The 56,536-nt window shown below is 69.8% G+C and carries 51 protein-coding genes and 1 pseudogene; 23 read left to right on the top strand and 29 right to left on the bottom strand.

The features are described 5' to 3' along the window. Positions 1-163 precede the first annotated feature (163 nt). Both ACIG5F_RS22280 and ACIG5F_RS22275 read right to left on the bottom strand, forming a co-directional pair. The gene (locus ACIG5F_RS22280; RefSeq protein WP_396520281.1) at positions 164-994 is read right to left on the bottom strand and encodes a hypothetical protein; all 831 of its coding nucleotides are present in this window, start codon (positions 992-994) and stop codon (positions 164-166) included. Between the two features lie 182 nt (positions 995-1,176). Continuing rightward, on the bottom strand, positions 1,177-1,923 hold the full coding sequence (locus ACIG5F_RS22275; RefSeq protein ID WP_396520279.1) for a DUF2382 domain-containing protein: 747 nt from the start codon (positions 1,921-1,923) through the stop codon (positions 1,177-1,179). A gap of 295 nt (positions 1,924-2,218) precedes the next feature. Between ACIG5F_RS22275 and ACIG5F_RS22270 the strand changes: the two genes are divergently transcribed. After that, entirely contained in the window at positions 2,219-3,499 is a 1,281-nt protein-coding gene (locus ACIG5F_RS22270) for a VanZ family protein (protein WP_396520277.1), read from the top strand. Here ACIG5F_RS22270 and ACIG5F_RS22265 read toward each other — a convergent pair. From ACIG5F_RS22265 to ACIG5F_RS22245, 5 genes are all read right to left on the bottom strand, one after another. Further along, a complete protein-coding gene (locus ACIG5F_RS22265; protein WP_396520275.1) occupies positions 3,489-4,298 on the bottom strand; it encodes an alpha/beta fold hydrolase in 810 nt (269 codons plus the stop codon). The genes ACIG5F_RS22270 and ACIG5F_RS22265 overlap by 11 nt on opposite strands. A gap of 19 nt (positions 4,299-4,317) precedes the next feature. Further along, a complete protein-coding gene (locus ACIG5F_RS22260) occupies positions 4,318-4,809 on the bottom strand; it encodes a DUF4232 domain-containing protein (RefSeq protein WP_396520273.1) in 492 nt (163 codons plus the stop codon). A 70-nt stretch (positions 4,810-4,879) separates the two neighbouring features. Further along, positions 4,880-5,938 (bottom strand): gamma-glutamylcyclotransferase, encoded by a 1,059-nt coding sequence (locus ACIG5F_RS22255; RefSeq protein ID WP_396520271.1) that lies wholly within the window; start codon positions 5,936-5,938, stop codon positions 4,880-4,882. 10 nt (positions 5,939-5,948) lie between these two features. Beyond that, entirely contained in the window at positions 5,949-7,037 is a 1,089-nt protein-coding gene (locus tag ACIG5F_RS22250; protein WP_396520269.1) for an S-(hydroxymethyl)mycothiol dehydrogenase, read from the bottom strand. A 476-nt stretch (positions 7,038-7,513) separates the two neighbouring features. Further along, positions 7,514-8,128: a LuxR C-terminal-related transcriptional regulator gene (locus ACIG5F_RS22245; protein WP_396520267.1), complete on the bottom strand. Its 615-nt coding sequence runs from the start codon at positions 8,126-8,128 to the stop codon at positions 7,514-7,516. A 107-nt stretch (positions 8,129-8,235) separates the two neighbouring features. On the opposite strand from ACIG5F_RS22245, the gene ACIG5F_RS22240 reads away from it, so the two are divergent. The 3 genes from ACIG5F_RS22240 (at position 8,236) to ACIG5F_RS22230 (ending at position 13,213) form a co-directional block, all read left to right on the top strand. After that, on the top strand, positions 8,236-11,388 hold the full coding sequence (locus ACIG5F_RS22240) for a bifunctional cytochrome P450/NADPH--P450 reductase (protein ID WP_396520266.1): 3,153 nt from the start codon (positions 8,236-8,238) through the stop codon (positions 11,386-11,388). A gap of 165 nt (positions 11,389-11,553) precedes the next feature. Further along, on the top strand, positions 11,554-12,420 hold the full coding sequence (locus ACIG5F_RS22235; RefSeq protein WP_396520264.1) for a 4Fe-4S domain-containing protein: 867 nt from the start codon (positions 11,554-11,556) through the stop codon (positions 12,418-12,420). A gap of 16 nt (positions 12,421-12,436) precedes the next feature. Continuing rightward, the gene (locus ACIG5F_RS22230) at positions 12,437-13,213 is read left to right on the top strand and encodes a class I SAM-dependent methyltransferase (RefSeq protein WP_396520262.1); all 777 of its coding nucleotides are present in this window, start codon (positions 12,437-12,439) and stop codon (positions 13,211-13,213) included. Here ACIG5F_RS22230 and ACIG5F_RS22225 read toward each other — a convergent pair. The 3 genes from ACIG5F_RS22225 to ACIG5F_RS22215 all read right to left on the bottom strand — a co-directional run bounded on the left by ACIG5F_RS22225 (position 13,185) and on the right by ACIG5F_RS22215 (position 16,661). Continuing rightward, positions 13,185-14,459, bottom strand: coding sequence for a C39 family peptidase (locus ACIG5F_RS22225; protein ID WP_396520261.1), 1,275 nt, complete (start codon positions 14,457-14,459; stop codon positions 13,185-13,187). The genes ACIG5F_RS22230 and ACIG5F_RS22225 overlap by 29 nt on opposite strands. Then, complete coding sequence (locus tag ACIG5F_RS22220) at positions 14,456-15,904, bottom strand: glycoside hydrolase family 10 protein (protein ID WP_396520259.1); 1,449 nt, start codon at positions 15,902-15,904, stop codon at positions 14,456-14,458. Before ACIG5F_RS22220 ends, ACIG5F_RS22225 begins: the two co-directional genes overlap by 4 nt. Before the next feature lie 115 nt (positions 15,905-16,019). Then, entirely contained in the window at positions 16,020-16,661 is a 642-nt protein-coding gene (locus tag ACIG5F_RS22215; protein ID WP_396520257.1) for a phosphatase PAP2 family protein, read from the bottom strand. Positions 16,662-16,696: 35 nt separating this feature from the next. Here ACIG5F_RS22215 and ACIG5F_RS22210 point away from each other — a divergent pair, with 35 nt between their 5' ends. Next, positions 16,697-17,455 (top strand): thioesterase II family protein, encoded by a 759-nt coding sequence (locus tag ACIG5F_RS22210; RefSeq protein WP_396520255.1) that lies wholly within the window; start codon positions 16,697-16,699, stop codon positions 17,453-17,455. A 140-nt stretch (positions 17,456-17,595) separates the two neighbouring features. On the opposite strand, the gene ACIG5F_RS22205 is transcribed toward ACIG5F_RS22210, so the two are convergent. Both ACIG5F_RS22205 and ACIG5F_RS22200 read right to left on the bottom strand, forming a co-directional pair. Beyond that, positions 17,596-17,955, bottom strand: coding sequence for a helix-turn-helix transcriptional regulator (locus tag ACIG5F_RS22205; RefSeq protein ID WP_211763955.1), 360 nt, complete (start codon positions 17,953-17,955; stop codon positions 17,596-17,598). Positions 17,956-18,010: 55 nt separating this feature from the next. After that, positions 18,011-18,646 carry a TetR/AcrR family transcriptional regulator gene (locus ACIG5F_RS22200; protein WP_396520252.1) on the bottom strand — a complete coding sequence of 212 codons (636 nt, stop codon included), beginning with the start codon at positions 18,644-18,646 and terminating at the stop codon, positions 18,011-18,013. A gap of 829 nt (positions 18,647-19,475) precedes the next feature. Between ACIG5F_RS22200 and ACIG5F_RS22195 the strand changes: the two genes are divergently transcribed. The 6 genes from ACIG5F_RS22195 (at position 19,476) to ACIG5F_RS22170 (ending at position 29,666) form a co-directional block, all read left to right on the top strand. After that, positions 19,476-20,891 carry a family 2B encapsulin nanocompartment shell protein gene (locus tag ACIG5F_RS22195; protein WP_396520250.1) on the top strand — a complete coding sequence of 472 codons (1,416 nt, stop codon included), beginning with the start codon at positions 19,476-19,478 and terminating at the stop codon, positions 20,889-20,891. Between the two features lie 172 nt (positions 20,892-21,063). After that, positions 21,064-22,452 (top strand): family 2B encapsulin nanocompartment shell protein, encoded by a 1,389-nt coding sequence (locus ACIG5F_RS22190; RefSeq protein ID WP_396520248.1) that lies wholly within the window; start codon positions 21,064-21,066, stop codon positions 22,450-22,452. Between the two features lie 12 nt (positions 22,453-22,464). Continuing rightward, positions 22,465-24,636, top strand: coding sequence for a germacradienol/geosmin synthase (locus ACIG5F_RS22185; RefSeq protein ID WP_396520246.1), 2,172 nt, complete (start codon positions 22,465-22,467; stop codon positions 24,634-24,636). An 8-nt stretch (positions 24,637-24,644) separates the two neighbouring features. Next, positions 24,645-25,685 (top strand): family 2 encapsulin nanocompartment cargo protein polyprenyl transferase, encoded by a 1,041-nt coding sequence (locus ACIG5F_RS22180; RefSeq protein WP_396520662.1) that lies wholly within the window; start codon positions 24,645-24,647, stop codon positions 25,683-25,685. After that, positions 25,675-26,607 carry a 4-hydroxy-3-methylbut-2-enyl diphosphate reductase gene (locus ACIG5F_RS22175; RefSeq protein WP_396520244.1) on the top strand — a complete coding sequence of 311 codons (933 nt, stop codon included), beginning with the start codon at positions 25,675-25,677 and terminating at the stop codon, positions 26,605-26,607. The genes ACIG5F_RS22180 and ACIG5F_RS22175 overlap by 11 nt, the downstream gene beginning before the upstream one ends. 110 nt (positions 26,608-26,717) lie before the next feature. Then, a complete protein-coding gene (locus ACIG5F_RS22170) occupies positions 26,718-29,666 on the top strand; it encodes a S8 family serine peptidase (RefSeq protein WP_396520242.1) in 2,949 nt (982 codons plus the stop codon). A 10-nt stretch (positions 29,667-29,676) separates the two neighbouring features. Here ACIG5F_RS22170 and ACIG5F_RS22165 read toward each other — a convergent pair whose 3' ends face one another. Beyond that, positions 29,677-29,880 (bottom strand): hypothetical protein, encoded by a 204-nt coding sequence (locus ACIG5F_RS22165; protein WP_396520240.1) that lies wholly within the window; start codon positions 29,878-29,880, stop codon positions 29,677-29,679. A gap of 74 nt (positions 29,881-29,954) precedes the next feature. Then, on the bottom strand, positions 29,955-30,311 hold the full coding sequence (locus ACIG5F_RS22160) for an EthD domain-containing protein (RefSeq protein ID WP_396520238.1): 357 nt from the start codon (positions 30,309-30,311) through the stop codon (positions 29,955-29,957). 265 nt (positions 30,312-30,576) lie between these two features. On the opposite strand from ACIG5F_RS22160, the gene ACIG5F_RS22155 reads away from it, so the two are divergent. The 3 genes from ACIG5F_RS22155 to ACIG5F_RS22145 are packed head-to-tail and all read left to right on the top strand — an operon-like array spanning position 30,577 to position 35,169. Next, positions 30,577-33,354: a BTAD domain-containing putative transcriptional regulator gene (locus ACIG5F_RS22155; RefSeq protein WP_396520236.1), complete on the top strand. Its 2,778-nt coding sequence runs from the start codon at positions 30,577-30,579 to the stop codon at positions 33,352-33,354. Positions 33,355-33,378: 24 nt separating this feature from the next. After that, entirely contained in the window at positions 33,379-34,614 is a 1,236-nt protein-coding gene (locus ACIG5F_RS22150; protein WP_396520234.1) for an FAD-dependent monooxygenase, read from the top strand. Between the two features lie 42 nt (positions 34,615-34,656). Then, complete coding sequence (locus ACIG5F_RS22145; protein ID WP_396520232.1) at positions 34,657-35,169, top strand: DinB family protein; 513 nt, start codon at positions 34,657-34,659, stop codon at positions 35,167-35,169. Positions 35,170-35,458: 289 nt separating this feature from the next. Here ACIG5F_RS22145 and ACIG5F_RS22140 read toward each other — a convergent pair whose 3' ends face one another. The 4 genes from ACIG5F_RS22140 to ACIG5F_RS22125 all read right to left on the bottom strand — a co-directional run bounded on the left by ACIG5F_RS22140 (position 35,459) and on the right by ACIG5F_RS22125 (position 38,376). Beyond that, positions 35,459-36,235, bottom strand: a complete 777-nt coding sequence (locus ACIG5F_RS22140; RefSeq protein WP_396520660.1) for a pyridoxamine 5'-phosphate oxidase family protein — start codon at positions 36,233-36,235, stop codon at positions 35,459-35,461. 66 nt (positions 36,236-36,301) lie between these two features. Next, positions 36,302-37,564 (bottom strand): FAD-dependent monooxygenase, encoded by a 1,263-nt coding sequence (locus tag ACIG5F_RS22135; RefSeq protein ID WP_396520230.1) that lies wholly within the window; start codon positions 37,562-37,564, stop codon positions 36,302-36,304. Further along, positions 37,561-38,145, bottom strand: a complete 585-nt coding sequence (locus ACIG5F_RS22130; RefSeq protein WP_396520228.1) for a TetR/AcrR family transcriptional regulator — start codon at positions 38,143-38,145, stop codon at positions 37,561-37,563. The genes ACIG5F_RS22135 and ACIG5F_RS22130 overlap by 4 nt, the downstream gene beginning before the upstream one ends. Before the next feature lie 57 nt (positions 38,146-38,202). Beyond that, a complete protein-coding gene (locus ACIG5F_RS22125) occupies positions 38,203-38,376 on the bottom strand; it encodes a hypothetical protein (protein WP_396520226.1) in 174 nt (57 codons plus the stop codon). A 51-nt stretch (positions 38,377-38,427) separates the two neighbouring features. Here ACIG5F_RS22125 and ACIG5F_RS22120 point away from each other — a divergent pair, with 51 nt between their 5' ends. The 4 genes from ACIG5F_RS22120 (at position 38,428) to ACIG5F_RS22105 (ending at position 41,778) form a co-directional block, all read left to right on the top strand. After that, positions 38,428-40,197: a VanW family protein gene (locus ACIG5F_RS22120; protein ID WP_396520224.1), complete on the top strand. Its 1,770-nt coding sequence runs from the start codon at positions 38,428-38,430 to the stop codon at positions 40,195-40,197. Between the two features lie 128 nt (positions 40,198-40,325). Further along, positions 40,326-40,955 carry a hypothetical protein gene (locus ACIG5F_RS22115; RefSeq protein WP_396520222.1) on the top strand — a complete coding sequence of 210 codons (630 nt, stop codon included), beginning with the start codon at positions 40,326-40,328 and terminating at the stop codon, positions 40,953-40,955. Between the two features lie 2 nt (positions 40,956-40,957). Further along, on the top strand, positions 40,958-41,380 hold the full coding sequence (locus tag ACIG5F_RS22110; protein WP_396520221.1) for a roadblock/LC7 domain-containing protein: 423 nt from the start codon (positions 40,958-40,960) through the stop codon (positions 41,378-41,380). Positions 41,381-41,406: 26 nt separating this feature from the next. Then, positions 41,407-41,778 (top strand): hypothetical protein, encoded by a 372-nt coding sequence (locus tag ACIG5F_RS22105; protein WP_396520219.1) that lies wholly within the window; start codon positions 41,407-41,409, stop codon positions 41,776-41,778. Between the two features lie 72 nt (positions 41,779-41,850). On the opposite strand, the gene ACIG5F_RS22100 is transcribed toward ACIG5F_RS22105, so the two are convergent. Continuing rightward, positions 41,851-42,402: a TetR/AcrR family transcriptional regulator gene (locus ACIG5F_RS22100; protein ID WP_396520217.1), complete on the bottom strand. Its 552-nt coding sequence runs from the start codon at positions 42,400-42,402 to the stop codon at positions 41,851-41,853. An 84-nt stretch (positions 42,403-42,486) separates the two neighbouring features. Between ACIG5F_RS22100 and ACIG5F_RS22095 the strand changes: the two genes are divergently transcribed. Continuing rightward, positions 42,487-43,203 carry an SDR family NAD(P)-dependent oxidoreductase gene (locus tag ACIG5F_RS22095; protein WP_396520215.1) on the top strand — a complete coding sequence of 239 codons (717 nt, stop codon included), beginning with the start codon at positions 42,487-42,489 and terminating at the stop codon, positions 43,201-43,203. 102 nt (positions 43,204-43,305) lie between these two features. Here the strand turns inward: ACIG5F_RS22095 and ACIG5F_RS22090 are convergent, their stop codons facing one another. The 7 genes from ACIG5F_RS22090 to ACIG5F_RS22060 all read right to left on the bottom strand — a co-directional run bounded on the left by ACIG5F_RS22090 (position 43,306) and on the right by ACIG5F_RS22060 (position 48,805). After that, complete coding sequence (locus tag ACIG5F_RS22090; RefSeq protein ID WP_396520213.1) at positions 43,306-44,058, bottom strand: DUF3137 domain-containing protein; 753 nt, start codon at positions 44,056-44,058, stop codon at positions 43,306-43,308. Next, positions 44,058-44,537: a YbaB/EbfC family nucleoid-associated protein gene (locus ACIG5F_RS22085; RefSeq protein WP_396520211.1), complete on the bottom strand. Its 480-nt coding sequence runs from the start codon at positions 44,535-44,537 to the stop codon at positions 44,058-44,060. Before ACIG5F_RS22085 ends, ACIG5F_RS22090 begins: the two co-directional genes overlap by 1 nt. After that, entirely contained in the window at positions 44,534-45,031 is a 498-nt protein-coding gene (locus ACIG5F_RS22080) for a hypothetical protein (protein WP_396520209.1), read from the bottom strand. Before ACIG5F_RS22080 ends, ACIG5F_RS22085 begins: the two co-directional genes overlap by 4 nt. A gap of 33 nt (positions 45,032-45,064) precedes the next feature. Then, entirely contained in the window at positions 45,065-46,462 is a 1,398-nt protein-coding gene (locus ACIG5F_RS22075; protein WP_396520207.1) for a putative T7SS-secreted protein, read from the bottom strand. Continuing rightward, positions 46,462-47,076, bottom strand: a complete 615-nt coding sequence (locus ACIG5F_RS22070) for a hypothetical protein (protein WP_396520205.1) — start codon at positions 47,074-47,076, stop codon at positions 46,462-46,464. Before ACIG5F_RS22070 ends, ACIG5F_RS22075 begins: the two co-directional genes overlap by 1 nt. A gap of 272 nt (positions 47,077-47,348) precedes the next feature. After that, positions 47,349-48,548, bottom strand: a complete 1,200-nt coding sequence (locus tag ACIG5F_RS22065) for an amidohydrolase family protein (RefSeq protein ID WP_396520203.1) — start codon at positions 48,546-48,548, stop codon at positions 47,349-47,351. Then, positions 48,545-48,805, bottom strand: coding sequence for a GAF domain-containing protein (locus tag ACIG5F_RS22060; RefSeq protein WP_396520658.1), 261 nt, complete (start codon positions 48,803-48,805; stop codon positions 48,545-48,547). The genes ACIG5F_RS22065 and ACIG5F_RS22060 overlap by 4 nt, the downstream gene beginning before the upstream one ends. On the opposite strand from ACIG5F_RS22060, the pseudogene ACIG5F_RS22055 reads away from it, so the two are divergent. Beyond that, a pseudogene (locus tag ACIG5F_RS22055) lies at positions 48,806-49,015 on the top strand (RpiR family transcriptional regulator); the annotation flags it as partial. 653 nt (positions 49,016-49,668) lie between these two features. Here the strand turns inward: ACIG5F_RS22055 and ACIG5F_RS22050 are convergent. Beyond that, positions 49,669-50,835 (bottom strand): hypothetical protein, encoded by a 1,167-nt coding sequence (locus tag ACIG5F_RS22050; RefSeq protein WP_396520201.1) that lies wholly within the window; start codon positions 50,833-50,835, stop codon positions 49,669-49,671. A 143-nt stretch (positions 50,836-50,978) separates the two neighbouring features. Between ACIG5F_RS22050 and ACIG5F_RS22045 the strand changes: the two genes are divergently transcribed. From ACIG5F_RS22045 to ACIG5F_RS22035, 3 genes are read left to right on the top strand one after another with little or no spacing between them, the layout of a single operon-like run. Further along, positions 50,979-51,365 carry a zinc finger protein gene (locus ACIG5F_RS22045; protein ID WP_396520199.1) on the top strand — a complete coding sequence of 129 codons (387 nt, stop codon included), beginning with the start codon at positions 50,979-50,981 and terminating at the stop codon, positions 51,363-51,365. Further along, positions 51,362-52,255 (top strand): SAM-dependent methyltransferase, encoded by an 894-nt coding sequence (locus ACIG5F_RS22040; protein WP_396520197.1) that lies wholly within the window; start codon positions 51,362-51,364, stop codon positions 52,253-52,255. Before ACIG5F_RS22045 ends, ACIG5F_RS22040 begins: the two co-directional genes overlap by 4 nt. 26 nt (positions 52,256-52,281) lie before the next feature. Further along, positions 52,282-53,343 carry a hypothetical protein gene (locus ACIG5F_RS22035; protein WP_396520195.1) on the top strand — a complete coding sequence of 354 codons (1,062 nt, stop codon included), beginning with the start codon at positions 52,282-52,284 and terminating at the stop codon, positions 53,341-53,343. 135 nt (positions 53,344-53,478) lie between these two features. Here the strand turns inward: ACIG5F_RS22035 and ACIG5F_RS22030 are convergent, their stop codons facing one another. Then, positions 53,479-55,614, bottom strand: coding sequence for a cell division protein FtsK (locus ACIG5F_RS22030; protein WP_396520193.1), 2,136 nt, complete (start codon positions 55,612-55,614; stop codon positions 53,479-53,481). Further along, positions 55,611-56,492: a hypothetical protein gene (locus ACIG5F_RS22025; protein WP_396520656.1), complete on the bottom strand. Its 882-nt coding sequence runs from the start codon at positions 56,490-56,492 to the stop codon at positions 55,611-55,613. The genes ACIG5F_RS22030 and ACIG5F_RS22025 overlap by 4 nt, the downstream gene beginning before the upstream one ends. Positions 56,493-56,536 lie beyond the last annotated feature (44 nt).

Here is a 56,536-nt window from a genome sequence, read left to right as displayed (position 1 = left end):
ATCCGGTCCCTCCCAGTAACGTGACTGCCCGACCGTGCAGTCCCACGCTCCCGAACTTAGTACTGTCACACGACCATCACACAACCAGGATGGGCTGATCGAGCGAAGTTGGGGCGCATTAGTGTGCACGGTCGGACCTGCTGTGTCGCTCCACTGTAGACGATCAACTTCCCGGCTCACGCCACACCGGCGGCTCGTCCTCGGTCGGCCAGGCCACCTCGGTCTCCACCCGGTCCGCGACCAGCTCCAACGACGTGATGCCGGAGGTCGGCCGGAGCAGGTCCAGCCAACGCTGGGTGACCGTGCCGTCGGCGGCCAGCTCCATCGGCGACCACTCGGGCCGGCCCAGCGCCTCGGCCGCGTCGGTCACCGCCTGTTGCGGCGGCTGCGGCCATCTCCCCAGATCGAGATGCACCGAGACGCCGTCGCCACCCTGCGTGACCTCGGTGATGGCCGCCGCCTCGGTGACGCGGCTGGCCAGCGCCCGGGCCTGCCACTGCGCGCCGGCCGGATGCTGCACCGCCACGTCCACCCGCAGGCGTAGCCGGGTCGTGTGCTCGGCCGGGGCCGGCGCCGGGGCCGTCGGCTCCTGGTAGCTCATCGGCTGGAACGGCGCCTGCTCGGACCAGGCCTCCACCAGCAGCCGCTCCGCGCCCGCCACCAGCTTCCCGATCAGCTCCGGGTCGTCCAGCACCGTCCAGGCCGTCGGCGGCTCGCAGCAGACCCGCGGCAGCGGCGAGTCCGGGGCCAGCTCCCGCACGAAGGTCCGCACCGACCGGGCCAGCGCCGCCGCGTCGTTGTGCACCTGCACCGCCGGCAGGTCCTTGCCGATCGTCACCGACCAGCAGCCGGGTTCCTCGTCCGAGCAGTCCGCGGCCTCAACGACCCGGCCGCCGATCCGGTCCACGAGGTCGCGGCAGGCGTCATGGGCCTGTCGCTCGTCTTCGGCGCTGACCACCACGGAGATCAGCAGCCTGAGGTCCTGCTCCACCATCGCCGCCGATTGTCCCCCAGGGCAGGCGGCGTGTCGCAGGGCGGGTGGGGTGTGCGGAGGGTGGCGGCGGCCGGCGGTGCAGTCGCGGCACGTGAGTGGCTTGGATGGCCGTGAAGCGCAAATGAGCCACTCACGTGGGGTGGCGCCGGCCCGGCTGAGGGGCGGACCGGCGCCGGACCTGGTTACTTCCTGTGCTCGGCGGAGTCGTCGACGTCGATGCGCTCCTTGCGCACCTTGCCGCTGACGGTGCGCTGCTCGGTGACGGTCTCGGTGCGCAGCCGCACCTTCTCCACCGGCACGGCCTCGGTCTCCACGACCGGGCGCTCGGCGTGCAGCACGACCTCCTGGTCGTCCTCGCCGATCCGGGCCTGCTCGCCGCCGGTGACGGGCTCGCGTTCGACCCGGACCTCCTCGTGCCGCACGGGCACGGTGACCTGCTGCTCCTCGGTGACGACGTACTTGTGCAGCCGCACCCGGCCGGACTCGGTCTGCTCGGTGCCCACGCGCAGCTGCTCCTCGGAGCGGACCATGGTGTGGTCGGCGCTGTCCCGGTCGCGGTCGGGCGCGCCACGGCCGACCGAGCCGGGCTGGGTGCGGCCGCGCTGGCCGGGCATGGCGGTGGTCATGCCGTAGTGCTCGTAGAGCCGCCGGCCTTCGTCGTCGGACAGGTGCCCGCCGGCGTCCATCCGCGGCGCGTCCTTGACGGCTTCCTTGGTGGCGGTCACGCGCACGCCGTCGGAGCCCAGCCGTGCGCCCTGCAAGGGCACGAAGCTCTCCTTCTGGCCGAACAGTCCGGTCCGCACGGTCACCCACTGCGGCTGCCGGTTGTCGTCGCCGACGTAGACGTTGCCGACCTTGCCCACCCGCTCGCCGTCGCGGTCGAGCACCTCGGCGCCGATGAGGTCGCGGGGGTTGGCGATGCTGGTCATGAGGGGATCCCCTTTCTCCGATTGTCCGCTCGGGGCAAGGGATTTCCGCGACGGGACGGCGGAAACACGAGGGTCACCCACATGTGTGGCGCGGGTCGTCGCGCGATCAAGGAAACGGTGTCGCTGTGTGCCCGGCGGGTCGTGCGGGCCGGTGGTTTCGCGGGCAGTTGTTCGGGTACCGACGGTCCCTCGGGCGGTGTTGATCGGGCTCCGGGCGCTACCGTCACTCGGACGGGTCAATTTGAGGACCGCACGGCTTCCGCGGCCAGTATTCACCCTGTGTATAGTGTGACTGGTGGTGAACGCGTACCTGCTGCCGATCCGCACCGCGGCACTGCTGTTTCCGCTGCTGGCGATGCTGCTGTTCGTGCCGACGGCGATCGTGCTGTATCGGCGGCACGGGGTGCTGACCGGCTGGCGGGGCCTGTCGTTCGCGACCTTCCTGTACTACTGCCTGGCGGCGTTCTGCCTGGTGATCGTGCCGCTGCCGAGCCGGCAGGTCGACGTCTGCGTGCGGTACGCCGCCTTCGGCCACCCGCAGCTGGCGCCGGGCAACACGTTCTCGGACATCTGGCAGGAAGCCAAGGGCAGCGTCAGCCTGAACGCGTTGGTGCTGCACAACTCCGCGGTCCTGGAGACTGGCTTCAACCTGCTTCTGCTGCTGCCGCTGGGCATGTACCTGCGCTACCACTTCCGCCGCGGCTTCTGGACGACGGCGGCTATCGGGCTGGGCGTGGCCTGCTTCTTCGAGTTCACGCAGCTGACCGGCCTGTGGGGCATCTACCCGTGCCCGTACCGGCTGTTCGACGTGGACGACATCATCGTCAACTCCCTGGGCTGCGCCGCCGGCTGGGCGGTGGCCGGGCCGATCACCCGCTGGCTGCCCACTCTGGACAGCATCGACGTGCGAGCGCTGGCCCGGGTGCCGGTGCCGTTCGGCCGCCGGCTGCTGGCGTTGCTGCTGGACGCGATGGGCTTCTCGTTCTGCCTGCCGTTCGCGGCCGGCCTCTGGCACCTGCTCGGCGGCACCACGCTGAGCAGCGCGTTTCTGGTGGGGCTGCTGGTTTTTCTGGTCTGGTTCGTGCTCGCGCCGTGGGCCACCGGGGCGACGGTCGGCAAGCACATCCTGCGGCTTCGGTTGGTGGACAAGGACGACAGGCGGCCGGCGCCGTGGCGGCTGTTGCTACGCGAAGCGCTGCTGGCGATCGCCTTCGTGCCGGTGACCTTCGTGGCCATGCTGGCGGTGATCGTGGTGGCGGTGTCGGCCGAACGGCTCGTGGCGGCCATGCAGGACCTGCGGCTGGAGACGCTGGTCGGCATCGTCGAGGACCGGCCGGGCGAGGTGGCGTTCGCGGCGTTCGCGGTGCTGATCAGCGTGGCGATCCCGCTCGGTTTCCTGCTGTTCGCCCGGCTGCACAACCGGCACCTCGGCCTGCACGAGCTGGCCTCGGGCGTGCGCAACGTGGCGCTGCCCCCGACCAGGGCGGCGACGCCGTCGGCCCCGGCCGAACCCGACCGCGCCGAGCTTGCCGGCGCGGTCGCGGTGTCGTCGAATCCGAGCGACGCTAGCCCTTGACCACCCTGGCCGTGAAGGCGGCCACGTCGGCCAGCACCTCGTCCTTGTTGATCTCGTTGAACAGCTCGTGCCGGGCGCCGAGGTAGGTGCGCTCCTCGAAGCCGAGCCCGCGCACCCGGTCGGTGCCGGCCCGGGTGTCGGCCTGGTCCACCAGTTCGTCGGCGTCGCCGTGCAGCCACAGCACCGGCAGCTCGTCGCCGAGCGGGTGGTCGAAACTGATGGTCTGCAACAGCTCGTCCAGCGCCACCAGCGTCGGCCGCTTGAACGGGCCGTGCCAGACCAGCGGGTCGGCCGCGTAGGCCGCGCCGACCGAGACGTCCCGCGACAGCGCCGCCGGGTCGATCGGGGTGTCCGGAATGTCCTCGTACTCCAACAGATCCAGCGGCGGCCAGGTGCCGAGGACGGGGGCCGACAGCACCATGGCGGTCAGGTTGTCGAGGTGGCGCTGGGCGTAGCGGACGGCGATCGCGCCGCCGACCGCGTGCCCGATGAGCACCACCGGCAGGTCGGGATGCCCGTCCAGGGCCGCGCCCAGCACGGTGTCCACATCGGACACCACGTCCTCGAAGTCGCCGACCAGGGCCCGCTCGCCGGCCGAGCGGCCGTGCCCCACCAGGTCGGCGCCGACCACCATGGCCCCCATGGCGACCAGCGCGTCGGCCACGTGCTGGTAGCGGCCCAGGTGCTCGCCGTGCCCGTGCACGAGGACGGCGAGCCAGCGGGCGTCCGGATTGGGCCAGGTGCGGGCGGCCAGCTCGCCCCCGTGACCGGACAGGGTCCATTCGATCGGTGGGATCACCGGTCCACTTCAGCACATCTCACAGCTTGTAGTAAGCGCTGGCGTCCATCCGGCCGTGCTGGCAGACGGGCCCGTCGGTCCAGGCCACGGTCAGCGGCTGGGTCTCGTCCGGCGGGATGGAGATCGCGGTGGCGGCGATCGGCTCGCACTGCGCGCCGGGCTCGTCGTCGGCCGGGATGGCCGTCCAGTGCAGGGTCATGGCGGCCCGCTGGTTGGGGGCCAGGGTGACCAGGCTCGAGCCGGGGTTGGCCGTCCACGAGAGTTGGGTCGGCGCGCCGACCAGGGCGAATCCGCCGTGGCCGTAGAGCGTGCACGTGGTGTGGCTGATGTTGGTGACGACGAACTGGATGTAGCGCTGGCCCGCGCCGGCATCGGGATTGGCCAGTGTGGCGGCTAACGTGGTGTTGTCGCAGCGGCCGCCGGTGGCCGGCTGCGCGGACGCGATCGGCGCGAGCGCCGTCGCCGCCGCGGCGAGGACCCCTGTGGCGACCAGAGCGCGGTTGATGAACATGGTTGGACCACCTCCACCACCCAGACGCCCGCCGAACAACCCCGGTTGCCTTGGTTGATCTTGCAAATGGTCAGGCCGAGGCCCGCCACCCGGCCGGCAGCACCGGCATGCCCTTGGTCGGCTCGGTCCACACGTAGGTCCAGCACACCTGGCCGTCGGCCAGCACGATGCGAATCCGCCGGTAGTCCGGCCCCTCATACTTGTCCAAAGTGGACAGAGTGCGGCCGGGGGAGCGGATCGGCAGCACCCAGCCGGGAATCGTGCCCTCGCCGTCCAGTCGCAGGGCCGGATAGCCCATTCCGGTGTCGTAGAGCGTGCCCCGGATCGCCGTGCGCCGCGGCCGGCCGGTCACCATCGGCTCCAGCAGATGCCAGGCCTCGTGGCCGGGTTGCAGCGTGCCGTAGACGAAAACCCGCTTGGGCCACGAATCGGGATTCGGCTCACCGTCCACAGTGGACGCCTTGAGGCCGTCGCTGCCGGCCCGCTTGCCGACCAGCCCCTGGGCGGCCGCCTGGTCCATGTCGGCGCAGCGCACCGGCTTGCCGCGGACCAGGATGGGCTGGCGCACCCGGTCCTCGGCCACGTAGGCCAGCACCCGGTCCACCACCGCGCCGTCGTCCAGCACCACCTTGCCGCTGCGCACCTTGGCCAGCCGGTAGCGCCGGCCGCGCCCCTCGCAGGCGTCCAGCACCCGCACCTGCTCGCGGTCGGCCATCCAGACCGCGTGCCGCTCGACCACGTCCTTGGCCGCCATCAGCGTGGCCGGCCGCTGGTCGTCCACCATGCGCAGGCCGGCCGCCCAGACCGCGGCCAGGCCCTCGCAGCGGGCCCGCAACACCACGACCGGGCCGGCCAGGCCGAGCGACTCCCGCAGCCAGGTGATCTTGGACGGGCAGGCGTTGGAGCCGTAGGCCAGCACCGGCACCCGCTTGCTCATCGGCGCCGCGTCGTGCTCGGCCAGCCACTCGTCCAGGTCCTGCCCGGTGTGGTCGACGCGCCAGCCGGCCGGGCTGTGCCGGTCCGGTCTCAGCGGCGCGCCGACCCCGTCCAGGTGCGCGAAGGACACGTCCGGCCGGGCGCCCGGGTAGGGCGCTGCGGGAAACTCCTCGTCGCCGAACGGTGCTCGCACGTTTCCAGTATTAGTCGAACACGACCACGCTGCGCAGCACCTCGCCTCGCCCCATGCGCTCGAACGACCGCTCTACGTCGCCGAGGCCGATCCGCTCTGTGACGAACTTCTCCAACGGCAGCCGGCCCTGCAAGTGGAGGTCGACCAGTGTGGGGAAGTCACGGGAGGGCAGGCAGTCGCCGTACCAGGAGGACTTCAGCGCGCCGCCGCGGGAGAAGAAGTCGACCAGCGGCATGTCCAGCGCCATGTCCGGGGTGGGCACGCCGACCAGCACCACGGTGCCGGCCAGGTCGCGGCCGTAGAAGGCCTGCTTCCAGGTCTCCGGCCGGCCGACCGCGTCGATCACCACGTCCGCGCCGAAGCCGCCGGTCAGGCCCTGGATGGCCGCGACCACGTCGCCCTCGCGGGCGTTGACCGTGTCGGTGGCCCCGAAGTCCTTGGCCCAGTCTAGTTTCCGCTGGTCCACGTCCACCGCGATGATCTTCGACGCCCCGGCCAGCCGGGCCCCGGCCACCGCCGCGTTGCCCACGCCGCCGCAGCCGATCACCGCCACCGTGTCACCGCGGCCCACGCCGCCGGTGTTGATCGCCGCGCCCAGGCCGGCCATCACGCCGCAGCCCAGCAGGCCGGCCACGTCCGGGCTGACCCGTGGGTCGACCTTCGTGCACTGGCCGGCGTGCACCAGCGTCTTCTCCACGAACGCCCCGATGCCCAGCGCGTTGCTCAGCGGCGTGCCGTCGGCCAGCGTCATCGGCTGGCTCGCGTTGAAGGTGTTGAAGCAGTACCAGGGCCGGCCCCGGCGGCAGGCCCGGCAGTCGCCGCACACCGCGCGCCAGTTCAGGATCACGAAGTCGCCCGGCTCGACGCTGGTCACGCCCTCGCCGACCACCTCGACCACGCCCGAGGCCTCATGGCCCAGCAGGAACGGGAAGTCGTCGTTGATGCCGCCCTCGCGGTAGTGCAGGTCGGTGTGGCAGACCCCGCACGCCTGCACCTTCACCACGACCTCGCCCGGCCCCGGATCCGGCACGGTGATCCGCTGGACGCTGACCGGCGCGCCCTTCCCGGACGCCACCACCCCGTCGACCTCGTACGGCATACGGCTACCCCTTCCGGCTTCGTCGCCTTGATCGGCAGCCTGGCACTTCCATGCACGTGTCGCGACCCCCGCACGGGTTTTTGCCACATGCGCTTCCTACTTGGCGCCTGGACCCACATGGGAAGCGCATGTGGCGGAAACCGCAGCGGGTTCCCCACATGCGCTTCCCATGTGGCATCTGGGCGCAAATGGGAAGCGCATGTGGGGAAAACGGCGGGTGGGGTGTCACCGGAACGGGTGACGGTGCTGCGGCGGGCCGGGGTTACGTGAGTGGCTCAGGTGGCGCTGGAAGGCACATGAGCCACTCACGTGGCGGCGAACCGGCGGCGGCGCGGGCAGGGAGTGGCTGTTCAGGGGGCATGGGAAAGCCGGCCAGGGTCGCGCACGATGCGCGTCGGCACGCTCCTGACCGGCTAGTCCGAAAAGCGTAGTGGGCTGGGTTGTCCGCCGGTACCGGCGTTCCGGTGACATCGAGGTCAGCGCGGCGGCCACGAGGCCGGATCGAGCAGGCCGAGCGAGTAGGCGCGGGCCACCAGAGCGGTCCGGTTGGGCACGCCGAAGCGGTCCGAGAGCCGGGTGAGGTGGTAGTTCACGCCGTCGCCGGTGATGCCCAGTTCGGCCGCGACGGCCGAGGAGGTGGCGCCGCCGGCGATCAGGCGCAGGATCTCCGACTCCCGGTCGGACAGCTGCACGTCGGCCGGCACCGGCGTGATCCGCAACGTGATCAGCAACCCGGAGCCGCCGTCGTCGGACACGGCCTGCACGGTGAGCTCGCCGGCCCCGCCCCGGAACTGCACGGCGATCACCAGCCGGGCCCGCCCGCCGTGCTCCAGCCCGGCGACCAGCCGCTCGAAGTCCCGGCGGACCTTGGGCTGGAAGTACTCCAGCACGTGCCGCTCGCGCAGCTGGGACGGCCGGGCGTCCAGGACCTCGGCCAGCGCCGGATTGGCCACGATGATCGTGCCGTCCAGCTGGCAGATCGCGGTCGGCACCGGGGTGCGGTCCAGCAGCGCCAGGAAGCGGTTGCGCCACATGCCGGCCCGCCGCTGCTCCGCCCGCAGCTCGCCCAGACCGTGGCCCGCTTCACTCACCGGGCAAAACTACAGGTTCTTGTAGTCCTTCTCGTAGCGCGCACCCGCCGTCGCTGCCACGCTGATATGGAGCGATCAAGACTTCACCGACCTGGGGAACCACCACCATGACTACCTCGATGGACACCACGGGCCTCCCGCACCCGGCCAACCGGATCCCAGTGGTCGGCGATGTGATCGGGACCTCGCCCAACACCCCGATCCAGGACGCCATGCGGCAGTGCCGGGAACTGGGGCCGATCTTCACCCGCAGCTTCTTCGGCAACGACGTCGTGTTCGTGGCCGGCGCCGACATGGTCGCCGAGGTGGCCGACGAGGACCGCTTCGCCAAGCACGTCGCGCCCTCGCTGGCCCGCATCCGCGCCATCGCCGGCGACGGCCTGTTCACCGCGTTCAACGACGAGCCGAACTGGCAGAAGGCCCACGACATCCTGCTGCCGGCGTTCTCGTTGCAGTCGATGCGCGGCTACCACCCGGCGATGCTGGAGGTGGCCAACCGGCTGATCGCCTCCTGGGACGAGCACCTGGCCGGCGGCAAGCCGGTCGAGGTCGTGGACGACATGACCCGGCTGACCCTGGACACCATCGGCCTGACCGGCTTCGCCTTCGACTTCGAGTCCTTCCGGCGCCCCGACCCGCACCCGTTCGTGCAGGCCCTGGTCCGCGGCCTGGCCCATGCCCAGGCCAAGGCCCGCGAACTGCCGTGGATCGGCCCGATCCTGAACAAGGGGGCCGACGAGCAGTTCGCCAAGGACGCCGAGTTCCTGGCCGGCGTGGTCGACTACGTGATCAAGGAGCGCAAGCAGTCCGGCGACACCTCGACCGACGACCTGCTGGGCCTGATGCTCAACGCGCCGCACCCGACGCAGGGCACGGTGCTGGACGACACCAACATCCGCAACCAGGTGATCACCTTCCTGATCGCCGGCCACGAGACCACCTCCGGCGCGCTCTCCTTCGCGCTGCACTACCTGGTCAAGAACCCGGCCGTGCTGGCCAAGGCCCAGGCCGAGGTGGACGCGCTGTGGGGCGACCAGGACAGCCCGCAGCCCAGCTACGAGGAGGTCGGCAAGCTGCGCTACGTCCGCCAGGTGCTCAACGAGGCGCTGCGGATGTGGCCGACGGCGGCCGCGTTCTCCCGTGAGGCGATCGTCGACACCACCATCGGCGGGCACCCGATCAAGAAGGGCCAGTGGGTCGTCGTGCTGGCCCCGATGCTGCACCGCGACAAGGTGTGGGGCGACAATGTGGAGGCGTTCGACCCGGGCCGCTTCGACCCGGAGCGGGAGAAGGCCCGCCCGGTGCACGCGTTCAAGCCGTTCGGCACGGGCGAGCGGGCCTGCATCGGCCGGCAGTTCGCGCTGCACGAGGCCACGCTGCTGCTGGGCATGATCATCCACCGGTACCGCCTGCTGGACAGCTTCGACTACCAGTTGAAGATCAAGGAGACGCTGACCCTCAAGCCGACCGGCTTCCGGCTCGAACTGGCCCGCCGCACCGAGCGGATCCAGCCGGCGCGGGGCGCCGCGGTCAAGCAGACCGGCCACGCCGCCGGCCGGGCCAAGCAGGGCACCACACTGACCGTGCTGCACGGCTCCAACCTCGGCACCTGCCGGGCGATGGCCCGCCAGCTGGCCGACGAGGGCGAGGACCGCGGCTTCACCGCCGTCGCCGCGCCGCTGGACGAGTTCACCGGCAAGCTGCCCACCGACGGCCCGGTCGTGGTGGTCGCCGCCTCCTACAACGGCAAGCCGACCGACGACGCCGCGCAGTTCGTGGCCTGGCTCAACGACACCTCGGACGACCTGTCGGCCGTCTCGTACGCCGTGCTCGGCGTCGGCGACCGCAACTGGGCCGCCACCTACCAGCACATCCCGACCCGCCTGGACGCCCGCTTCGCCGAGCTGGGCGCGACCCGGCTGGTGGAGCGCTGCGAGGCCGACGCCTCCGGCGACCTGACCGGCGACATCGAGGCGTGGAGCGACCGGCTGTGGGGCGAGCTCCTGACCAAGTACGGGGACCCGGACGCCGCGCCGGCCGCCGAGACCGCCGGCGACGACCGTCTCTACGACGTGCGCGTGATCACCGGCCCGGTGACCGCCGCGCTGGACGCCCGCTACGAGGTCGGCCCGATGACGGTGCTGGCCAACGAGGAGCTGGTGGACGTCGAGAGCCCGATGGGCCGGTCCAAGCGGCACCTGCGGATCCAGCTGCCCGAGGGCGTGACCTATCGGACCGGCGACCACCTCACCGTGGTGCCGGACAACCCCGAGGACCTGGTGGCCCGCGTCGCCGCCCGGTTCGGCCTGGACCTGGACCTGGTCGTGGCCGTCAACCCGCGGCAGAAGACCCGGCGGGCCATCCCCGTCGACCGGCCGGTCACGATCCGCCAGCTGCTCACCCACTTCGTGGAGTTGCAGAACCCGGCCACCCCGGCCCAGATCAAGGTGCTGGCCGAGTGCAACCCGTGCCCGCCGGAGAAGGCGGCGCTGGAGGGCCTGACCGAGACCGACCTGAGCCTGCTGGAGCTGCTGGAGCAGAACCCGGCCTGCCAGCTGGCGCCGGAGATGTTCCTGGAGATGCTCTCGCCGATCCAGGCCCGGCACTACTCGATCTCGTCCTCCGCGCTGGCCAAGCCGGGCGAGGTGGAGCTGATCGTCGGCGTGGTCTCCGGCCCGTCGCGGACCGGGGACGGGGAGTTCCACGGGGTTTCCTCGTACTACCTGTCCCGGCTGGCCGCCGGGGACGAGCTGCGGGCGCGGGTCGACCCGGCCCGCGCGGCCTTCCAGGCCCCGGCCGACACCACCGTGCCGGTGATCTACGTCAGCGCCGGCACCGGCCTGGCCCCGTTCCGCGGGTTCATCGGCGACCGGGCCGCGCAGGCCGCCGCCGGCCAGGAACTCGGCGCCGGGCTGTGCTTCTTCGGCGTGCGCCACCCCGACGTCGACTACCTGCACCGGGCCGAGCTGGAGGCGGCCGAGAAGGCCGGCGTCATCTCCATGCGGCCGGCGTTCTCCCGGGCCGAGGTCGACGGTGTCAAGTACGTGCAGGACCGGATCGCCGCCGACGGCGACGAGGTCTGGGCGGCCATGCAGGCGGGCGGCCGGGTCTACATCTGCGGCGACGGCAAGGGCATGGCCCCGGCCGTGCGGGACGCGTTCAAGTCCATCCACCGGGCCCATGGCACGGGCGACGACCAGGAGTGGCTGGACGGGCTGATCGCCGAGGACCGCTACGTCGAGGACGTCTGGGCCGGCTGAGCCGGATGCGCGAAAAGGCCGGTCCCGAATTCGTCGGGATCGGCCTTTTTGTTGCGCTGCAACGGAAGGATCTTGTAGAGCAGCGTCATCCGGCAAAGTCAACGCTATCTTTTCCCGGGAAAACGCTGGTACTCCTGGCATACCGACTTTCTCCAGGGGGAGACCATGACCGGTTGGCACGTCGACGACCGCTGCACGAACTGCGATGTGGCCCGCCAGTTCGCGCCGGAGCTGATCGCCGAGGTGGGCGGGAAGTCCGAGCTGCTCCGGCAGCCGCAGACCGACGCCGACCTGACGGCCGTGCACGCGGCCGCGTACGCCTGCCCCACCCGCTCCATCCGCAATCCCAGCGACGGCCTCGATCCCGGCCTCGACCCGTTCCCGATGGAGCTGGACGACAACCTGTTCCACTGTGGACACAACTCCCGGCAGACCGCCGCCGCCAACGCCTTCCTGCTGCGGCGGGACACCGGCAACCTGATGATCGACACCCCGCGGTGGAGCCCCGGTCTGGCCGACCGGTACGAGAAGCTGGGCCCGGTCACCGAGGTGCTGCTGACCCACCGCGACCACGTCGCCCACGGCCGGCAGTACGCCGACCGGTACGGGGCCCGGCTGTGGATCCACGAGGGCGACCTGGACTCCTGTCCCGAGGCCGACGTGGTCATCCGCGGCCTCGACCCGGTCGAGATCACCCCGGGCGTGATCGCGCATCCGCTGCCCGGCCACACCGAGGGCAGCGTCATCTTCGTGGCCGACGACAAGTACTGCTTCACCGGCGACTCGTTCTACTGGTCCCGCACCTCCGGCGACCTCGAAGTGGCCGAACACGTGACCTGGTACGACATCCGCGTGCTGGCCGAGTCCCTGGCCCGCACCGCGCCCCTGATCCGCTTCGAGTGGGTGCTGGCCGGCCACGGCGACCGCATGCGCCGTCCCGCCGACGAGATGGCCGCGCGGCTGGCCGGCCTGGTCGAACGGGCCGCGACCATGCGGCCCCGGCCGGTGGACTTCGCCGCCCACCGCTGGTGATGGCATTGTCGTGGGCATGGACCGTCACGTCTGGCAGGCGGAGCACTACCGCCGCGCCAACAGCCGCCAGTTCCGCACCGCCGTCGAGGCGCTGGAACTGGCCGGGCTCACCGGCGGCCGGCTGGCCGACATCGGTTGCGGCAGCGGGGAAATCACCCGGGCGATGGCCGAACGCGGCTACACCGTGGCCGCCAGCGACTTCTCCCCGTCGATGGTCGAGGCGACCCGTGAGCACTGCCAGGGATTCCCGGTCACCGTGCAGGTCCAGGATGCCCGGGAACTCCGGCTCGACGGGACGTTCGACATCGTGCACTGCTCGTGGGTGCTGCACTGGCTGGACGACATCGACCACGCCCTCACGGAAATGGCCCGCGCCGTCGCGCCCGGCGGCGCGCTGGTGTTGCAGTGGAGCCGGGGCAATCCCCGCAGCTGCGAGGGCGACGCCGTGACCGTCCTGCACGCAGTGATGAACCGGCCCCGCTGGCGCGACCGGCTCGCCGACACCCCGTTCGCCATGCACCAGCACCCCGCCGACGAGGTCGCCGCCCGCCTGCTCGCCGCCGGCCTGACCCTGGAGCTGCCGCCCACCGAGATCGACGCCCAGTTCGTGGCCGATCCCGTCGCCCTTGGCCGGATCATGGCCTCGGCCGGCCTCGCCGCCCAGGCCGACAAGCTCGGTGACGACGCCGGCGACTTCGTCACCGAGGTCGCCACCGAGATGATCGCCGCGAACACGCTGAATCCCCACAACACCAGGCTGATCGCTAGGGCAGCGGCATCCCGTGCGGGGTGATGATGTAGACGACGCCGCCGGGGCCTGAGCCGGTGCCGCCGCTGGGCAGCGGGCGTTCGGTGCGCTGCCAGACGTTCTCGAACTGGGCCCGCTTGTAGACGTTGCGCACGGACGGGTCGTCGTGGGAGGCGGGGTCGTTGACGATCACGTCGCCGGTCTTGGTGAAGCCGACGACCACCATGATGTGCCCGGAGGTCGAGTAGCCGGCCCCGTCCAGCTCGCTGGCCTGGAAGGACTGCGAGGTGATCACCGGGATGCCCCGCCGGATGTACTTCTCCAGCTCTTGAAGGGAATGCAGCCGGGTGATGTGCGCGTCCAGGCCGTAGCTGGCGGCGTAGGCGGCGTTGAACGGCCAGTTGCCGGCGCCCTGGTAGTCGTAGTCGTAGGTGTTGCGGGCGGCGTGGTCGACGCTGGGATCGGCGTAGCTCGGGTCGACCCAGGAAAGTTGTTGCGCGGTGGGGTGTTTGCCCCAGTACTCGACGACCATCTCGGTGGAGGTGGGGCTGCACCAGGCCTCGCCGCCGCCGTCGTACTCGGGGTACTGGCCGTCGTGGATGTCCTGGGAGTAGCGGGGAACCGGCAGCTCGATGCCCCACGCGCCGCCGCTGGGGCTGGTGGGCACGGCGAACCGGTCGGGGATGGCCGAGGTCATCGCGCCGACCATGCGCAGGTTCGGCGAGACCCTGGTGCCGTGCAGGCGGTACAGCGTGACCCGCAGTTGGTAGGAGGTCAGCGTGACGCCCTCGGCCGCCTCGAAGGTGTCGACGTCGATGGTGCCGGTGGCGTCGGTCTGGTCCGGCACGCTGGTGCGGTGGATGTCCTGGTCGCCGGAGGCCCACCGGCCCATCACGTACCACCCGGTCTGCGCACCGGTGGACGAGGTGCCTCGCATCTCCACCTGGAGGAACGTGCCGGCCGGGGTGGTGGCGTTCCAGGACGCGACCAGCTGCGTGGCCCCGAATCGCTGGCTGTAGCGGGGAGAGGTCCACGTCCCGTAGTCGTAGGCCTTGGTGGTGCCCAGATCCGGCTCGGTGTGCTGCACGGTGCCGGCCGGCCGGCCGATGCTCAGGCCGGCGCCGACGAGCAGGCCGTCGGAGTGTCCACTGTGGAATTCGGCGGCGCTGTTCCACTGGTGGAAGTCCACCGGCGCGGCCGTGGTGGCGGCCTCGGCCGGGGCGGCGATGAGGGCGCCGGCGACGGTGCCCACCATGGCGAGCCTGGTCAACCGGTTGTGCACAGGGCTCATCGGTACTCCTCGGTGCCGCTGGGGCGGCTCTCGTGGTGGGTGCGGTCCAGCGCCGTGACCGCGTAGCGGTGACGGCCCTCGGGCAGGGCGAAACTGGCGCCGCGCACCGTGGTGAGCAGCTGACCGTCCTGGTAGACGGCGTAGGAGGCGCCGAAACCGATCCAGTGCAGGGTGTTGCCGAACAACGGCAGCAGGATCGGCGGGGGCGGGGCGTGCCCGGCGACGGTCGGCCGGACCGGAACGATCGCCGGCCTGGCGTAGACGTCGGTGCGCAGGCGGTCGGCGAAGCCGAGCGGGTTGGCCAGCAAAGTGTTGGTGTTGAAGAGAATGTCCCCGCTCACGCCGGGAGTGGCGCGGTCCAGCGCGATGTGCCGGGGCATCTCATCGGGATCCAGCCACGGGGTCGGGCTCGACGTCCCGATCTTGTACACGGCCTGCCCGACGTACAGCGACACCCCGGTGCCGGCGACCTCGTTCGCCCACCACGGCAGTAGTTTCCCGTAGTCGGCGATCGTGTATCCGACCGGCCAGTACAGCTGCGGCGCGATGTAGTCGACCCAGCGGTTGCGGATCCAGGTCCGGGTGTCGGCGTAGAGGTCGTCGTAGTCGTGCACACCGCCCCGCGTGTCGGAGCCGGTCGGATCGGTGCGGGCGTCCCGCCAGATGCCGAACGGGCTGACCCCGAAGGCGACCCACGGCTTCAGGGCGTGGATCCGCGTCGACAGCTCGCTGATCAGCTTGTTCACGTTGTCCCGCCGCCAGTCGGCGACGGTCGCGAAGCCGCCGCCGTGCTGGGCGTACGTCTGCTGGTCGGGGAACTGTTGGCCGGCAACGGGATACGGGTAGAAGTAGTCGTCGAAGTGCACGCCGTCGATGTCGTAGCGCCGGGTCGTGTCGAGAATGACCTTCTCCACGAAGGCCCGCACGGCCGGAATGCCCGGGTTGTAGTAGAGCTGCCCGCCGTAGGTGACGACCCAGTCCGGATGCAGCCGGGCTGGGTGGTCGGGGGCCAGCTTGGCCACGTCGCTCTGGAGGCTGATCCGGTACGGGTTGAACCAGGCGTGGAACTCCAGATTCCGAAGGTGCGCCTGGGCGACCAGGAACCGCAGCGGGTCGTAGCCGGGATCCTGGCCCTGCACGCCGGTCAGGTACTGCGACCACGGCTCCAGCGAGGACGGGTAGAACGAGTCGGCGGTCGGCCGGATCTGCACGAAAACGGCGTTCACGCCGATCGCCGCGGCCCGGTCGAGCAGGTTCTCGTAGTCCTGCTTCTGCTGCGCCGCCGGCAGTCCCGGTTTCGACGGCCAGTCGATGTTGGCCACGCTGGCGATCCACAGGCCGCGCAGTTCCCGATTCCCGCTATCGGAATGTGAAGTGGCCGCGGCCGCCGGTAGCGCCGTGACCACGACCAGTAGCGCCGCCATCGCAATCGCGAGCCTTCGCACGCCGTCACCTCGCTCGTCCGCCCTGGTCAAGGATTTTCGCGATGGTAGGTGACGGTGTAAATAGCTACCGAAGTGTCACTTCCGGCAAGTCGCGGGAATCCACCGTTCGGCGGGGTCACACCGCAGTCGCGGCTACCATCCGTCGCCGCGTGACCGCGTCCACCGCCAACGCCGTCAGCGCGACCACCCCCACCGAGAGGGCCGCCCCGGCGACGGTGTCGGTGAAATAGTGGAAGTCGTCGACGATCAGCGCCAGCATCACCAGGCCGGACACGGCCAGCAGGAGCACGCCCATTGCCACCCGCAGCGCAAGGGTCAGGCCGGTCGCGCCGAGCAGGATCACTCCCAGCACCGCGCACTCCGAGACCGTGCCCACGGTGTGACCGCTGGGATAGGACAGGAAGAAGTTGTAGCGACGCTGCACGAGCGGCTTCAGCACCACCTCGGTGAGCCCGATCGCCGCCACCGGCCCGATCGCCGCCAGCGCCGCGATGTCCGGCCGGCCGCGCATCAGCGCCCCGGCCACCACGGCCGCCAGCACCGCGACCACCACCGGCAGGTCGGCCACGTGCAGCAGCTGGTACAGCAGCGCCCGATCCCGGCCGAAGATCGTGAACAGCCAGTCGTCGACGGCGTCGTCGAGCCGCCCGGCGCGGCGTTCGCCGTGATAGAGCGCCGCCCCCACGGCCACCACGACAACGGACAGGACAACGAGGCCGACGGCGGAGCGGCGGGCCCGAGGCGGCAGCAGGCGCACCGATCCAGGCTACGGGCCCAGGTACTTTGGTCCCTGTGAGCACGGGATCCAAGATCTTGGTCCGGCCGCTGCCGCGGCCCCAGGCGAGCCGGGTGCTGGTCTGCATCGGCTACAGCGGCGGCGGCACCGCGCCGTTCCGCCGCTGGGTGCGGCAGCTGCCGGAGAGCACTGAGCTGGTGCTGGTCTGCTACCCCGGGCGGGAGGGGCGGTTCACCGAGCCGTACGCCACCGACTGGGAGCAGCTGTGCGAGGAGGTGGTCGACGCCGTCGTCACCGACGTCGCCACCCGGCCGTACCAGCTGTTCGGGCACAGCATGGGCGCGGTGATGGCGTTCGAGATCGCGGCCAGGGCCGAGCGGCGCGGCCGGGGCCCGGCGGCGCTGACCGTGTCGGCCAGCGAGGCCCCGACCGACTGGCCGCGCTCCGACGGGGAGCCGCCGCACATGGGGCAGACCGACGACGAGCTGCTGCACTGGATGAGCACCGTCGGCCAGCTGCCGCCGGAGCTGCTCGCCGAGCCGGAGCTGGTGCAGATGGCCGTCTCGCTGCTGCGGGCCGACCTGGCGGTCAGCCAGACCTACCGGTACCGGCCGGGCACCACGGTCAGCGCGCCGGTGCAGGTCATCTTCGGCACGGAGGACGGCAAGTCCCCGGCGGCCAACGCCCAGGAGTGGACCAAGGTCGCCGCCGGTCCGGTTCGGGTGGAGCAGCTGCCCGGCGGACACTTCTACACGCCGGAGATCTGGGCGACGTTCCCCAGTCGAATCGCTTCGCCTGGTTCCTTCACCGGATGAACATTTCCTAAACCTGCAACTTCGCACAAAAGAACCGGGGCGGGTCGCTGGCTGCGACCCGCCCCGGCGCCTTACGGGGTCCTAGTGGCACGGCGGGGGTTCGCGCCAACTGTCTCCCGATCGGCAGGTTGTGACCCGATCTACCTCCCGGCCGGCGGAACCCCGCCGACGATCAGGTCCGCGTACGGCTGCGTCGGCCTCGACGCGGCGCGCACCAGCTGGCCGTCGGCCTTGGACCGCTCGACCGAGCTGCTGTGCTCCCGATACGCGTTGTACAGCGCGCCACCCGAGTGCAACGCCTTCTCTGCGTGAAAGGCGAAGTCCCGGGACGGCGGCTTGGCCCCACTCTCCACTTTGGACACGTATGAGCGGTCATAGCCCATCCGTCGTGCGAGTGTGGTCCTCGACAGCCCGCGCAGCGTCCGCCAACGCTTGAGTTCTCCAGCGAAGACGTTCGCGGCGGTCTCGGCGTCATCCGCCGGGAATTGGCCAGTCGCCATTGTCACCTCCCCAGATTTGACCGTGGAGGCCCGACAGTACTCCTTGAGCAACTGCTCAGTATACAGTTTCGCGAAGTCCGTCCGATCGTCGTGCGGCGGGGCTAGGGGTTGCCCTTGACCGGTGGTGGACAATGACCGCCGCCGCGGTCTGGAACAGCAGGCCGGCGGCCTCGTCGTCACGGGCCGGGTCGCCGGTGGTGATCCACTCCAGCACCGAGTTGAGCACGAGGTCGGTCACGCCCCGGGCCAGCCACGCCCGCAGCCGCGGGTCCCGCACCGAATCGGCCAGCGTCTCCTCGGCCACCCGCACGGTCTGCCCGACCAGTTGCTGGGCGTACTCGGCGAACTCCGGCTCCCGGACCGCGTGCCGGAACAGCAGGGTGAAGCCGGCCACGTCGCGCCGGGCGGCGGCCAGCAGCGCGCGCAGCCCGGCCTCGGTGTCGTAGCCGAGCTGCGAGCTGTCCACCAGCCGCTGCCAGGTGGTGTCCAGCGCCGCGGTGTAGATGTCCTTCTTGGTGTTGTGGTGCCGGTACAGAATGATCTTGGTGACGCCGGCCTCCGCGGCCACGTCGTCCATCGAGGTGCCCGCGTAGCCGCCGCGGGCGAACGCCCGCGCCGCGGCCGCCACGATGCTCGCGGCCCGTTCCCGGCGCGGCATCAGTCGCCGCCCGGCGCCGCCGGCCTCCCGCATCCACTCGCCCCCGTCCGACGCTGAGGCCCAGACGCTACCGGGTGCGCGTGGATGATCGCGAAGAGCTATCCGTGACGCCGTTTGATCTGACGAAGTGTCAACCCGGCCCGGGCCGATGTCTGGTTTTGTCAGCGGATGCGCCGGAAATGGACGCCGCCGCCCAATCGCGTGACCTCGGGTTTGGTCGGACGGCGGTGGTCGCGATGGTGTAATGGCGGCTATTGGGTGGTGGGATTTCCGAGGCGGCCACGACTTGTGGCCAGTTTTTGCCGCACGATCCGGTGACATTGGGTGAGTGATCCGTCACTTCTGGTTTCGTGACACGTCAACGACCACCTCTGTGCGCGGTGTGACGGCGGGCCGCCCGAACGGCCCAATGTCGGCGTCGACCCGGCGCTTTTTGTCTCTTTAGTGTGACTTGCCAGACGTCCCATGACCCGATCCGAGGTCGTCGCTGTCGCCAGTGCCTGGCAATGGCCGCCAAGGGTTCGCCGGCGAAGAGAACCCGAATGGCGGTGCGGCAATACCCTGCCGTCCTATTGTCAGCCGGCGACCGGGTGGAATCGGTGAGTGGTGCTACCGACGGTGGACCACGGCTAGCCGAGTTGGGTGAACAAAAGACCAAACTTCCGGCGGTGCAATAGTCACCCGCTCGGGCGACTGTACGTCCGCTGAACGGCGGTGCTAGTTTCGCTCGTGTCGGCGTCCATATCGGCCTGCGATTAAATCGCCATTTGTCTCGCGAGCAAAGGCGGGTGGGCGGGCCGAGTGGTCCTCCTATTCTTTCTTTCTATTCCTCTGTGTCGATCTGGTGAGGAGTTGTTCCGCCGTGACGGAGACGTTGGAGCCGGGAGCCGGAGTTGAGCAAGGGCAGTCCCAGCTGAGTCTGGGCACCGCCGCCGCGCGGAACCTGTCCACCACGACCAAGTCCGTCCCGCAGATGCAGGGCATCACCTCGCGCTGGCTGATGCGCGTGCTGCCCTGGGTGCAGGTCAACGGCGGCGTGTACCGGGTCAACCGGCGCCTGAGCTACACCGTCGGCGACGGCCGCATCGAGTTCACCAACACCGGCGCCGACGTCCGGGTGATCCCGGCCGAGCTGGGCGAGCTGCCGCTGCTGCGCGGCTTCGACGAGATGGACGTGCTGGAGGCCATGGCCGGCCGGTTCAGCCAGCACGAGTACTCGGCCGGCGACGTGATCGCCGAGTCCGGCAGCGGTGCCGACCGGGTGTACCTGATCGCACACGGCAAGATCAACAAGGTCGGCGCCGGCAAGTACGGCGACGAGTCGGTGCTGGGCACGCTGGCCGACGGCGAGTACTTCGGCGCGGAGGCGCTGGTCGACCCGGACGCGGCCTGGGACTTCACCGCCAAGGCGGTCACCAGCGCCACCGTGTTGTCGTTGTCCCGCGCCGACTTCCAGGCGCTGTGCGACCAGTCGGCGGCGCTGCGTGAGCAGATCGTGCTGTTCCAGGCCAACGCCGCGCTCGGCCGCGACGACAGCGGCGAGGCCGCGATCAACGTCGCCTCCGGCCACACCGGCGAGCCCGACCTGCCCGGCACGTTCGTCGACTACGACGCCGCGCCGCGGGAGTACGAGCTGTCGGTCGCGCAGACGGTGCTGCGGGTGCACTCCCGCGTTGCCGACCTCTACAACCAGCCGATGAACCAGACCGAGCAGCAGTTGCGCCTGACCATCGAGGCCCTGCGCGAGCGCCAGGAGCACGAGCTGGTCAACAGCCGTGACTTCGGCCTGCTGCACAACGCCGACTTCAGCCAGCGCATCCACACCCGCTCCGGCGCGCCCACCCCGGACGACATGGACGAGCTGCTGGCCACGGTGTGGAAGGCGCCGACGGTCTTCCTGGCCCACCCGCGGGCGATCGCGGCCTTCGGCCAGGAGTGCAACCGCGCCGGCCTCTACCCGGGCAACGTCGACTTCAACGGCCACCAGGTGCCGGCCTGGCGCGGCGTGCCGATCCTGCCCTGCAACAAGATCCCGATCACCGAGCAGCGCACCAGCTCGATCATCCTGATGCGCTGCGGCGACGAGCACACCCAGGGCGTCGTCGGCCTGCACCAGACCGGCCTGCCCGACGAGTACCAGCCGGGCCTGTCGGTGCGCTTCATGAACATCAGCGAGAAGGCGATCATCTCCTACCTGGTCAGCGCCTACTACTCGGCCGCCGTGATGGTGCCGGACGCGCTCGGCATTCTCGAGGACGTCCAGCTCGGCGCCAACTGACGATCCGACCCCGGGCCCGCCCGGCCGCCGGCCCATCCGCCGGCGGCCGGGGCCGGGCCACCAGTGCCCGCACGCCGCCGGGGCGGATCCCCCGTCGGCGTGCGGGACGCCGCCACGTGCTCACCCCTTCGGCTTTCCCCTGTGAACCCGTTCCTGATTGGAGCACTTCGTCGTGACCGAGACCCTGGACCCGGCCTCCACCCAGTTGAGTCTTGGCACAGCGGCCGCGCGGCAGCTGGCCACGACGACCAAGTCCGTGCCGCAGATGCAGGCGATCACGCCGCGCTGGCTGCTGCGCTCGCTGCCGTGGGTGGAGGCCAAGGGCGCGGTCTACCGCGTGAACCGCCGGCTCACCTACACCGTCGGCGACGGCCGCATCGAGTTCGTCAGCCAGGGCGACGACGTCCGGGTGATCCCGGCCGAGCTCGGCGAACTGCCGGCGCTGCGCGGATTCGACGACGCCGACGTGCTGACCGCGCTGGCCGGCCGCTTCACCCGCCGCCAGTTCTCCGCCGGCGACACCATCGTGCGCCGCGGCGACGCCGCCGACGAGCTGTTCCTGATCGTGCACGGCCGGGTGGACAAGGTCGGCGCCGGCAAGTACGGCGACGAGGCCGCGCTGGGCACACTGGCCGACGGCGACTACTTCGGCGAGCAGGTCCTGCTCGGCGAGGGCGGCTGGCCGTTCTCCGTGCGCGCGAACACCGGCTGTGTCGTGCTTTCCCTGCCGCGCAACGCCTTCGCCGAGGCGCTGGCCGGCTCGCCGGCGCTGGCGTCCCATGTGGACCGTTTCCGCGGCAGCGGGGCCAAGTCGCAGAACAAGCACGGCGAGGCCGCCATCGAGATGTCGGCCGGCCACTCCGGCGAGATCGACCTGCCCGGCACCTTCGTGGACTACGACCTGTCGCCGCGCCAGTACGAGCTCAGCGTGGCCCAGACCCTGCTGCGCGTGCACACCCGCGTCGCCGACCTCTACAACGGGCCGCACGACCAGGTGCAGGAGCAACTGCGGCTGACCATCGCGGCGCTGCGCGAGCGGCAGGAAGACGACATGCTCAACAACCCGGACTTCGGGTTGCTGCACAACGCCGACCACAGCCAGCGGCTGCACACCCGCAACGGCGCGCCCACCCCCAACGACATGGACGAGCTGGTGTCCCGCCGGCGCAAGACGAAGTTCTTCCTGGCCCACCCCAAGGCGATCGCCGCGTTCGGCCGCGAGCTCAACGCGCGGCGGCTCTACCCGCCGCCGGTGCTGGTGGACGGCCAGCCCATGCAGTCCTGGCGCGGAGTGCCGATCCTGCCGTGCGACAAGATCCCGATCGACCCGGCCACCAACACCACGTCCATCCTGGCCATGCGCACCGGCGAGGACGACAACGGCGTGATCGGCCTGCACCAGACCGGCATCCCGGACGAGCGCGAGCCCGGCCTGTCGGTGCGCTTCACCGGCGTCAGCGAGAAGGCGATCATGTCCTACCTGGTCTCCGCCTACTACTCGTGCGCGGTGCTGGTGCCCGACGCCCTCGGTGTGCTGGAAGACGTGGAACTCGGAAACTGAGGCTCACTCACCATGGCCCAGCCGTTCGAACTGCCCGAGTTCTACATGGTTCACCCTGCGCGGCTGAACCCCAACCTGGAGGGGGCGCGCGCCCACACCCGCAAGTGGGCGCGCGACTTCGACATGGTCGACACGCCCGCGTATCCCGGCGGCGAGATCATCTGGTCCGAGGCCAAGCTGGAGGCGATGGACTACGCGCTGCTGTGCGCGTACACCCATCCCGAGTGCTCGGGCCCGGTGCTGGACCTGATCACCGACTGGTACGTCTGGGTCTTCTTCTTCGACGACCACTTCCTCGAGCTCTACAAGAAGCCCAAGGACATCAAGGGCGCCAAGAAGTACCTTGACGGGCTGCGCGCGTTCATGCCGCTGCACGGCGAGATCACCGCCACGCCGACCAACCCGGTCGAGGCCGGGCTGAAGGACCTGTGGGAACGCACCATCCCGATGATGTCCCAGGAGTGGAAGGTCCGCTTCATCGAGAGCACGCTCAACCTGCTCGTCGAGTGCATGTGGGAGATCATCAACATCGACGAGGGCCGGGTGGCCAACCCGATCGACTACATCGAGATGCGCCGCAAGGTCGGCGGCGCGCCGTGGTCGGCCAACCTGGTCGAGGTCGCGGTCGGGGCCGAGGTGCCGGACGCGATCGCCCGGACCCGGCCGATGCGGGTGCTGCGCGACACCTTCGCCGACGGCGTGCACCTGCGCAACGACGTCTTCTCCTACCAGCGTGAGGTGGAGGAGGAGGGCGAGAACGCCAACATGGTGCTGGTGCTGGAAACCGCGCTGGGCTGCACCACCCAGGAGGCGGCCGAGGCCACCAACGACCTGATCTCCTCGCGTATGCAGCAGTTCGAGCACACCGTGTTCACCGAGCTGCCGATCCTGTTCGACCAGCACGGATTACGGCCGGACGAGCGCATGGCCGCGCTGGTCTACGCCCGTGGCCTGCAGGACTGGCAGTCGGGCGGGCACGAGTGGCACATGCGCTCCAGCCGGTACATGAACGCCGGCGCCGACAAGTCGGGCTGGGTGCCCGGCGGCCCGACCGGCCTGGGCACGCTCGGCGCGCGGTTCGGCTTTCCCAAGCGGCTGGGGCGTTTCACCCACGCGCCGCACGCGGTCGGCCCGACCACGTTGCCCGACTTCACCATGCCGTTCACGCTGACGCTGAGCCCGCTGCTGGACACCGCGCGTCGCAACAACGCGGTGTGGTCCAAGGAGATCGGCATCACCAGCGACGGCGTCTGGACCGACGATAAGCTGGCCGGCTTCGACTTCGCCTTGTGCGCGGCCGGCATCGATCCGGACGCCACCCAGGAGGAGTTGGATCTCGGCACGAACTGGCTGAGCTGGGGCACCTACGCCGACGACCTCGTGCCCCAGTTGTTCTTCCACAGCCCCGATCCGACCGGGGTCCGGGCGTTCGTGGAGCGCACCGGGCAGTTCATGCCGCTGGACTGCGTGACCATGCCGACGCCGACCACCCCCTACGAGCGGGGCCTGGCCGACCTGTGGGTGCGGACCGCGCTGCCGATGTCCGACGAGCACCGCGCCCAGTTCCGGCACGCCGTGATGGTGATGGTCGAATCCTGGGCCTGGGAGGCGGACTGCCACCACCACAACCGGATTCCCGATCCGGTGGACTACATCGAGATGCGGCGGGCCAGCTTCGGCGCCGAGCTGACCATGAGCCTGGCCCGGTTCAGCCACCTCGCTCTGCCGGCGGAGTTCTTCGCCACCAGCCAGATGCGCGGGCTGGAGGACTCGGCCGCCGACTACGGCTGCTTCCTCAACGACGTCTTCTCCTACCAGAAGGAGATCGAGTTCGAGGGCGAGCTGCTCAACATGGTGCTGGTCGTGCAGAACTTCCTCGGCTGCGACAAGGATCGGGCCGTCGGCGTGGTCGACAACCTGATGACCGACCGGGTCGAGCAGTTCATCCGCACCCGCGACCACGAGATCCCGGCGCTGTGCGAGGAGTTCGGCTTCACCGCCGCGCAGCGCAAGGCCGTCGACGCGTACGTGCGTGAGCTGGAGGACTGGATGGCCGCGGTGCTCAACTGGCACCGCGAGACCGTCCGATATGGACAGGACGAGCTGGTCCGTGCCCGGGGCGGGCACGGTTTCGCGCTGCCCACCGGCTTCGGCACGTCCGCGGTGCGGATGTTCGCCCCGTGATCGAGGAGGTGGTCCCGATCGACGTGATCTCCCAGCCCAGATCGGCCCGGGAAGTGCTGTCCTGGAGCCGAAGTGTGGTGGACCCGGCGATGCGGGCGGCGGTGGACACGCTGCCCACGTCCATGCGCCGCGTCGCCGGATACCACTACGGATGGTGGGACGCCGACGGCACGCCCCGCGAGGGCGACGCCGGCAAGGCCATCCGGCCGACGCTGGCCGCGTTGTGCGCCGAGGCCGTCGGCGGGTCCATTGTGGACGCTGTGCCGGCCGCCGTCGCGGTGGAGATGGTGCACAACTTCTCGCTGCTGCACGACGACGTCATGGACCGCGACGTCAGTCGGCGGCACCGGCCGACCGCGTGGACCGTTTTCGGGACCAGCTCGGCGATCCTGGCCGGCGACGCGCTGCTCACGCTGGCCTTCGACGTGCTCGCCGGCAGCGGGCACGGCCGGTCGCAGGACGCCATGCGGATGATCAGCGCGGCTGTGCAGGATCTCGTCGAGGGCCAGTGCGAAGACGTGTCCTTCGAGGAACGGTCCGATGTGGACCTATCCGAGTGCCTGGCCATGGCGGGGGAGAAGACCGGCGCGCTGCTGGCCTGCTCCGCCGCCGTCGGGGCGCTCTACGGCGGCGGCAGCGCCGATCAGGTCGAGCACATGCGGGTCTTCGGCGAACACCTCGGGCTGGCCTTCCAGCTGGTCGACGATCTCCTGGGCATCTGGGGGGATCCGCGGGTGACCGGCAAGTCCGTGCACTCGGATCTGGTCAGCCGCAAGAAGTCCCTGCCGGTGGTGGCCGCACTGACCTCCGGTTCGCCGGCCGCCGCCGAGCTGGCCGCCCTGTACGGCCGGCAGGACCCACTGTCCGATGTGGAGCTTGCCCGCGCCGCCGAGCTGGTCGAGCTGGCCGGCGGTCGGTCGTGGGCCCAGCGGGAGGCCGCCGATCAACTCGATCTGGCGCTGGCCGAGTTGGCACTGGCGGCCCCGGTCGCCCGCGTCGCCGCCGAGTTGGAGACGCTGGCCAGGCTGGTGACCCGTCGTGACCACTGAGCGGACCGTGCTGCTCGCCTCGCCGCGGTCGTTCTGCGCCGGCGTCGATCGGGCCATCGAGATCGTCGAACAGCTGCTGGCCCGTCGCGGCGGGCCGATCTACGTGCGCAAGCAGATCGTGCACAACACCCATGTGGTGGCCGATCTCAGCGGCCGTGGCGCGGTTTTCGTCGACGAGCTCGGCGAAGTCCCGGCCGGGGCCACAGTGGTGTTCTCGGCTCACGGCGTCTCGCCGGCCGTCCGGGCCGAGGCCGCCGGCCGCGGTCTGGACGTTGTCGACGCCACCTGCCCGCTCGTGACCAAGGTTCACTCCGAGGCCCGGCGTTTCGCCGCTCGTGGCGACACGGTGGTGTTCATCGGCCACGCCGGGCACGAGGAGGTCGAGGGCACCCTGGGCGAGGCGCCTGAGCGGATGGTGCTGGTCGAGACCGTCGAAGACGTTGCCGCGCTTGAGGTCGAGGACCCGTCTCGGGTGTCGTACCTGACCCAGACCACGTTGGCCGTCGACGAGACGACCGCGGTGGTCGACGCGCTGCGGGCCCGGTTCCCGGCGCTGCGCGGCCCCGGCAGCGACGACATCTGTTACGCCACAACCAATCGTCAGCGGTCGCTGGCCGCGGTGGCCGACGAGGCCGACCTGGTGCTGGTGGTCGGATCGGCCAATTCGTCCAATTCCGTGCGGCTGGTGGAAGTCGCACGGCGGATGGGCACGCCGGCCTACCTGGTGGACGACGTTTCGGGCATATCGGAAAAGTGGCTGGCCGGCGTGCGCGTGGTGGGCCTGACCGCCGGCGCGTCGGCCCCGCCCCAGCTGGTCGACGACGTGGTGCACTGGCTTCGCCGCTTCGGCCCGGTGCGGGTGGAGGAACGGGAAACCGCCAGGGAGACCATCACCTTCGGGCTGCCGTCCGCGGCACGCTAGTCGTTTCCGGGCGGCGAAAACAGCTCCGATCGTCGCTTGTTTCACCTCGGGCGCGGGGACTTGACTGGCCGTTGACGATCATTCGGCGACGACTGCCCGAGGTGTCTGGAGTGAATAGATCTCGCCTGCTCACCGCGGCGACAACCCTGTCCATGAGTGCGGCGCTGGCCCTGCTGGGCAACGGCGTCGCCGCGGCCACGCCGGTCCCGCTGGCCCCCGCGGTCGACGGCGCCGCGGACGGCGGACGCGTCATCGTGGTGCTGGCCAACCAGCACGGCGATCTCACGTTACGGGCGCAGAGCTCGCAGCGCACCGCCACCACGCACACCGACCAGCAGTCGGTCGTTTCGGACATCAAAGCCAATGGTGGCACCGATGTCACCCAGCTGGTCAGCGTCAACGCGGTCGCCGCGCACCTGTCCGCCGCCGAGGTGAACCGGCTGCGGGCCAACCCGGCCGTGCGGCAGATCGTGCCCGACGAGCCGATGGCCGTGGGCGCCCCGGACAGCACGCCCAAGGCCGCGCCGGCCAAGCTGAGCCAGAAGGTGTGCCCGAGCGACCCCGCGCACCCGCTGCTCGAGCCGGAAGCGCTGTCGGTGAACAAGGTGGAGACCGACAACCCGAACGATGCCGAGCAGGCCTCGAAGATCGCCACCGGCAAGGGCGTGCTCGTCGCCATCGACGGCATGAACCAGTTGGCCGGCAACCCCAACTTCATCCGGCCCGACGGCTCGCACGTGGTGATCGACGCGCCGAACCCGAACGAGGACGACAGCGACGGCGAGTACTACGGCGACGCCTCCTCGGTGGCCGGCCAGGGTCTGGTCACCTACGACTTCAGCAAGGAGTTGCCCTACTCGGGCCTGCCGGCCGGCTGCACCTTCCGTATCAAGGGTTTCGCCCCGGACGCGTCGCTGGTCGACTCCTCGCTGATCGACACCCCGCCCAGCGCCTCGGGCCAGGTCCAGTACGAGTCACAGGTCGTCGCCGGCATCGACCACGCGGTCGTGACCGAGCACGCCGACGTGATTTCCGAGTCCTACGGCTATCTTCCGCGTCCCGGCCGCTACTCCGTGTTCTACGCGGCCAACGACGCCGCCGTCGCCGCCGGCGTCACGGTGGTGGTTTCCTCCGGTGACAGCGGCGTTTCCGGCACCGTGTCCTCGCCGGCCACCGACCCGCAGGTGATCGCCGTCGGCGCGACCAACACGCTGCGCCTGACCAGCCAGGCCTACGGCTACGACTCCTGGATCAACAACGACATCACGCCGCTGTCCTCCGGTGGCACCGCGCCCAACAACCGGGTCGTGGACCTGGTCGCGCCCGGCTACGGTGGCGAGGCCGCGTGCAGCCCGACCGGTTCGGACTGCCCGACCAACACCCTGACCGAGGCCTTCGGCGGCACCAGCCAGTCCTGTCCACTGGTGGCCGGCGCGGTCGCCGACGTCATCCAGGCCTACGCCGACACCCACCACGGCGTGAAGCCGACCCCCGCCCTGATCAAGCAGATCCTCACCGGCACCGCCAAGGACGTCGGCGCGCCGGCCGACCAGCAGGGCGCCGGTCTGCTCGACGTGTACGCCGCCGTGCGGGCCGCCCAGCAGCAGCCGGGCACCACCCTGGTCTCCGACGCCCCGGCCCTCGTGCCGTCACCGTCCCAATTGGACATCACCGCTGACGCCGGTTCCAGCGCCCAGACCGTGAACCTCTACAACGCGAGCGCGCTGCCCACCACCGTCACCGGCACGTACCGGGAACTCGGCGCCGCCAAGCAGATCGGCGCCACCGTCACCGAGCCGGTCAGCGCGCCCGACCCCAGCCTGCCGGTTCCGGCCGCCGGGGCCACTGCCGCCTCGCCGATCACCTTCGACGTGCCCAAGGGACTCGACCGGCTCAACGCCGACCTGATCATCCCGGATCCCGCCAACGGCACCATTCTCTCGTTCACCCTGGTCGACCCCAAGGGCCGGCTCAGCCAGATCTCCTACGACTACGGCACCGCGCCCTCGGGCAGCGCCAAGATCGGCACCGTGTCCAACATCCAGCACGTCGAGGTGGCCGCCCCGACATCCGGCGCCTGGACCGCGAAGATCCTGTGGGCCAACGGCCGGGCGCATCTCCAGTCCCCGCCCAACGTGCCCGGCTCCTACCGTGGCAACGTCTCTTTCCGGGCCACCGGCCAACACTACGTCACCTCTCCGGCCACCGGCCCCGTCACCATTCCCGCGCACGGCTCCGCCGCCGTGGCCCTGAATGTCGCCATGCCGACCGCCCCCGGTGACCACCCCGAGTCCGTGCAGTTCCTGGCCGCCAACGGTTCCACCACCTCGCTGCCCGTCGCTCGCCGCACGCTGGTCCCCTCCGCCGGTGGCTCTTTCACCACCGACATCACCAGCACCGTCGGCCGGGAGGTCGGCCAGATCAGCACCCTCAACCTCGACGTGCCCGCCGGCAAGAAGGACCTCGCCGTCACCTTGCACGCCACCGATGCCAGTGCTGACAACGGGATCTCGTACTACCTGATCGACCCCGACGGCAAGGTCGTCACCACCGACGCCACTCCCGCCACCACCGTGCAGGGCATCGGCTCCGACAAGCCCGTCGGCGATGCCGCCCTTGTCACCGCCAACCCCAAGCCCGGGCGGTGGGAGATCGACGTCATGCTCAAACTCACCGCCAGCGGCAAGGAGTTCTCGCAGCAGGTGCACGGCACCGTCGCCTACAACCGCTCCGACGCCTCCGCCTACAACCTCCCCGCCGTCGGCACCAAGGTCGCCCCCCAGTCCAGCACCGCGCTCTACTTCCGCGTCGCCAACACCACCGGCGTCGGCCGCACCTTCCGCCTCAGCCCCACCGCCTCCGACATCACGCCCGGCGCCTCCGTCTACCTCCCCGCCGGCACCTCCGCCCTACTCACCGCCACTCTCAAGCCCACCGCCCCCTCCGGCACCTCCGTCACCGGGGCCGTCAACGTCCTCAGCAACACCAGCTCCGGCGGCTCCCAGACCTTCGCCTCGCTTCCCTACGGCTACACCGTCTCCGCCGCCACCAACCCCTGACCGCGACTGACTAGGCCGGCTTCAGCCGGCGCACCCGCCACACCACCGATCGAGCCGGGTCCCCGTCGGGACTCGGCTCGATCCTTTCCACCCCATACCCTTCCCGCTCATAGAACGCCCCCGCCCGCTCGTTCGCCGCGAAGTGCTCGATCCACAGCCGCTCCGCATCCTCCGGCAGCTGATCGATCAGCCCCTGCAACAACTTCCGCCCCACCCCTCGCTGACGCCTTCCTCACCGCTCCCGCTGTTATCTGCCAATCGTCTTCCGCAAAGCCTCGCCCTGCCACGTCACGGCCGGCTGTTGTCCACGGTCACCCGCTCATCGTTGGCGAAGGACCGGAGGTAGGAGCGGTCGAGGAACCGCGCCTCGTCGTCGGGGACGAGAGTGCCGGCGGTGGCCAGGGCGGCGAGCCAGGCGTCGAAGGCGGCGCGGTCGGGGAAGGCGATCTCGGTCATCACGTCGAAGTCGATCTCGTCCTCCCGGATGTTGAGGGAGTCGCCGCGCACCACGTAGTGCCGCTTGTAGACGTCCGGTCGCGGCGCGAGGCTGAGGATCAGCGGGACGTGGTGGTTCTCGTAGTAGTCGATGAAGTCCTCGGTGGCCAGGTCGGCGCGCTTCCGGAGGAACGAGAGCTTCTTGTACACGGGGGATCGCCTCCTCATCGTCGGAAAGCGGGGAGTTCCCCGGTTTCCGACGAGTACGGTAAACGGGGTGAGGTCGCCACGGCCCTGCTCCAGGACGCGCAGCGGGCCGGCGTCGTCCGTGTCGACCTCGGGCTCGACGACCTGCTCACCCTGGCCAACGCCATGGTCACCGAGTCGAGCGACCAAGCCCCGCCGGGAATCTGCTGACCCTGGTCATCGAGGGATTCCGGCCGCGGCCGACGTCCTGAGCAAGCAGAATGTCCCGGTGCGGATCGGGGTGCTCGGCGCGGTCGAGCTGTGGGGGCCGGACGGGACGGCGGTGAGCCTCGGCGGCCCGCGTCCGCGCGCGCTGCTGGCAGCCCTGGCGCTCAGCGTCGGGCGGCCGGTTCCGTTCGAGGACCTGGTCGACGCCGTATACGGGGACGAACCGCCGGCCAACGCCCAGCACGCGTTGCAGTCACAGGTGTCGCGGATCCGGTCGCTGCTGCCGGCCGGAAGCGTGACCCGGCATCCCCTCGGCTACGTCCTGGCCATCGAACCCGACGAGGTCGACGCCCACCGGTTCGAGCGCCTGGCCCTGGAGGGGCGGCAACTGCTGGCCCTCGGCGACCACGCCAACGCGCGCAAGGTGCTCAGCGAGGCGTTGGCGTTGTGGCGGGGGCCGGCGCCTTCCGTGCGACTGGACGACCTTCGGCTGTCGGCGCTGGAGGACCGCATCGAGGCGGACCTGGCGACCGGCCAGTCCGATGCGGCCGAACTGCGGCAGCTCACGGCGGATCACCCTTATCGCGAACGCCTTCGTGGTCAGCTGATGCGGGCCCTGGCGGCGGACGGCCGTCAGGCCGAGGCACTGGCCAGCTTCGACGACGCTCGCCGAACACTGGCCGACGAGTTCGGCGCCGACCCGTCGGCCGCGCTCGCCGACGCCCACCTGGCTGTGCTGCGCGGCGCCAATCCGGTACGTCCGGTGCCGGCCCAGCTGAGCAGTTTTATCGGACGGGACAAGGAAATCCGCCGGGTTGGCGATGCACTGCGGGCCGCCCGGCTGGTCACGATCACCGGCCCCGGCGGCGCCGGCAAAACCCGTCTGGCCATCGAGTCCGCCCGACGGGTGAACGAGGTGTGCTTCGTCGAGCTGGCCGAACTCGGTGATTCCGCGCAGGTGCCGCAGGCGGTGATCGGGGCGCTCGGGTTGCGTGACGGCGGGCTGTTCGCCGGTGGCGATGCGCCGGATCCGGTGACCCGTCTGATCGCCGGGCTGGCCGATCGGGATCTGCTGCTGGTGCTGGACAACTGCGAGCACGTGATCGACGGCGCGGCCCGGCTGGCGCGGCGGCTGCTGGCGTCCTGCCCGGGACTGAGGATCCTGGCGACGAGCCGTGAAACCCTTGGCCTGACGGGTGAATTGCTCTGCCCGCTGCCACCGCTGGCCGCCCCGGACACGATCCGGCTGTTCGAGGAACGCGCGCACGCGGTCCGTCCGGGCTACCGGCTCGACGCCGAGGTCGTCGGCCAGATCTGCGCAGCGGTCGACGGGCTGCCGCTCGGCATCGAACTCGCGGCCGCGCGGCTCCGGTCGTTCGAACTGGACGAGGTGCGGGCCCGGCTGGGGCGGCTCTCGCACGGTGATCGCACGGCCGAGCCTCGGCACCAGACGCTGCGTGCGGTGGTGGCCTGGAGCTGGGACCTGCTCGACGACGACGAGCGTGCGATGGCCCGCCGTCTGTCGGTATTTGCCGGCGGGGCAACGCTTTCCGCCGCTGAGGAGGTGTGCGGCCGGTCCGCCGACGTGTTGGCCAGCTTGGTCGACAAGTCGCTGGTCGAGGTCAACGACGGCCGGTATCGGATGCTGGAGACGGTCCGTGCGTTCTGCTCCGACCAACTCGGCGAGGAGAGCGAGCGGGCGCGCCGCCGGCACGCCGAGTACTTCCTCCGCCTGGCCGAGGAAGCCGAGCCCCGGCTTCGCACGGGCGAGCAGCTGGAGTGGATGGACCGGCTCACTGCCGAGCACGCCAACCTGATGGCGTCCCTGCGCTGGGCCGTCGGGGCGGACTCGGAGAGCGCTCTCCGGCTGGCCGCGAACACCACTTGGTATCTCTACCTCCGAGGCCTGCGCAGCGAGTCGATCCCATTGATCACCGAGCTGATGATCAATCTGGGAGAGCGCTCTCCCGCTGGTCTCGGCGAGGAGTACGCGCTCTGCGCGATCAGCGCCAACATGCACCTCGACCAGGTCGCGACCGTGCTTCGTGAGCTGGGCCGGACGCTGCGCTTCCCGTACCTGCTGATGCTGTGGGCCCTGATCGGTACGGCCGACGCACTCGCCTTGGAGATGTTCGGTGACGACCAGTGGTCCCGCGCGTTCGTGCAGACGGGCGAGGGGCTGCGGACCCTCTATCACGGTCAGCTCGACGTCTCACGGGCCGCCTTCGAGCGGGCATGCGCGTTGTTCCGTGCGGTGGGGGATCGGTGGGGTATCGCCAACACGGTCGACCTGCTCGCCGGAATCGCCGCCCTGGAAGGAGATCCGGCGACCGCGCTGTCTTTGGTGGACGAGGCGATCGAGGTGATCGGCCAACTCGGGGACGCCGAGGACGCGGCCGAATTGCAGTGCCGCCGGGCCGACAACCTCGTGCGGCTGGGCGAAGTGGCGGCCGCGCGGGCCATCTACGAGCGGGTGGCGGGGCTGGGCATCGTGCCGACGACGGCCTCGGCGCACCGGGGCCTGGGCGAGATCGCCCGGCTGGCCGGCGACCTGGACACGGCCCGTCAACTCCATGAGAGAGCGCTCTCCGAGTGCCCGTCGGGGTCGATCGTCGCCACCGAGATCCGGGGTCGGATCCTGTGCGGGCTCGGCGCCGTCGCCGCCGCCCAGGGCTATGCCGATCGGGCCCGTGAGCACTACGAGCGGGCCCGTGACGAGGCGCTGGCCAGGCAGAACCTGCCCATGGTGGCCACCGCCGAGCAGGGACTGTCCGGCGGCGGCCTGACCTGGGAGCAAACGCTTCACCGGCTCCGTGAGCGCTTCGTGAGCGACTGGTGAGCCGGCCGCCGCAGAGTCTGCGGCATGACGAAGAGCATCCTGGTCTCCGGGGCCAGCATCGCCGGCCCGGCCCTCGCCTACTGGCTGCGTGAACACGGCTACACCGTGACCGTCGTAGAGCGCTCTCCTGAGCCGCGCACCGGCGGCTACAAGATCGACGTCCGCGGCCGCGCCATGGAGGTGCTCGACCGGATGGGCATCGCCGACGAGGTCCGCCTGCACCACACCGACATGCGCGGCGGCGCGTTCCTCGACCGCCGTGGCCGAACAGTCGTGGAGATGGACGCCGACACCGTCGGCTTCCGCGAGCCCACCGACGTCGAGGTGCTGCGCGGCGACCTGGCCCGCATCCTGCTCGGTGCCACCGAGGGCGTCGAATACCGCTACGGCGACTCGATCACGTCGCTGACCGAGGACGAGCACGGCGTCGCCGTCACCTTCGAACGATCCCTGCCGCGGCGGTTCGACCTCGTGATCGGCGCCGATGGTCTGCACTCCGTGGTGCGGGCGCTGGCCTTCGGGCCGGAAGAGCGCTTTCTGCGCTCACTGGGCCACCACATCGCCATCTTCAGCGTGCCCAACCTGCTCGGGCTGGACCGCTGGGAGACCATCCAGGGCGAGAAGGGCCGTTCCCTCAACGTCTACAGCACCAGGCAGGACACCGCGGCCAAGGCCTCGTTCCTGTTCGTGTCGCCCGAGTCGGCCTACGAACGGCGCGACACCGCCCGCCAGCAACAGATTCTGGCCGAGGTCTTTGCCCCGCACGGCTGGATCGCGCCCCAACTGCTCGATGCCATGCCCGCCGCCCCCGACTTCTACTTCGACAGCCTGAGCGTCGTGGAGATGGAGTCCTGGTCCGCCGGCCGGGTCGCCCTGGTCGGCGACGCCGCCTACTGCCCGTCGCCCGCGTCCGGCCAGGGCACCAGTCTCGCCCTCGTCGGCGCCTACGTGCTCGCCGGCGAACTCGCCGCCGCCGGGGGCGACCACAAGGCCGCCTTCGCTGCGTACGAGCAACGAATGCGGCACTTCGTCACCGTCAACCAGAAGCTGTCCAGCAACATCAAGCGCATGGTGTCCGGCTCGCGGCTCACCCTCTGGCTCACCACCCTCATGATGCGGCTGATGCCCTACCTGCCCGGCACCGCCAAGATCATGGACAAGGTCCGCGCCGAGATCCGCGACGTGTCCAACGCCATCGATCTGCCCGACTGCCAAAGTCGTCCGGAATCAAGGACGGAACCTGTCCGCAATGGCCTCTAGCGTGGTTCTCAACCGGGAAAACCACCACGAGAGGGGCTCACGATGACCACCACCGAGCAGACGCTGACCGGCGAGCACGCCGAGCTGCTGGAGGCGCTGGGCAAGCACCGCTTCTTCCTGCGCTACACCGTCCAGGGCCTCACCGACGAGCAGGCCGCGCTCACCCCCACCGCCAGCCAGCTCTGCCTCGGCGGTCTCATCAAGCACGTCACTCGGGCCGAGCAGGGCTGGTACGACTTCATCCAGCACGGCCCCGACGCCCACTCCGGCACCGACATCGAGGGGCACCTCAACAGCTTCCGCATGCTGCCCGGCGAGACCCTCGAAGCCGTGCTCGCCGACTACGAGGCCGTTTCCCGCCGCACCGACGAGCTGCTCACCTCCGGCGTCGACCTCAACCAGAGCCGGCCCCTGCCCGTCGCCCCCTGGTTCCCGCCCAACAGCAGCTGGTCCATCCGCCGCGTCCTGATGCACATCATCGCCGAGACCGCCCAGCACGCCGGCCACGCCGACATCATCCGCGAGACCATCGACGGCCAGAAGAGCATGGGCTGACCTGCGGAACCCGCTATTGTCCACAGGCCGTGAGTTGTCCACATGTGGATCTTGGCTCAGGTTGGCGCCGGTCCACTCTCGATAGACTGGCAGCGGGGGACGCCCCCTTGGGTTGGGTGGGCAATGGGGGGTGGCTCAGGGGGCAAGCCTCCTGCGCAACGCGGAGTTCCACGCCAAAGGAAGCGCCATTGGGCGAAGCTTGCCCCAACAGTGCCTCGATAGGCCATTGCCCGTCCAGCGCTGTGCCAGTGCGGGCGTGAAGACCGGACCGTTCCGCGCTGCTGTGCGGTTACGCCCGGGCGACGGTGGTGAAGCGGACGCGGCGGTCGGTGCCGGTCCACTCGATGCGGGAGGTGCCGGACAGGTGGAGCCGGGCGCCGGTGTCGAAGTCGAGGAAGAGCAGGGCGGTGTCGCCGGTGACGGCGATGTTGCCGAGGCTGTTGAACATGTTGTTGCCGGGGAAGTCGTCCCACCACAGGTCGTCGCCGTCGAGGTGGACGAAGCCGGCGGGGCCGCCGCGGTGGGAGGCGTCGGCGCCGCGCTGGGGATGGATGGTGCCGAGGAAGAAGGTGTCGGCGCCGGTGATGAGCGCGGAGCGGTTGGCCAGCGAAGGTGGCGGCACGGCGGGGAAGCGGTGCGCGGGGTTGATGTACTGGGGGCAGTTGCCGTACGCCTGCTCGACCTCGATGTGCAGCCCTCCGTCGACGCGGGTGAGCAGCCCGTTGACGCGCATCCGCCGCCGGGCGGCGAAGTCGATGGCGACCATGCCGATCGGCTGCCCGGAGGGCAGGTCGTGCAGGGGATCTCCCTTGTGGGGCACGGCGTTCACATGCAGCGAGGCGTTGTGGCCGGCGAGGAAGCCGGGCCGGGCGACCAGGGGAGACGTCCACAGTAGACCGTCCCGGCCGCGAGCGGTGATGACGGCCAGGTCCCGCCCGGCCAAGAACCGGCCGGCCCCGCCGGAGAGGTCGGGCGGGGCGAGCATGGGGCTGAGCCGCTGGGCCAGCAGCCGCACGCCGGCTCGTTCCTGCACGGCCAGTTCACCGCTGTGGAAGCCGCCCATCACGTCCCCCAAAGGTTCGGAATCTGAACCGATGGTGGCACGGATGGGCGGCCCTGTCAAACGGTTGGGCTACAAGGTATCCGTTAGATAGGTGGCGACGGTGAGATCGTCCGAGGGACCGCCGACGACGCCGATGTGGCCGTCGGGCCGGACCAGCACCCGCACATCGTCGAAGGTCAACAGGGTGAAGTCCTGGTGCCGCAAGGACTCCTGCCACGGGGCGCGGAAGCCGGCGGCCGGCCCGTCCCACCGCACGAGGTTGCGCGACAGCGGACTGTCGGGATAGCCGAGGCCCAGCTGGGCGTGCTCGGGCTTGCGCCCCGTCTCGATGCCGCCGGTGCCGGCCTGCACGGCCTCGGTGATCAGCTGGAGACGCTCGGAACTGGTGTCCAAGGTCCACTCGGCGATCGGCAGCCGTTCCAGCTCGTACGTGTCGAGCAGCTTGTCGCCGGCCTCGCCGTTGATCACAGCGGCCAGCTTCCAGCCCAGGTTGTAGGCGTCCTGGATACCGGTGTTCATGCCGAGCCCGCCGGCCGGCGGGTGCACGTGCGCCGCGTCGCCGGCCAGAAAGACGTTGCCCACACGGAACTTCCGCACCATGCGGACGTTCACGCGATAGGTCGACAGCCAGGTCGCGTTGCTCAGCGTCACGCCCGGCTGCCCGACCATCTCGTCGAACAGCCGCTGGAAGACCTCCAGCGACGGCTCCAGCCGCGAGCCGTCGCCCGTCACGATCTGCACCTGCCACTGCGGGACCGTGCGGAACGGCGTCAGGGCATAAAAGCCCTGGCCGATCCACATGTGCGCGATGCTGGAATCCAGGCCGCTGACCTCGACGTCGCCGAGCAGCATCACGTGCTCGCCGTCGGCGCTGACGCCCTCGAACGGCACACCCAGCAGCTTGCGGACCGTGCTGCGCCCGCCGTCGCAGCCGACGATGTAGTCGGCGTCGATCCTGCCCTGGCTGGTCGTGCCGTCCAGGGCCAGCAGCTCGGTGTCGAGTTCGACCTTGACGCCGTGGACGGACAGCTTGTCCCGCAACGCCTCCTCGACCTTCCACTGTGGAATGATCAGCGCCGTCGCGTCGACCTCGCGGCTGAACTCGCGGTTGACGTAGAGCCGCGACCTCGAATGCTGCCCCTCGGCCAGCATCTCGTCCCGAACGCCCAGATCGGCCAGCACCTCGAGGCTGCGGTCCTGCAAGCCCTTGCCGCGCGAGCCGGAGAAATACGCCGGCGCCTTGTCGATCACCCGCACCGGCACGCCCCGCCGGGCCAGGTCCAGGCCGAGGGTCAGGCCGGTCGGGCCGGCCCCCACCACCAGAACTGTCATGACTCTCCCCCTGTGATTCCGTTCAGGAGCAACGCGACGAGTTGGTCGCGCAGCTGGTTCAGATCGCGGCCGGCCATGATCGCCGGAATCCGTCCGGCCATGCCCGGCACCGCCATCAGGGTCACCATGGCCGTCGCGTACAGCACCTCGAACGCCACATCGGCGCGGAACACCCCGGCCTCGACCCCGCGTTCGTGCAGCTCACGCAGCCCGGCCGGCAGCCGGTCGGCCGGGACCGGCGGCCGCGCCTCCCAGCCGCCGACCCCCTCCTGCAGGGCCAGGGCGATGACCAGCGGCCGGTCCTGCACCAGGTCGAACATCGCCTCGAACGCCTGCTTCATGCCCTCGTACGGCTCGAGCTCGCCGGCCGGGGCCATCCGCTCGCGCCAGGCCACCGTCATGCCGCCGATCTCGTGCTGCAACACCGCCTGGAACAGCCCCTCCTTGCTGCCGAAATGGTGGTAGATCATGCGCTCGTTCACGCCCGAGCGCTGCACGATCTCCCGGATCCGCGTCCCCTTCAACCCGTTTCGCGCGAATTCCTCCGCGGCGGCGGCGAGCAGGGCATCCCGGCTATCCATGAAGTAAATGTTTACTGCAGCACGGGCACGCGTCAAGGATAACGGGGAAATGCCTGGTCAGAGCTCGTGCCGGCGCTCGGCGACCGGTCGGATGTCGATCACGGCATCGGCCACGGCGGTCGGCCCGGGCACCGTGAGCAGTCGGGCCGCGATCTCGGTGGCGGCGTCGTGGCGGTCGCGCTCGACAACCCGGTAGCCGGCCACCGCCGGCTCGCGCGGGCTGCCGGTCACCAGGTCGGGCCTGCCACCGGGACACACGGACAAATCGGTAAACTCGGCCGGGTGGCCGACGAAGACCAGACCGTCCGCATCGACGGCACCCTGAAATTCCCGCCGGTGGCGGGCAGTCTGGAGCCGCCGACCCAGGGCGACCCGGGGCGGCGTCGGCTGCTGAAGCGCGGGCTGATCGGGGCCGGCGCGGTGGTGGGCGCCCTCGCGCTCCTCTACGGCGTGGATCTGTTGCTGTCCCAAGGCGCGTTGCCCCGGGGCACCACGGTGGCCGGAGTGGACGTCGGCGGGCTGAGCCGGGCCGATGCCGAGCAGCGGCTGCATTCGGCCCTGGACGCCAGGATCGCCCAGCCGCTGAAGGTTCGGGCCGGGGACGTGGACACCACTCTCGACGCCAAGTCGGCCGGGCTGGCCGCGGACTGGCCGGCCACGCTGGACCAGGCCGGGGAGCAGCCGCTGAACCCGTTCGTCCGGCTGGTGTCCTTCTTCGACCGCCGAGAGTCCCCATTCGTGTCCAAAGTGGACGAATCGGCGCTCGACAAGGCCTTGCAGGGCTTGAAGGTCGACCGCGACCCGATCGAGGGCACAATCCGCTTCGACGGCACCACGCCCACGGCCGTCAACCCGCAGTCGGGCCAGAGGCTGGATGGCGCCGCAGCCAGGCGAGCCGTGGTGGACAACTGGATCGGCGGCGCGCCCGTGACGCTGCCGGTGGCCAGCGCCTCGCCGAAGGTGAGCGCCGACGCCGTGCGCGAGGCCGTGGAGAACTACGCCAAGCCGGCGGTGTCCGGGCCGGTCACCGTGAAGGGCGACGGCAAGGACGCCACCCTCCAGCCGGCGACCATCGCCGCCGCGCTCGGATTCTCTCCTGGCGACAACGGAAAGCTCGCGCCGAAGCTGGACCACGGCAAGGTGGTGGAGGCGCTCAAGCCCCAGCTAGCCAGCACCGAGCAGCAGGGCAAGGACGCCCAGGTGGTGATCGAGGGCGACAAGCCGGTGGTCAAGCCGTCGGCCGACGGGCGCGGCGTGGACTGGGACAAGAGTCTGGCGGGGCTGCCGGACCTGTTGTCGCACAAGGACAATCGGGTGGTCACGGCGACCTACGCCAAGCAGCCGGCCAAGCTCACCACCGAGCAGGCCACCCAGCTGGGCGTCAAGGAGATCGTCGGCGAGTTCACCACCGGCGGCTTCGCCGCCGACTCCGGCGTCAACATCCGGGTGGTGGCCGAGAAGGTCAACGGGGCCGTGGTCAAACCCGGGGAAACCTTCAGCCTCAACGGTTACACCGGCCCGCGCACGGCCAAGCAGGGCTACGTCGAGGCCGGCATCATCGAGAACGGCGCCCCCGGCACCGCCGTCGGCGGCGGCATCTCCCAGTTCGCCACCACCCTCTACAACGCCTCGTACTTCGCCGGCATGGCCGACGCCGGGCACACCGAGCACAGCTACTACATCAGCCGCTACCCGGCCGCCCGCGAGGCCACCGTCTTCCAGAATCCCGACGGCAGTAGCGTCATCGATCTCAAGTTCACCAACGACGGGCCCACCGGCATCGCCATCCAGACCATCTGGACGCCGCAGAACATCACCGTGCGGCTGTGGGGCGTCAAGCGCTACCAGGTCGAGTCGGTGCCCGGCGAGCGCACCAACTTCGTCGAACCGCAGCCCCGCCCCGGCCCGGCCCACAACTGCCACGCCTCGAACGGCGGCCCCGGCTTCACCGCCACCGACACCCGGGTGATCAAGGACCTCACCGGTCGCGAGGTCTCCCGGCACACCCGCAAAAAGGTCTACGACCCGGCCCCGAAGATCACCTGCGGTTGATCGGAAAATGGGTGCTTTCGGCGTAAACCGAACGTCGAAACGGCCGTTGTTACGGCGCGCGCAATTCCTTCACACGATCGTGTAGGGGTTGATGTGAGGGGTGGCGTCGGCGGGTAGAACGTACGGCGATGAGACCCGCTTATCGCACATCATTCGACGTGCTCACCCACGCCCTCACCCAGTGTCACGCCGATCGAATCAGCGCCGCCCTCGTTCTGGTCGGCGATCCGGGTGGGGTGATCCATTTTCGGGACGGCGCGGTGATCGCGGCGCACAGCCCCGGGGCGCCCGGGGTGGCGACGCTGCGGGCCGTCGCCGAGGACCCCCTCGGCGCGGCCATCGCGGACGCCGCGTTCGCGATCGCCGTCGGCGGCGTCGCGCACTTCGTCGTCGACGACACCGCCGATGTGCTGCCGCCCGTGGTCGACGGCGTCCCCGTTCGTCGACTGCTCGGGCAGGTCGCGGTCCGGCTGGCGGTGCTCGCCGCGTCGCCCTGCCCGGTGTCGCCGTATCGAGAACGCCTGGTCGCCACCGGTCGTGAGCCGGCAGGCGAGTTCCGCGAGATCGTCGACCACGCCACCGGCCGGCGCACCGCGCGGGACATCGCGTTCGCGATCGGCCGCGGCGTCCACCCGGTCACCGTCGACGTGGCGCGGATGCTGGGCGAGGACGTGCTGGCGATCGTGCCCGCATCGGCGTTCGGCGGACGGGTGCACCTCACCTCGGCCACGCTGCGTCCCCGCGCGCCGGAGCCGTAGCGGTGGCGCGCTTCGCCTGGCGCCGGCCGGCCTTTCTGAAAGGGAAAAGAAGAACCGTGGACTATGACGCGTTAGCCGTCGAGTTGCGCAAGCTCAGGGAAACCGTGGCCGGCGTGACGGACACGGTTATCGCCGCGGTCGACGGGATTCCCATAGTCTCGGACGTCGCGGACAGTGTCGATCCGCTGAACATATCCGCGCTCGCCGCCGCCAATCTCGGAATCGCCCGGCAGGCGGCCGAGGTGACCCGCCAGGGCACCCTCAACCAGACCGTCGTGTTCAACAGCGGGGGCTATATGGCCGTGTACGCCATCGGCCGGGTCGCGCTGCTGGTGGTGCTGGGCGACAGCGGCCTGAACCTGGGCCGCCTGCTGTACGAGACCCGGCCCATGACCGACCGGATCGGCTCGATCCTCGCTCCCTAGACCCCTCAGGTAAGGAAGTGCGTCCGATGAACATCGATACCGCCCTGAAGGAAGCCATGTCCATCGCCGGCGCGGTCGGCGTCGCGCTGGTCGACTACGAGAGCGGCATGTCGCTGGGCACCAGCGGCGGCGGCGACTGGCTGAACCTGGAGCTGGCCGCCGCCGGCAACACCGAGGTGGTGCGGTCCAAGCTCCGGGTGATGTCCACCCTCGCGCTCAACGACAGCATCGAGGACATCCTGATCACGCTGCACCGCCAGTACCACCTGATCCGCCTGATGAACTCGATGAAGACCCGCAGCTCCCTGTTCCTGTACCTGGTGCTGGAGCGGGAGCAGGCCAACCTCGCGCTGGCCCGGCACAACCTCAAGCGCATCGAGGGCGAACTTCAGGTGTGACCCGCCCGGCGATCCGTGCCCGCCCACGGATCGCCCCGAGGGCGACCGCGACGCCGGATAGCTCGGCCGGGGTCAGTCGACTCGCAGGCCGTCCAGGTAGAACGCCAGGAACCGTTGCCAGCCGTCGGGATCGCGGTGGATCACCTCGGACATGGCCAGGACCAGTGGCGTCACGTCGGAGGGCTGGAAGTCCGGGCGCAGCCGGCCGGCGGCCTTGGCCCGCTCGATGACGAGCTCGGCGTGCACCTGCCCCCGGTGGCAGACCTCGAGCACCTCGGGCGTGAGCGTGATGCGCTGGGCGATGGCGTCGTTGAGGCCACGGTCCTTGACCTGCAACGCGAAGATTCCGAACAGGTAGGTCTCGAACGCCCGCCACGGGTCGTCCTCGGCCTGCGCCTTGGCGGCGATGGCGTCCAGCGCGGGGCCGATCCGCTCCGGCAGCAGCGCGTTGAAGAAGTCGTCGCGGGTGGGAAAGTGGTTGTAGAGCGTGCCGATGCTGACGCCGGCCCGCTTGGCGATGTGCTCCAGCGGGGCGTCCAGGCCGTGGGCGGTGAACTCGTGGGAGGCCGCGGCCAGCAGCTTGTCCCGGTTCCGGATCGCGTCCGACCGCAGTGGCCTGGTCATGACTCCAGTGTAAGCAACCCGAGGGCACCCTCAACTTGTGCTACGGTGAAAGTCGAGAGAACCCTCAAGTTACTGGGAGGAATCATGACGGCAGTGGTCATCGGCGTCGGCCCCGGCCTGGGCATGTCGATCGCCCGCCGGTTCGGCCGGGAGGGGCATCCGGTCGCCCTGATCTCGCGCCGCGACACCCGGCACGCGGGTTACCTGGCCGAGTTGGCCGATGCCGGCGTCAAGGCCGAGGCCTTCGTCGCCAACGTCCAGGACCCCGACCGGCTTCGGTCCACTGTGGACGCCGCGGTCGACCGGCTCGGGCCGGTCGAGGTCGTCTACTACGGCCCCAGCTCGATCGGCCCGGGGGACTTCGACATCCCGACGGCCCCGCTCGACGTCGCCACGTCCGACGACATCCGCACGGCCATGCGGTACGTCTACCCGGCGGTCGACACCGTGCAGCACCTGTTGCCGGGCATGCTCGAACGCGGCAGCGGCACGCTGTTGTTCGCCGGCGGCCTCAGCGCCGTCCGCCCGATGCCCATGATCGGCGCGTTCGCCGTGCCCAGCGCCGCCCTGCGCAACTACGTCCTGACCCTCAACGCCACCGTGGCCGACAAGGGTGTGCTGGCCGCCAACCTGATCGTCGGCGGCCTCATCGCGCGCGGCGACATCCACGACCATGTGCTGGCCAACCGGGAGACCTTCGGCGAGATCGGGACCCTCGACCCCGACGACATCGCCGAGGTCGCCTGGGATCTGCACGTCAAGCGGGACCGCGCCGAGGAGGTCTTCAGCGTCTTCGACTAGACGGATTCGGGCCCGGCCTGGTCGCACCGCAGACCGGCGGCCACCTCGGCCGCCAGGTCCGCGACCTGGCCGAGCCCTACCGCTGCGACCTCGACGATCTGGTCAGACCCAGGCCGACTCGGGGATGCGGTCGAGCAGATCGCATCGCCGGTCGAGGGCCGGGATCAGCGCCGCCGGGTCCCGATGGTCGGAGACCGGGTCGGACAGGTCGAGGTTGTCACCCAGCAACTCCATGCTGCGGATCTGCTCGGCATTGGCCAGCAGGTACTGCATCACGGCGGGATTCAGCACCGCGCGGGCGAAGCCCTCGTTCTCGGCGCTGACCCGGAACTGGGCGTCGAAGTCCGGGTTGCCGTACTTCAGGTCCCCCATGCCCAGTGCGCTGTTGACCTGGTTCGCCAGACGCGGCTCCCTGAAGACGGTCAGCGCCGGACCAGGCGCGACCGTCCGCACGAAGATCACCTTGTTCCACTCGATGTTGCCGGCGTAGTGGACCCGAAACAGGGCGGAGATGAACGGCCGTCCTCGGTGCGTGCCGGTGATGATCTTGTGCGCTTGGTCGGCCCGGGGCGGCAGGTGGTAGGGCTGCAACGGGTTCAGCGGGCCCTGCCTGGTCGGCATCTTGATCAACGGTCGCCGGGTGTGCTCGCTCTGCGCGTTGAACACCGAGACGAACGAGTCGTTGCGCTCCTCATATTTCCAGCCTCGACGGGGAAGTTCGGCGTTGAGCCGCTCCATGATCCCCTGCTCGTCGGCGTTGTAGGAGCGGCGCAGGAAGACCATCATCACGATGATCGCGACCGCGACCAGCACAATGCCCCCGCCGGCTATGGCGAGGATCGCCGCCGGACTCATCAGAAGGCGTCCTCACTGAGCACGCCACTGTCCTCGAAGGACTGATCGTCGCGCGGCGGTCGCGGTTCGCGGAACCGCGCCGGGGGCGGCACGACGGCGGTCGGCCGGGCGTCGCCGAACAGCCGCTCGTCCGAGTCGAGCACCCGGTCCAGCAGTTCGGTGTCGCCGAGCCCGCGGCGGACCACCTCGGCCTGCTGCTGGGCGGCCGACGCCCGGGCCTGGGCGATCGCCTGCATCACGCCGGCCGACAGCGCTTCCGGCGTGGTCGAGCGGATCTGGTCGGTGAAGGTGACCGAGGTGATCGACCCGCCGGGCCCGGCCACCACCGTCACCACGCCGTCGGGCGAGGTGGCGCGGCCCTCGGCGTTCCGCAGCTCGTCGGCCATCCGCTGGTAGGACTCGGCCCGCATCCGGTTGTCGGCGGCGGCCTTGTCGATCGCCTCGATACGGGACAGCAACTGCCGCGCGGTGTCACTCATTGGGCGCCTTCGGGCTTGATGGTCGACAGGAACTTCTGGAAATCGCCGATGACCTGCTCGAACTGTTCCGGCAGCGCAGACAGCACGACGTGCAGGACGGCGCGGAGCTCGGTGTCGCGCTGGTCGCGCATGCCGAGGAAGACCTGGAACTGGATGATGTCCCGCGGCTGGCCCTTGAGGTCGATGGTCAGTTTGACCGCCTGGGTGAGGCCGGGGTTCTCGGCCGAGCCGACCTCGTTGCGCCGTCCCAGCTGGACGTTGCGCGCGCCGCTGGCCCGCAGCCGCGCGACCGCCTCGTCGCCGATGGCGGTCAGCGACTCCGACTCGCCGCGCAGCTCGCCGGTGATGGTGATGTTGGCGGTGAACCCGTTCTGGATGGTGCCCGGGTGCAGGGCCACGAAGGCGGCGTCGGGCGTGCCGACCTCGTCCGGTGGCACCGACCGCCAGCCCTCGGGCAGCGAGAACTCGATCGGCACCGGGATGGTGGCTGCCACGTTGCGTCTCTCTCCTGATCGATGGGGGAAGGGTCAGAAGCCCAGGAAGTGGCCGACGTCCGCCGCCGCGTTGGCGATCCCGTGGCCCACATCGGCGGCGACATGGCCGACGTCCTCGGCCACATTCTCCACGGTGTCGACGACCGCCGCAGGATCGACGCTGATGTCGAAGCCGACCTTCGCGCCCACGCCGAGCCCGATGCCCACGGACGCGCCGAGGTGGAACTTGCCGTCGTCGCCCATGCCGATCTGGCCGCTGGCCTCGGCACCCGCGCCGGCCCACGCCTCGCCGTGCACACCGGCCGTGACACCGGCGACCTCGGCGCTGGCGTCGCCGGAGACCCGGGCCCCGGCGAACGCCTCGGCGCTGGCCTGTGCGCCGGTCCAGCCGATCTGGCCGTCGGCCTTGGCCTCGGCCCCGACAAAACCGTCGGCGCTGCCCTTGAGGCTGGCCGGCCCGGCGTTCAGCTCGCCCTCAGCGTGCCCCTTGGCCAGGTACGCCTCGGCGCTGGCCCCGCCGGCCAGGCCGAGGATGCTCGCGCTGCCGTGCGCCTCCGCGCCGGCGCCGAGCACGGATCCGTCCAGTTTGCCGCTGCCGGAGAAGGCGCCGTTGTCGAACTGGCCCTCCAGCGACCCGTGCAGCAGGTCCACATTGGCCGAGGCCGCGACCGTCGACTCCGAGGTGTCGATGCCCAGCGCGTCCAGGACGCCCTTGATGTTGTCGGTGAACATCCCGTCGGACTGGCTGCCGAACTCACGGCTGTAGCTGCGGCCGCCCTTGTTCTTCTGCCAGCCGCCGGGGTCCTCCTCGACCCACTCGCCCTTCTCGGGATCCCATTTCTTGACCTTCTCGCGCTCGTCGGCGCCGAAGTCCTTGCCCCCGAGTTTCTTGGTATAGCTGCCGTCGTCGTTCTTGGAGAACCCGAGGGCCCTGGCCACCAGACCGCCGACGGTCTCGACCTTCTCGCGGGCGTTGTCCAGGATCTGCTGCGCCTCCTGGGCGGCGGCCTGACCGGGATCCTGGAACGGGTCCATGGTCTGCCCGGCGGCCTGCGCCTGCTGGGCCTGGGCGTTGTACTGCGCGGCCGCCGTCCTGCTGGCCGCCTGCGCCTGGGTGAAGGCCTCGATGGCCCGCTGGGCCTCGCTCTGGCCCCACGTCAGCACGTCGCCGAAGTCGGCCAGCGCCGTCGCCTTGTCGCCGACGGTCGCGATGGCCTGCTCCCACTTGGACGGCTCCGCGCCGAACACCGCGCGGAAGGCGTCGCTGGCCTCGCCGACCCACTGGGCCGGGTCGATGCCGCCGAGATCGTCCTTGATCCCGCCCATCAGCTGGATGTTGCCCACCAGGTCCCGCAGGTCGCTGGAGATGCGCTCCGGCTCGCCGGGGATGAGGTCCTTGGGGTTGCTGGTCTGCCCGAGTTCGGCCGGCATCAGTACTCGACATCCTTGGCTTCGTCGCCGCCGGTGGAACCGGGGAACAGTTCGCGGGACCGCTCGGGGCTCATCACGCCGCCGGGGCCGTCGGCGTAGCCGACCCGGTCCTTCTTGAGCATGCCGCCGCCGTCGGCGGCCTCGGTGCTGGGCTCGCCGAGCCGCTCGTGCAGCTCGTTGGGCGTCAGGTTGCCGGTGAAGCCGCCGCCGGGCACGCCGGGCAGGCGCTCGCCGATCGGGACGTCGCCCGGGTCGACGCTCTCGCCGCCCAGGATCCGGCCGATCCGGCCGGCGACCCCGCCGGTCGTGCCGCCGGGCTGCCCGAACTCGCCCTCGATGGCGCCGATGACCTTGCCGGCGAAGCTGTCGGAGTCGGCGTAGCCCATGGCCGCCGCCTTGAGGCTCTCGCCGTGCCCCTCGGCCTTGTCCCGGAGCTTGCCGATCTCGGACTTCATGTCCTCGATGAACTGTCCCCAGCCGGCCTGCACCCCCGGGTGCCCGTAGTCGCCGCTGGGTTCCTGCCACAGCATCGCGGCGGCACTGCCCACCGCGTCGCTGATGGCGTTCGCGGTCCGGAACAGCTCCTCCGGGACCGCGCCGAAGCCGCCAGTCATGATGTCGCCCCTGATTCCCCGGTCACCGTGCTGTGAGCAACCGTCGCAGAGTGGCGGGGCCGGTTGGGGGTGGTTGACCACCTATCACCCATTTGGGGGATAGGTACGGTTTGGGTGGACGGCGCTACCGCAGTCTGTCCACTGCGGACCGGCCCGGCCGCACGATGTAGTCGACGCTGACCCCGGCCAGCTCGGCGACCTCCTCCCGCCGCAGGCCCGGGGACCGCCGGGTCATCGGCGGCGCCATGAAGATCGAAGCCCGGCGCTGATCCTCAGGCGACCAGCTCGCCGCCCTGGATCACGTGCCGAAAGTTCTTCGGCTCGGCCAGCACCCCGATGTCCTCCACCGGATCTCCTTCCACGACAAGGAGATCCGCGTGCGCGCCCACGGCGAGGGTCCCGATCTCACCGGTCAGGTCCAGCAGGTCCGCCGCCGTCGTGGTCGCCGCGCGGATCACCTCCAGGGGCGTCTGCACCTCGGCCCGCAGCCGGAACTCGTGGTTCTGGCGCCGATGCATGCCGCCGAGCAGATCGGTGCCGTAGACCAGTTTCACGCCGCCACGAGACGCTCGCTCCAGGGCTGCCAGGCCCGCGCCGAGGACATCGTCCACCTTGCGCCAGCTCGACTCCGGGAGTCCGTGCTCGCGGCCTTCCTCCTTCAGGGCCCAGTAGGTCACGAGGGTCGGCACCAGGAACGCGTTGTGGGACAAGAACAACTCGACACTGCGGTCGTCGATGAGGTTGCCGTGCTCGATGGAACGCACGCCCAGTTCCAGGGCTCGGTTCACCGCCCGGGCCGTGTACGCGTGCGCGGCCACGTAGCGATTGGCCGCCTCGGCCTCCTCGACGATCGCGCGCAGTTCGTCGGCCGAGTACTGGGTCGAGTCGATGCGGTCGGTCGGGGAGGCAACGCCTCCGGAGGCCATCACCTTGATGTGGTGCGCGCCTTTGCGCAGCTCGTCGCGCGCCGCCGCGCGGACCGCGTCGACACCGTCGGCCACCCGGCCGAGGCCCGCGCAACACGGGTGGTCCTCGCGGGCGTTGGCCCCGCGGGTGCGGCTGTCCCCGTGGCCGCCGGTCTGGCTCAGCGCCCGGCCGCAGAACAACAGCCGTGGGCCACGGAACAGGCCCTCGGCCTGCGCATCGGCCAGACCGTAGTCCGCGCCCGAGGCGTCGCGGACGGTCGTGAAACCGCGGTCGAGCATCTGGCTCATCGTGCGCATCGCGTGCGCGGCCGCATAGGACGGTGACGTCGACGGCAGCGAACCGAGATCCGCTGTCAAGGCTGTGACGTGCACGTGGGCGTCGATCAGCCCCGGCAGCACCACCGCGCCTCGCAGGTCCAGGGTCCGCACATCGGCCGGGCCCTCGTCGGCGATGCGGCCGTCCACGCAATGCAGGTCGCCCTCGGTGTACTCGCCTGTCGCCGGGTCCAGCAGCCGGGCGTTGCGCAGCAGCAGGGATCCGTTCACCGTTCCTCCAGTTCCAGCAGCGCCGCCGCCGCCAGCGGCGCGAGCGACTCGGCCGCCGCGACCGAATCCTCGTCGTAGCTTCCTTCGGTGTCGAGGATGTTGAGCACGCCCAACGTCCGACCGCCCACCACGACCGGCACGTTGATCACCGCGCCGCAGCCCAGCTCCGCGATCAGCCGGTGGTCGGCGAAGACCTCCCGGACGGCGGCGGCGTCCGGGCCCAGATAGGGCCGCTGTCCGAGGACGCACCCCGCCAGCCAGCCCTCGCGGCCGCCGCCGAGCAGGTCCTCATGGTGCCCGCCGAGGGCGTGACCTTCTCCGCTTCCCTCACGGCCGGCATGGCCCTGGCCCAGGCCATCGTCGCCGAACTGGCCGCCGTCGACCCCACCCGCACCGCCGAGTCCATCGAGTCCGCCGAGGCCATGTGGTCCCGCTACAACCTCCTACACCGCCGCTCCAAGCCCTAGAGCACCCGCGCAGCACGGCGGAACGATGGCTTTCGACAGCTGCGCGACCGCACCCCGAAACGCCATCCCAAGCCCCTCTTCGGCTTGGCCCAGGGGCGAAGCCCCCAGGCTCTGTGCGCCCCCCACCGCTTCGCTGGCTTAGAGGTCCGGGGGGCGAAGCCTCCCCGGCACAAGCCCAAAGCCCGGCCATGAAAAGTGGCCTCCCCGCCGGGGGTCCGGGGGGCGAAGCCCTCCCGGCGTGGGGGCCTGGGGGCCGTGCCCCCAGAAGACCCCCGATCGATAACGGCCCGCGCCCTCCGCGGGCACAGCTCACCCAATCGATCGCGTGCCCCTGGCAGGATTCGAACCTGCGACACACGGTTTAGGAATGCTCCTATCCGCTCGCGCACCCGTGTCTACCTGGGATTATGTGGCGGTCACGCTTGCACCATGGTCCCTGTGGTCACGGTTGTGTTGCACTTCGCACCACGACCGGCACCATGGGCTCGTGACGACATTGAGTCCACCATGGACGATCAACGTGGTCGAGTGATGGCCGCTGTTCATCTGTCGTGGGCACCGTGACCGCAGCCAGTCCGAGCGCATGCCGTCTTGGTTGGCTCCGTATCGGTTCAAGGGGTGACTGTCTATTTCTTCTCGTTCTGCGACTGGTGTCATCGAAGGCGGTTGGTGAGTGCTCGGAGCCGTCGATCCTGTCGTGCGGAACCAATGTCTGCGGCAAGTTGGCGGGCCACTGTCGCATGTTCACGCGCGGCGTCTCGTTCGCCGAGCGTCGCCAGTGCGGTTGCCAAGTCGACGCGCAGGGCTGTCTCGGCTCGGGTGAATGACGGGTCAAGCCGGTCGAGCGCGCTGGACAATACCGCGACAGCCTCGGCGTCGCCGAAACGAGCGAGCGCGTGACCGCGCCAGCGTGCAAGATGTGTCGAATCGAGCGCGACGTACGGGCCGTCGAAATTCATCGAATCGATGGGAAGTAGGTTGGCGGCTTCATCGAATGCGTGGAGGCTTTCACTTCGTCGGCTGTCTGCCGCCAGCGCCTCGCCGTGTGCTGCCGCGAGCCATGCTCGAAACAGATGCGAGCAGGAACGATCGGCGCGAGCCCGTACGTCGGCAAGGATGTCGACGGCGTCCCCCGGCTGGCCAAGGTCGAGCAGGACGAAGGCTTGTTCGGCGAGTGAGTGTGTCTCGAACGATAGTGTGCCAGATTCGATCGCTGCCGATTTTGCTCGTTCATAGTGTTGCCAAGATTCTGAGACGCTGCCAATGTCCAACGCTTGCCATCCTGCTAGCGTGTGCAACTCGGAGAGTAGGCCGGCAAGCTGAGCCCTCATGTGTGGATGCAGGCTGTGTGACAACAAGCGTCCAACCTGTCGGGCCTTTGTCTTCACCTCCTCATGTGCAACGACAGCGCCCAACTGGCGGTCAATTTTGCGGATGGTGTTGAGTTGCTCCCCAAGTAGCGAGATTACGGCGCTGTCGACGCGTCGAGAGGTGCTGATCATTTGGCGAAGCTCGCCGGTCGAGTCGGATATTACCTCCACGGGAGGTGGTGCTTCCAACAACTCGTCAATGTCCATACTGAAAATGCGTTCGAGTAGTCGCGCGGTTGCTGGACGTACGGGGCCGAGTGCGCTTCCATCTGACCGGCGGCCGGCAACGAGCCTTTGCAGATGGCGGAGGCTGAGTGTTCCGGGTTCCTTGTTCTCTTGCGCGAACTCTTCGGCGTAGTTGACGAACTCCTCGAACGTCTGCTGCCGGTCCCGGATCAACTGTTCCAGGACGGTCCGCGCGGGGTGTCCCCCTCGACCTCGCTGGGCCATCTCGCCTCCTCTCGGTCGGCCCCGATATGTCGTGCCTATGTCGTGCCCGTGTCGTGGACCTCGGCTCGGGATGACGACAGTCTGATTTCAGTCTGCCATGGCCACTCGCACGTGGTCAGCAGGCCGTCCGGCGATTCCGTCACGTGCACCGCTCCGCACACGCCGGACAACCCCTTGCTGCGGCGGGCGCTGGTCACCCCGACTCGGCTCCCGCCGCAGCTCGACCGTCGGAGGCGAACGGCGTGACCGGATCGGAGATCCGCACTTACCGGTGGCAGCCTGCCGACGGCAAGCGCCACGCGGTTCCTGGCGGCCGAGTGAAGCCGGGCGAGCAAGTCACGACTCTGGTGGGGGAGCGCGTGACGGTGCCGACGCAGCGACTTGGACCAACCGAGTGGACATGGCCGACATGCGTTCGCTGTTGGGACGAAGCCAAGACGTGCACGCACATTTCGCTTGCAGGGCTTGGAGTTCGGTACGACGTCGACACCAAGGCGGCCCAGCATCCGGACAAGCGCCGATCGGCGTGACCACCGCGCGACGCGAGCAATCGTTCGATCACTTCAAGGAGCACGACATGGGCATGGCCGACGGCCACAACCCGAATGAATGGAGCCTCAACGCTGACTGGCGGCCGGCCGAGGTCGACACGGAGCGTGCCAGCGCCGCCCGTATGTACGACTACTACCTGGACGGATCGCACAACTTCGAGGTCGACCGAGTCAAGGCCGAGGAAGTCTTGGCGGTGCTGCCCGAAGCTCGGACGTTCGCTCGGCAGAACCGAAGCTTTCTGCGCAGGGCTGTGCAGTACGGCGTTGAGCATGGAGTCCGACAGTTCCTCGACCTCGGTTCTGGACTGCCGACTGCCGGCAACGTGCACGAGATCGCCCAACGCGCCGTACCGGATGCCCGCGTGATCTACGTCGACAACGAACCCGTTGCCGTCACTCACAGCCTCGACCTGCTCAGGAACAACCCGTACGCCACCTGCATCCACGAAGACATCCGGAGGCCCAACAGCGTCCTACACCATCCAGATACCAAGCGGCTGATCGACTTCTCCCGGCCGCTCATGGTGGTGATGTGCGCGGTACTGCACTTCCTCTCAGACGAACACCGTCCCGCCGAGATCGTGCGCGCCTACTCCGACGCGCTGGCGTCGGGCAGCTATCTCGCCCTCTCGCACGCCACCGCCACTGACTACCCCGAGCAACTCGCCCACGTGATCGAGATCTATCGGCAGACGCAGAACACCGCACACCTACGGTCACGTTCCGAGGTGACAGCGATGCTCGCCCCCTTCGAACACCTGGTGTTTCCCGGTGTCGTCTACACCCCCGAGTGGCGACCTGAGCACTGGGCCGACATCGGCGACCCGGCCGAGTCGCTGGCCTTCGCCGCCGTTGCCCTCCACCCCTGATCCGTGCTGACCCGGAGCACTCATCCATGACCCACCGTCTCTCACTGGTCCGTCGGCTCGGCGAACTACGCCGGTCCTACACCGGGGAAACCGACTCCACCCTGTTGCACACCATCACCGAAGGCATCCAGACGCTCACCGCAGAGGAACGGGAGAAGATCAGAGCGGTCCTCGACGCTGGCTTTGAGACCCGCTTGCTCGGCGAGAACTCCTCTCCGCCGCCAGGCGACGTGCTCCGCCGCGCGGTGTTGGCCGACGCCACAAACCTTGCCCAGCAACACCTTGAAGCCGGGATCCTGTTCGCGCTGGGTCGTATCGCGCCCTACCGGTGGCCGGCGACGAGTGTGGTAGCACCGATGCCTGTGTGCGCGATGGTTCGCCCCGACGGCAAGGACGGACAGTCGGTATTGCACATGCGCCCGGCTGCCGCCGCGCCAATGCTGGCTACCCTGCTCCCATACATCGTTGACGGTCGTGTGTACGGGATGCCGGGGCTGCGTGTGAGTCTGTGTCGCCGGCATGTGCGGCTGTGCCTTTTCGATAGTGGCGAGTCCATGTCCGTCGGGCTAGCGGGCACGAGCTTTCGGCAGTGGAGCGCCATGCTCGCCTTCGCTGGCGTGCTGACCGGCTACGAGTGGCCACAGGTCTTCGTGGACGCGCCGAGCGCCCCCGAACGCAGCGCGATCGCAGCGCGTCGATTCCGTGGATCGACGTGGTTGGCCAGCGCGTTGTTCCGCCGCCTCTGCGTTCTAGGCACCACCGTGTGGTTGACCATCCGGGAAGACGGCCCTACCGGCATTCGCGTGGAGTGGGCCGGTGGCCGTACCGCCGCTCAGGTTGCCACCGCATTGGTGCACCCGTTGACGGGGCTGCCAGGCGAGGTGTTCACCGCGACCCGTGACGGCGCGGACCGCGTCACGATCACCATCTGGGGAACTGCTGGCGGGGCTGAGGCGACGGTAGTCCTGTGTCGGGCACCCCTGAGCGCATCGCCACCGTTCGAGCGGATTGACACAGCAGACGCATGGAAGGCGTTCAACTTCGTGATGGCACAACCCAACGTGGTTTCGCCCAGATCGGCGGCGTAGGTGACGGGTGGGACGGGGTGCCAGGTACCCTGTCCCACCCGTCACAATCGACGTTTGCGCTGGTAGGCGCACATGTTCCCCCGTCACGGCGGCTGTGACGGGGGAACAGCTGTGTGACGGCCCCTGTGACGGGTGTCAGTCCTCCGCATCGTCGGCCGCCTCGCCGTCGCCGGCAGCCCTGATAGCGGCGCGAATGTCGGCGGTGAAGTAGCCGCGCACTTGTCGCACCTTGCCGTCCGCCATCGGAATCCGATCACGCCTCGACCGGCAGCCCAGATCGTTCATCTGGGTCCCGAACGTCGTCGGCTCGATGCCGAGCGCCTCGACCAGTTCGGCCGTAGGCACGAACTCTCGTCCGTCCGGCCCGTCGAGATCCTCGCCGAGATAGTCCACAACGGACGCCAGCGGCTCCGGCAACTCGACCAGTTCCACATCCTCGGCCGGTGCGGTCCCGCCGCCGATCGCTTTGGCGACCGCAGCCCGGTCGAGCATCGGCGTCGGGTCGGCACCGACGGCGTGTCCGCTCAGCGTTCCGGCAGCCTCTCGCAGCATCCGGCCACGCTCGCAGATCGCCCTCCAGTCGGGGTTGGGCATGTAGTACGTCCGGACCGTCATGGCCAACACGTCCGCTCCCGTCTCGGTCTCCCCGTCCGGCCGAAGGATGCCCACCCCCTTGTGGGACGCCAACAGCTTCGACGAGTCGTAGCCACGGGTGTTCATCTGCTCGCCGAGGATGATGTTCGAGTCGCGCCAGTCCATCACCCGTAGCGCGAACCGTGAGCCGAGCACCGCCCGCAGCGACGTCGGCAGCGAGTTGCCGTCAGGGCGCTGCGTAGCGAGGATGACCACGATGCCGGCCGCCGGCCCCTTCTTCGCCAGCCACGTGAGCAGCTCGCCGAGATACTTCCCGAGCGGGATCTTCTTCCCCTCGATCTCGACCGGGATGCGGGACTCCAACGGGATGTGCGCCTCGTCCACGATGACGGCCGTGATCGGCATGTTCAGGGCCCTGTCGCGCGAGATCGCTGGCGTGATCTTCGACTCGGGGCACGTCTCGTCGTCCAGCTCTCGCATGCGGGCATACCGGCCTTGTGTCTCAGACACCAACTCCTCAAGCCATGTCTTGAACGCGGCCAGGTGCATCTCGTCGTCGCCCGAGAAAAACCGGTGCGCGCACGGCTCGCACGCGTCCCAGTCCTTGCCGCCCTTGAAGTCCGCCACGTACAGCCGCGTGTACGGGTCCAAGATCAGCCCCACGGCCGCGAGTCGTTCGGCGAAAGTCTTGCCCTGCCTAGGAATTGCGCCGATCAGCAACGACGTCCACACCAGCGGGAGGTTCACCTTCCGGGCGCGCGCATCGTGTCCAAACGGGACCGGGCGCCAGGCGTCCCAGTGCTCGACGTTCAGCAGTGGTGTCCGAAGCGGTGGCGCCGCGTAAGGATCTTCGTCGGCAACCCACATCGACACGCGGCCGGCATGGCCGCCGTTGCCTCGGACTCGCTCGGCGATCAGCTGCACCTCGTCCACCGCCAGCGCCGACGCCAGCGCCTCGCGGTTCTTCACGACATCGGCAGCCTTGCGGGTGGCCGGAAGGTCGACAGTGATGGCCCACCCGTCGCCTTGTCGCGCAGCACGTTCGACCAGTCGCAGAGTCTCGTCCTTGCCGATCAGCTTGGCGTCTCGGAACGCATCCACCAACACCTGCGGATCCATGGTCCATGTGAGCGAGCGCGGACCGGACAGGACTGGTTTGCGGCCAGGACTACCTTCCTTGCGTCGGCCGAGGATCGCCAGCGCGACGGATGCAGCTCCGCCAACGATCCACAGCACCACCGCGCCGTACACGAGCTGAGCCACCAGCACCACGACGATGCTGGCGACCGTCACCGCACCGGTGACCTTCCATCGGAAGAGCGTCAGCGCGCGAATCTCGGTGAACTTGTCGGCTAACTTCTCCGACTGCTCGGCGGCATCGCGGTAGTCATGAACGGTGACCCACCGCCGCCACCCGCGCATCGCCGCTACCAGACCACGGGCTACTGCGCCGACGAAGCGGTACGGCGACCGCAGTACGCGCACCACCAGATCCTTGCCTGCCTGCGTGGCCGCCCGGCGGCTCTTCAGCGCCAACGGAACCTTCGGTGAACGCTGCCACCACGACGCGAACCCTCGCCGCGCAGATGGCTTGTCGGTGCGCGGTGCGCTCTCGTCCACCAGTTCGGCGTCGTAGACCGGATCGGCGGGAACAACTTCGTACTCGCGCGAAGTCATTGCTGCACCTCGCCTTCCGGCGTCGCGTTGTTGGCATCGTTCGCATTGTTGGCAGAAGTACGCTCCACTTCGGACTTGAGATCGGCGGCCAAGCGAGGCGATAGCCCTCGTGCGCAGTCAGTCACTGACCGGATCCATGCGGGCGTGATCTCCACACCGGGCGACCACGCAGCACGTGCCTCGGCGAGGTACTCGCCGAATAGCTTCCGACGACGGGGGCTCTTGCGCTTCGGCTCCTCGACCTTCGGTTGGTGAACGGGCTGAGGTGCGTTCGCCGCCGAGGCGTTCGTGAACGCTGCGGTGACTGCCTCGGTCAACTTGTCGCGGAGATCGGTGACCGCCTCGGCGGCGACGAACACCACCAGCGGCGGAACCGAGTGCAGCACGATCCCCGGCAGCGAACCTGCCGCGAAGGACGCCCACGTGTTCATCACGTACGTGGCCGCGACGGTGAGCCACTTCGCACGACGCACCCATGGACCGGTGTGGACCTGGTAGCGAGCCGTAACCTGCTCGGCTCGCAGGATCGCCAGTAGCACGAGCGACACGGTTGGGTCGAGTAGCCACGCTGCCAACCACGGAAGCGACCACAGCGCCGCGCCCGCTGCTGCGAACGCCTGCACATTTGTCATGGTGAAGCCGAGCCCGAGCGTGATGCCGGCCCAGCACAGCCGGTCGACCTGAGTGCGCACATGCTCGACCCGCAGCGCCACCACGTCCGGATGGGTCTGGTATGCCCGCCGTTGGGCGGCCTCGGCCGCCTCCCGCGCGAGCTTCTCGGCTTGGTTGGTAGAAGGGCCGGGGGGGCGCCCCGGGGGGGCCCCCCCACCCCTCGTGTGGTTGGGCGGGGCGGGGGGGGTGACCCCAGACCACCCCATCGCCCCGTCGCGGTGTGGGCCCGGCGCCCCCTCACAGCGCGGGG

The sequence above is a fragment of the Kutzneria sp. NPDC052558 genome (assembly GCF_044547355.1).
In the GTDB taxonomy this organism is placed as follows: domain Bacteria; phylum Actinomycetota; class Actinomycetes; order Mycobacteriales; family Pseudonocardiaceae; genus Kutzneria.
Note: the sequence above shows the minus strand (reverse complement) of the source record. Positions and strands in the feature narration are given on the sequence as shown.

Bases quoted from the DNA above. Each gene is read 5' to 3' on its own strand.
- ACIG5F_RS22280 (WP_396520281.1), bottom strand. From the start codon at position 994: ATGGTGGAGCAGGACCTCAGGCTGCTGATCTCCGTGGTGGTCAGCGCC.
- ACIG5F_RS22275 (WP_396520279.1), bottom strand. From the start codon at position 1,923: ATGACCAGCATCGCCAACCCCCGCGACCTCATCGGCGCCGAGGTGCTC.
- ACIG5F_RS22260 (WP_396520273.1), bottom strand. From the start codon at position 4,809: ATGTTCATCAACCGCGCTCTGGTCGCCACAGGGGTCCTCGCCGCGGCG.
- ACIG5F_RS22250 (WP_396520269.1), bottom strand. From the start codon at position 7,037: ATGCCGTACGAGGTCGACGGGGTGGTGGCGTCCGGGAAGGGCGCGCCG.
- ACIG5F_RS22240 (WP_396520266.1), top strand. From the start codon at position 8,236: ATGACTACCTCGATGGACACCACGGGCCTCCCGCACCCGGCCAACCGG.
- ACIG5F_RS22235 (WP_396520264.1), top strand. From the start codon at position 11,554: ATGACCGGTTGGCACGTCGACGACCGCTGCACGAACTGCGATGTGGCC.
- ACIG5F_RS22230 (WP_396520262.1), top strand. From the start codon at position 12,437: ATGGACCGTCACGTCTGGCAGGCGGAGCACTACCGCCGCGCCAACAGC.
- ACIG5F_RS22225 (WP_396520261.1), bottom strand. From the start codon at position 14,459: ATGAGCCCTGTGCACAACCGGTTGACCAGGCTCGCCATGGTGGGCACC.
- ACIG5F_RS22205 (WP_211763955.1), bottom strand. From the start codon at position 17,955: ATGGCGACTGGCCAATTCCCGGCGGATGACGCCGAGACCGCCGCGAAC.
- ACIG5F_RS22200 (WP_396520252.1), bottom strand. From the start codon at position 18,646: ATGCGGGAGGCCGGCGGCGCCGGGCGGCGACTGATGCCGCGCCGGGAA.
- ACIG5F_RS22185 (WP_396520246.1), top strand. From the start codon at position 22,465: ATGGCCCAGCCGTTCGAACTGCCCGAGTTCTACATGGTTCACCCTGCG.
- ACIG5F_RS22150 (WP_396520234.1), top strand. From the start codon at position 33,379: ATGACGAAGAGCATCCTGGTCTCCGGGGCCAGCATCGCCGGCCCGGCC.
- ACIG5F_RS22145 (WP_396520232.1), top strand. From the start codon at position 34,657: ATGACCACCACCGAGCAGACGCTGACCGGCGAGCACGCCGAGCTGCTG.
- ACIG5F_RS22135 (WP_396520230.1), bottom strand. From the start codon at position 37,564: ATGACAGTTCTGGTGGTGGGGGCCGGCCCGACCGGCCTGACCCTCGGC.
- ACIG5F_RS22130 (WP_396520228.1), bottom strand. From the start codon at position 38,145: ATGGATAGCCGGGATGCCCTGCTCGCCGCCGCCGCGGAGGAATTCGCG.
- ACIG5F_RS22115 (WP_396520222.1), top strand. From the start codon at position 40,326: ATGAGACCCGCTTATCGCACATCATTCGACGTGCTCACCCACGCCCTC.
- ACIG5F_RS22105 (WP_396520219.1), top strand. From the start codon at position 41,407: ATGAACATCGATACCGCCCTGAAGGAAGCCATGTCCATCGCCGGCGCG.
- ACIG5F_RS22100 (WP_396520217.1), bottom strand. From the start codon at position 42,402: ATGACCAGGCCACTGCGGTCGGACGCGATCCGGAACCGGGACAAGCTG.
- ACIG5F_RS22095 (WP_396520215.1), top strand. From the start codon at position 42,487: ATGACGGCAGTGGTCATCGGCGTCGGCCCCGGCCTGGGCATGTCGATC.
- ACIG5F_RS22090 (WP_396520213.1), bottom strand. From the start codon at position 44,058: ATGAGTCCGGCGGCGATCCTCGCCATAGCCGGCGGGGGCATTGTGCTG.
- ACIG5F_RS22085 (WP_396520211.1), bottom strand. From the start codon at position 44,537: ATGAGTGACACCGCGCGGCAGTTGCTGTCCCGTATCGAGGCGATCGAC.
- ACIG5F_RS22075 (WP_396520207.1), bottom strand. From the start codon at position 46,462: ATGCCGGCCGAACTCGGGCAGACCAGCAACCCCAAGGACCTCATCCCC.
- ACIG5F_RS22070 (WP_396520205.1), bottom strand. From the start codon at position 47,076: ATGACTGGCGGCTTCGGCGCGGTCCCGGAGGAGCTGTTCCGGACCGCG.
- ACIG5F_RS22050 (WP_396520201.1), bottom strand. From the start codon at position 50,835: ATGGCCCAGCGAGGTCGAGGGGGACACCCCGCGCGGACCGTCCTGGAA.
- ACIG5F_RS22035 (WP_396520195.1), top strand. From the start codon at position 52,282: ATGACCCACCGTCTCTCACTGGTCCGTCGGCTCGGCGAACTACGCCGG.
- ACIG5F_RS22030 (WP_396520193.1), bottom strand. From the start codon at position 55,614: ATGACTTCGCGCGAGTACGAAGTTGTTCCCGCCGATCCGGTCTACGAC.
- ACIG5F_RS22025 (WP_396520656.1), bottom strand. From the start codon at position 56,492: ATGGGGTGGTCTGGGGTCACCCCCCCCGCCCCGCCCAACCACACGAGG.